This window comes from Streptomyces sp. NPDC002730 (assembly GCF_042888805.1).
GTDB lineage: Bacteria > Actinomycetota > Actinomycetes > Streptomycetales > Streptomycetaceae > Streptomyces.
In genome coordinates this window covers 124652-181481 of record NZ_JBIAQG010000005.1, presented here as the reverse complement: position 1 = coordinate 181481, position 56830 = coordinate 124652, and the positions used below count along the sequence as shown (strand labels likewise).

50 protein-coding genes (1 of these 50 only partly in view) are annotated in these 56830 nt (G+C 69.0%); 27 read left to right on the top strand and 23 right to left on the bottom strand.

The features are described 5' to 3' along the window. The 5 genes from ACFYXH_RS14460 to ACFYXH_RS14440 all read right to left on the bottom strand — a co-directional run. Positions 1 to 2053 carry the 5' portion of an FtsX-like permease family protein gene (locus ACFYXH_RS14460; RefSeq protein WP_389562542.1) on the bottom strand. The gene continues 815 nt to the left of window position 1, outside the view, so the window shows 2053 of its 2868 coding nt (coding positions 1–2053); its start codon is at positions 2051 to 2053; its stop codon lies beyond the left edge, outside the window. Beyond that, entirely contained in the window at positions 2050 to 2802 is a 753-nt protein-coding gene (locus ACFYXH_RS14455; protein ID WP_389562540.1) for an ABC transporter ATP-binding protein, read from the bottom strand. The genes ACFYXH_RS14460 and ACFYXH_RS14455 overlap by 4 nt, the downstream gene beginning before the upstream one ends. 104 nt (positions 2803 to 2906) lie before the next feature. After that, positions 2907 to 3587, bottom strand: coding sequence for a PadR family transcriptional regulator (locus tag ACFYXH_RS14450; RefSeq protein ID WP_389562538.1), 681 nt, complete (start codon positions 3585 to 3587; stop codon positions 2907 to 2909). A gap of 84 nt (positions 3588 to 3671) precedes the next feature. Further along, positions 3672 to 4265, bottom strand: coding sequence for a hypothetical protein (locus tag ACFYXH_RS14445; RefSeq protein WP_389562536.1), 594 nt, complete (start codon positions 4263 to 4265; stop codon positions 3672 to 3674). Positions 4266 to 4435: 170 nt separating this feature from the next. Further along, entirely contained in the window at positions 4436 to 6085 is a 1650-nt protein-coding gene (locus ACFYXH_RS14440; RefSeq protein WP_389562534.1) for a protein kinase, read from the bottom strand. 394 nt (positions 6086 to 6479) lie between these two features. Between ACFYXH_RS14440 and ACFYXH_RS14435 the strand changes: the two genes are divergently transcribed. Continuing rightward, positions 6480 to 8036, top strand: coding sequence for a protein kinase (locus ACFYXH_RS14435; protein ID WP_389562531.1), 1557 nt, complete (start codon positions 6480 to 6482; stop codon positions 8034 to 8036). A gap of 86 nt (positions 8037 to 8122) precedes the next feature. Here ACFYXH_RS14435 and ACFYXH_RS14430 read toward each other — a convergent pair whose 3' ends face one another. Beyond that, the gene (locus tag ACFYXH_RS14430; RefSeq protein ID WP_389562529.1) at positions 8123 to 9130 is read right to left on the bottom strand and encodes a phosphotransferase; all 1008 of its coding nucleotides are present in this window, start codon (positions 9128 to 9130) and stop codon (positions 8123 to 8125) included. A gap of 480 nt (positions 9131 to 9610) precedes the next feature. Between ACFYXH_RS14430 and pdhA the strand changes: the two genes are divergently transcribed. The 5 genes from pdhA to ACFYXH_RS14405 all read left to right on the top strand — a co-directional run bounded on the left by pdhA (position 9611) and on the right by ACFYXH_RS14405 (position 15090). Beyond that, a complete protein-coding gene (gene pdhA / locus ACFYXH_RS14425; RefSeq protein ID WP_385304546.1) occupies positions 9611 to 10759 on the top strand; it encodes a pyruvate dehydrogenase (acetyl-transferring) E1 component subunit alpha in 1149 nt (382 codons plus the stop codon). A 2-nt stretch (positions 10760 to 10761) separates the two neighbouring features. Then, positions 10762 to 11742, top strand: coding sequence for an alpha-ketoacid dehydrogenase subunit beta (locus ACFYXH_RS14420; RefSeq protein WP_389562527.1), 981 nt, complete (start codon positions 10762 to 10764; stop codon positions 11740 to 11742). A gap of 10 nt (positions 11743 to 11752) precedes the next feature. Further along, positions 11753 to 13192, top strand: coding sequence for a dihydrolipoamide acetyltransferase family protein (locus ACFYXH_RS14415; protein ID WP_389562525.1), 1440 nt, complete (start codon positions 11753 to 11755; stop codon positions 13190 to 13192). A 224-nt stretch (positions 13193 to 13416) separates the two neighbouring features. Further along, entirely contained in the window at positions 13417 to 14109 is a 693-nt protein-coding gene (locus ACFYXH_RS14410; RefSeq protein ID WP_389562523.1) for an HAD family hydrolase, read from the top strand. Between the two features lie 204 nt (positions 14110 to 14313). Continuing rightward, on the top strand, positions 14314 to 15090 hold the full coding sequence (locus ACFYXH_RS14405) for a LuxR C-terminal-related transcriptional regulator (protein WP_389562521.1): 777 nt from the start codon (positions 14314 to 14316) through the stop codon (positions 15088 to 15090). A 9-nt stretch (positions 15091 to 15099) separates the two neighbouring features. Here ACFYXH_RS14405 and ACFYXH_RS14400 read toward each other — a convergent pair whose 3' ends face one another. From ACFYXH_RS14400 to ACFYXH_RS14390, 3 genes are all read right to left on the bottom strand, one after another. Beyond that, a complete protein-coding gene (locus tag ACFYXH_RS14400) occupies positions 15100 to 15915 on the bottom strand; it encodes a serine/threonine protein kinase (RefSeq protein ID WP_389562520.1) in 816 nt (271 codons plus the stop codon). Positions 15916 to 16127: 212 nt separating this feature from the next. Continuing rightward, the gene (gene rfbH, locus ACFYXH_RS14395; protein ID WP_389562518.1) at positions 16128 to 17480 is read right to left on the bottom strand and encodes a lipopolysaccharide biosynthesis protein RfbH; all 1353 of its coding nucleotides are present in this window, start codon (positions 17478 to 17480) and stop codon (positions 16128 to 16130) included. Between the two features lie 53 nt (positions 17481 to 17533). After that, the gene (locus ACFYXH_RS14390) at positions 17534 to 18676 is read right to left on the bottom strand and encodes a nucleotide disphospho-sugar-binding domain-containing protein (protein ID WP_389562516.1); all 1143 of its coding nucleotides are present in this window, start codon (positions 18674 to 18676) and stop codon (positions 17534 to 17536) included. A gap of 174 nt (positions 18677 to 18850) precedes the next feature. Between ACFYXH_RS14390 and rfbB the strand changes: the two genes are divergently transcribed. Both rfbB and rfbA read left to right on the top strand, forming a co-directional pair. Continuing rightward, positions 18851 to 19825: a dTDP-glucose 4,6-dehydratase gene (rfbB, locus tag ACFYXH_RS14385; protein WP_389562514.1), complete on the top strand. Its 975-nt coding sequence runs from the start codon at positions 18851 to 18853 to the stop codon at positions 19823 to 19825. Positions 19826 to 19832: 7 nt separating this feature from the next. Next, on the top strand, positions 19833 to 20699 hold the full coding sequence (rfbA, locus tag ACFYXH_RS14380) for a glucose-1-phosphate thymidylyltransferase RfbA (RefSeq protein WP_389562512.1): 867 nt from the start codon (positions 19833 to 19835) through the stop codon (positions 20697 to 20699). A 144-nt stretch (positions 20700 to 20843) separates the two neighbouring features. Here rfbA and ACFYXH_RS14375 read toward each other — a convergent pair whose 3' ends face one another. After that, positions 20844 to 21098 (bottom strand): acyl carrier protein, encoded by a 255-nt coding sequence (locus ACFYXH_RS14375; RefSeq protein ID WP_389562511.1) that lies wholly within the window; start codon positions 21096 to 21098, stop codon positions 20844 to 20846. Positions 21099 to 21127: 29 nt separating this feature from the next. Continuing rightward, positions 21128 to 22159 carry a beta-ketoacyl-ACP synthase III gene (locus tag ACFYXH_RS14370; protein WP_389562509.1) on the bottom strand — a complete coding sequence of 344 codons (1032 nt, stop codon included), beginning with the start codon at positions 22157 to 22159 and terminating at the stop codon, positions 21128 to 21130. A 266-nt stretch (positions 22160 to 22425) separates the two neighbouring features. Here ACFYXH_RS14370 and ACFYXH_RS14365 point away from each other — a divergent pair, with 266 nt between their 5' ends. From ACFYXH_RS14365 to ACFYXH_RS14335, 7 genes are read left to right on the top strand one after another with little or no spacing between them, the layout of a single operon-like run. Beyond that, positions 22426 to 23172, top strand: a complete 747-nt coding sequence (locus ACFYXH_RS14365) for an AfsA-related hotdog domain-containing protein (protein WP_389562507.1) — start codon at positions 22426 to 22428, stop codon at positions 23170 to 23172. Between the two features lie 40 nt (positions 23173 to 23212). Further along, positions 23213 to 23830 (top strand): hypothetical protein, encoded by a 618-nt coding sequence (locus ACFYXH_RS14360; RefSeq protein WP_389562505.1) that lies wholly within the window; start codon positions 23213 to 23215, stop codon positions 23828 to 23830. A 12-nt stretch (positions 23831 to 23842) separates the two neighbouring features. Further along, the gene (locus ACFYXH_RS14355; RefSeq protein WP_389562504.1) at positions 23843 to 24655 is read left to right on the top strand and encodes an SDR family NAD(P)-dependent oxidoreductase; all 813 of its coding nucleotides are present in this window, start codon (positions 23843 to 23845) and stop codon (positions 24653 to 24655) included. A 15-nt stretch (positions 24656 to 24670) separates the two neighbouring features. Next, the gene (locus ACFYXH_RS14350) at positions 24671 to 25903 is read left to right on the top strand and encodes an MFS transporter (RefSeq protein WP_389562502.1); all 1233 of its coding nucleotides are present in this window, start codon (positions 24671 to 24673) and stop codon (positions 25901 to 25903) included. After that, on the top strand, positions 25900 to 26745 hold the full coding sequence (locus ACFYXH_RS14345) for a hypothetical protein (protein WP_389562500.1): 846 nt from the start codon (positions 25900 to 25902) through the stop codon (positions 26743 to 26745). The genes ACFYXH_RS14350 and ACFYXH_RS14345 overlap by 4 nt, the downstream gene beginning before the upstream one ends. 10 nt (positions 26746 to 26755) lie before the next feature. Beyond that, positions 26756 to 26977: a 4-oxalocrotonate tautomerase family protein gene (locus ACFYXH_RS14340; RefSeq protein WP_389562498.1), complete on the top strand. Its 222-nt coding sequence runs from the start codon at positions 26756 to 26758 to the stop codon at positions 26975 to 26977. 43 nt (positions 26978 to 27020) lie between these two features. Beyond that, positions 27021 to 27851: a carboxymuconolactone decarboxylase family protein gene (locus tag ACFYXH_RS14335; RefSeq protein ID WP_389562496.1), complete on the top strand. Its 831-nt coding sequence runs from the start codon at positions 27021 to 27023 to the stop codon at positions 27849 to 27851. Positions 27852 to 27885: 34 nt separating this feature from the next. On the opposite strand, the gene ACFYXH_RS14330 is transcribed toward ACFYXH_RS14335, so the two are convergent. Together ACFYXH_RS14330 and ACFYXH_RS14325 are read right to left on the bottom strand one after the other, a co-directional pair. Next, positions 27886 to 28947: a hypothetical protein gene (locus tag ACFYXH_RS14330; RefSeq protein WP_389562494.1), complete on the bottom strand. Its 1062-nt coding sequence runs from the start codon at positions 28945 to 28947 to the stop codon at positions 27886 to 27888. Continuing rightward, positions 28944 to 29585 (bottom strand): NAD(P)-binding oxidoreductase, encoded by a 642-nt coding sequence (locus ACFYXH_RS14325; protein WP_389562492.1) that lies wholly within the window; start codon positions 29583 to 29585, stop codon positions 28944 to 28946. Before ACFYXH_RS14325 ends, ACFYXH_RS14330 begins: the two co-directional genes overlap by 4 nt. A 101-nt stretch (positions 29586 to 29686) precedes the next feature. On the opposite strand from ACFYXH_RS14325, the gene ACFYXH_RS14320 reads away from it, so the two are divergent. After that, positions 29687 to 30595 (top strand): LysR family transcriptional regulator, encoded by a 909-nt coding sequence (locus ACFYXH_RS14320; RefSeq protein ID WP_362677533.1) that lies wholly within the window; start codon positions 29687 to 29689, stop codon positions 30593 to 30595. A gap of 100 nt (positions 30596 to 30695) precedes the next feature. Here the strand turns inward: ACFYXH_RS14320 and ACFYXH_RS14315 are convergent, their stop codons facing one another. Beyond that, positions 30696 to 31631: a D-alanyl-D-alanine carboxypeptidase family protein gene (locus tag ACFYXH_RS14315; protein WP_389562490.1), complete on the bottom strand. Its 936-nt coding sequence runs from the start codon at positions 31629 to 31631 to the stop codon at positions 30696 to 30698. A gap of 206 nt (positions 31632 to 31837) precedes the next feature. Here ACFYXH_RS14315 and ACFYXH_RS14310 point away from each other — a divergent pair, with 206 nt between their 5' ends. Together ACFYXH_RS14310 and ACFYXH_RS14305 are read left to right on the top strand one after the other, a co-directional pair. Beyond that, positions 31838 to 32479 (top strand): GntR family transcriptional regulator, encoded by a 642-nt coding sequence (locus ACFYXH_RS14310; protein ID WP_327324897.1) that lies wholly within the window; start codon positions 31838 to 31840, stop codon positions 32477 to 32479. After that, positions 32476 to 33777 carry a nitrate/nitrite transporter gene (locus tag ACFYXH_RS14305; RefSeq protein ID WP_389562488.1) on the top strand — a complete coding sequence of 434 codons (1302 nt, stop codon included), beginning with the start codon at positions 32476 to 32478 and terminating at the stop codon, positions 33775 to 33777. Before ACFYXH_RS14310 ends, ACFYXH_RS14305 begins: the two co-directional genes overlap by 4 nt. A 131-nt stretch (positions 33778 to 33908) precedes the next feature. Here the strand turns inward: ACFYXH_RS14305 and ACFYXH_RS14300 are convergent, their stop codons facing one another. Further along, complete coding sequence (locus tag ACFYXH_RS14300) at positions 33909 to 34733, bottom strand: maleylpyruvate isomerase family mycothiol-dependent enzyme (protein ID WP_389562486.1); 825 nt, start codon at positions 34731 to 34733, stop codon at positions 33909 to 33911. Positions 34734 to 34896: 163 nt separating this feature from the next. Between ACFYXH_RS14300 and ACFYXH_RS14295 the strand changes: the two genes are divergently transcribed. Next, positions 34897 to 35712, top strand: a complete 816-nt coding sequence (locus ACFYXH_RS14295; protein ID WP_389562484.1) for a carbon-nitrogen family hydrolase — start codon at positions 34897 to 34899, stop codon at positions 35710 to 35712. 68 nt (positions 35713 to 35780) lie between these two features. Here ACFYXH_RS14295 and ACFYXH_RS14290 read toward each other — a convergent pair whose 3' ends face one another. Beyond that, positions 35781 to 36281, bottom strand: a complete 501-nt coding sequence (locus tag ACFYXH_RS14290; protein WP_389562483.1) for an LURP-one-related/scramblase family protein — start codon at positions 36279 to 36281, stop codon at positions 35781 to 35783. 41 nt (positions 36282 to 36322) lie between these two features. On the opposite strand from ACFYXH_RS14290, the gene ACFYXH_RS14285 reads away from it, so the two are divergent. Beyond that, positions 36323 to 38113: an NHL domain-containing thioredoxin family protein gene (locus tag ACFYXH_RS14285; protein ID WP_389562481.1), complete on the top strand. Its 1791-nt coding sequence runs from the start codon at positions 36323 to 36325 to the stop codon at positions 38111 to 38113. Between the two features lie 23 nt (positions 38114 to 38136). Here the strand turns inward: ACFYXH_RS14285 and ACFYXH_RS14280 are convergent, their stop codons facing one another. The 4 genes from ACFYXH_RS14280 to ACFYXH_RS14265 all read right to left on the bottom strand — a co-directional run bounded on the left by ACFYXH_RS14280 (position 38137) and on the right by ACFYXH_RS14265 (position 43527). Further along, positions 38137 to 38511 (bottom strand): hypothetical protein, encoded by a 375-nt coding sequence (locus tag ACFYXH_RS14280; protein WP_389562480.1) that lies wholly within the window; start codon positions 38509 to 38511, stop codon positions 38137 to 38139. Positions 38512 to 38593: 82 nt separating this feature from the next. Further along, the gene (locus ACFYXH_RS14275) at positions 38594 to 40168 is read right to left on the bottom strand and encodes a hypothetical protein (protein WP_389562478.1); all 1575 of its coding nucleotides are present in this window, start codon (positions 40166 to 40168) and stop codon (positions 38594 to 38596) included. 123 nt (positions 40169 to 40291) lie between these two features. Continuing rightward, on the bottom strand, positions 40292 to 41593 hold the full coding sequence (locus ACFYXH_RS14270; RefSeq protein ID WP_389562476.1) for a M18 family aminopeptidase: 1302 nt from the start codon (positions 41591 to 41593) through the stop codon (positions 40292 to 40294). Positions 41594 to 41700: 107 nt separating this feature from the next. Further along, positions 41701 to 43527, bottom strand: coding sequence for an acyl-CoA dehydrogenase (locus ACFYXH_RS14265; protein ID WP_389562991.1), 1827 nt, complete (start codon positions 43525 to 43527; stop codon positions 41701 to 41703). A 369-nt stretch (positions 43528 to 43896) separates the two neighbouring features. Here ACFYXH_RS14265 and ACFYXH_RS14260 point away from each other — a divergent pair, with 369 nt between their 5' ends. From ACFYXH_RS14260 to ACFYXH_RS14250, 3 genes are all read left to right on the top strand, one after another. Further along, on the top strand, positions 43897 to 44346 hold the full coding sequence (locus ACFYXH_RS14260) for an SseB family protein (RefSeq protein ID WP_326651263.1): 450 nt from the start codon (positions 43897 to 43899) through the stop codon (positions 44344 to 44346). 138 nt (positions 44347 to 44484) lie between these two features. Next, positions 44485 to 45438, top strand: a complete 954-nt coding sequence (locus ACFYXH_RS14255) for a pirin family protein (RefSeq protein WP_389562473.1) — start codon at positions 44485 to 44487, stop codon at positions 45436 to 45438. A gap of 293 nt (positions 45439 to 45731) precedes the next feature. Next, a complete protein-coding gene (locus ACFYXH_RS14250; RefSeq protein WP_389562471.1) occupies positions 45732 to 46805 on the top strand; it encodes an AI-2E family transporter in 1074 nt (357 codons plus the stop codon). Here ACFYXH_RS14250 and ACFYXH_RS14245 read toward each other — a convergent pair. Next, complete coding sequence (locus ACFYXH_RS14245; protein ID WP_389562469.1) at positions 46760 to 48901, bottom strand: SpoIIE family protein phosphatase; 2142 nt, start codon at positions 48899 to 48901, stop codon at positions 46760 to 46762. The genes ACFYXH_RS14250 and ACFYXH_RS14245 overlap by 46 nt on opposite strands. A 138-nt stretch (positions 48902 to 49039) precedes the next feature. Between ACFYXH_RS14245 and aspS the strand changes: the two genes are divergently transcribed. Together aspS and ACFYXH_RS14235 are read left to right on the top strand one after the other, a co-directional pair. Next, positions 49040 to 50812: an aspartate--tRNA ligase gene (aspS, locus tag ACFYXH_RS14240; protein WP_389562466.1), complete on the top strand. Its 1773-nt coding sequence runs from the start codon at positions 49040 to 49042 to the stop codon at positions 50810 to 50812. Between the two features lie 422 nt (positions 50813 to 51234). Next, on the top strand, positions 51235 to 52005 hold the full coding sequence (locus tag ACFYXH_RS14235; RefSeq protein ID WP_389562465.1) for a L,D-transpeptidase family protein: 771 nt from the start codon (positions 51235 to 51237) through the stop codon (positions 52003 to 52005). Positions 52006 to 52137: 132 nt separating this feature from the next. Here the strand turns inward: ACFYXH_RS14235 and metG are convergent, their stop codons facing one another. Then, on the bottom strand, positions 52138 to 53754 hold the full coding sequence (gene metG, locus ACFYXH_RS14230) for a methionine--tRNA ligase (protein ID WP_389562463.1): 1617 nt from the start codon (positions 53752 to 53754) through the stop codon (positions 52138 to 52140). Between the two features lie 183 nt (positions 53755 to 53937). On the opposite strand from metG, the gene ACFYXH_RS14225 reads away from it, so the two are divergent. Together ACFYXH_RS14225 and ACFYXH_RS14220 are read left to right on the top strand one after the other, a co-directional pair. Next, the gene (locus ACFYXH_RS14225; protein ID WP_389562461.1) at positions 53938 to 54591 is read left to right on the top strand and encodes a response regulator transcription factor; all 654 of its coding nucleotides are present in this window, start codon (positions 53938 to 53940) and stop codon (positions 54589 to 54591) included. Continuing rightward, on the top strand, positions 54588 to 55784 hold the full coding sequence (locus ACFYXH_RS14220) for a sensor histidine kinase (protein WP_389562459.1): 1197 nt from the start codon (positions 54588 to 54590) through the stop codon (positions 55782 to 55784). The genes ACFYXH_RS14225 and ACFYXH_RS14220 overlap by 4 nt, the downstream gene beginning before the upstream one ends. Here ACFYXH_RS14220 and ACFYXH_RS14215 read toward each other — a convergent pair. Further along, positions 55781 to 56830: VWA domain-containing protein (locus ACFYXH_RS14215; protein ID WP_389562457.1), on the bottom strand; the 1050-nt coding region annotated here is incomplete at its 5' end. The genes ACFYXH_RS14220 and ACFYXH_RS14215 overlap by 4 nt on opposite strands.

Sequence of the window (56830 nt, the reverse complement as noted above, 5' to 3'; positions counted from 1 at the left end):
CGGCCGCCGCGTCCTCGATTCCGAGCACCTTCAGCAGCTTTGCGTCGCCGACCAGCACACCGCTGTCGGCGTAGATGGAGCCCCCGCCCGAGTTCTCCTTGCAGCGCCAGTCCTGGCTGAGCTTGCGGCGTTCGGCCTTGCTGAACTTCGTCGAAGGGTCCTCGTTCGGCTTGGCCGGGTCGGTCATCCACAGCGGGCACTGGTTGGCCTTGGGCACGACGACCTCGTAGCGGCCGCAGCCCTCTGCACCGCCGTACATCGAGCAGTTGGACTTCCCGACGGAGATACGGTCCACATCGGCCCGTACGTCGATCGGAAGCATCTTCTGCACGGTGGCGCGCACCGCAGGCACGTCCCGCCCGCCGGCCTCGTCGAGCATCACGGAGACCACGCCGTGGGGCAGGCGCGCCTCGTACTGGGCCCTGCCCTCGGCGTCGCTGCTCGCAGCGTAGGTCGCCACGGCCACCGTGCCCGCGACGGCGGCCAGCACCGCGGCCACGGCGGGAGCCGTACGGCCCCGGTTGCGTACCGCGTCACGCAGCGCCAGGCGCGGCGAGAGCGGAAGGATGCGTCCGGTCCGGCCGAACAGGCCCACCAAGGCGGGGGTCAGCGCGACCACGCCCAGTTCGGCGATGGCGCTGCCGCCCGCGACGACGATGGACTCGTCGGTCATCGTCGACCCGTAGAGCGCGATCGCAGCGCCCAGACCGACCGCGATCAGCCCGATCACCGGGAGCACCCGGCTGCTCTTGCGTACACCGCGACGACCGGTGAGCGAGGCGAGCACGCTCTGCCGGGAGGAGGTGACGGCCGGGACGATCGCGGCCATCAGGCCCGTGAACACGGCGAGCAGCCCGATGCCGAGCAGCTCCAGCGGCCGTACGTCGAAGCTGCCGAAGCGCTTTCCCAGGTAGTCCTCGAGCAGCGGCTGCAGCGCGAAGGTGAGGAGCAGACCGAGGATGGTGCCGACGACGGCCGCGGCGAAACCGATCACCAGACCGCCGGCGAGGACGATGGCACGGATATGGCGCCGGTCACCGCCATTGGCGCCGACCAGACCGAGCTGGCGGCGCGAGCGCCGGGCGCCGACCGCGAAGGCGGGCCCTGCCAGCAGACAGATCTCCAGCATCGCGAGGCCGACGACGGTGCCGACGGCCGCGAGGGCCGCGGCCTTGGCGGCCGTGCTCTCCTCGTAGTTGCCCCATCCCTCTTGCTGGTAGATCGGGATCTCGGACCTGGCCGGCGGGTCGAGGGCGACGGCGCGTGAATTGACCGTCACGCCCTTGGCGTTGGCCTGCTTGACCATGTTCCACGTGAAACCACCGGAGATGCGCACCAGCTGCGTAGTGCTCGCTTCGGTACCGGGCAGCCCGGCCTTTTCGAGAGCCTTGTCGAGCGGGGTGAGCAGCGCGCCGGGCAGCGCGTTGACCTGGTCGGTCTCCAGCGCGTCGGGGAGTTCGTATGCACCGACGATCTTGTACTCGCGGTCGAGCCCGCGCGCTGTGAGCGCGGAGCCCACCTTCAGACCGCTGGACTCCAGGAAGTGCGTGGTCGCGGCGACCTCGTCGGCCTTCTGCGGGAGCCGGCCGTGGTCGACGACCATGATGCCCTTGGCCATCGGGTCGGAGGACTTCAACTCGCGGATCTCGGTGTTCAGCAGACCGTGCGTGGTGCGCAGCTTGCCCGAACCCTGCGAGTCCGTCAGGGACTTGGCGCCGGCAGGCAGTGCCTTGTTGATATCGGTCTTGCCGTCGGGCCACGGCTTGTTGTCGAAGTTCCCCACCGGCGTGGAGCTGTTGGCGTCCGGTGTCTGCATGATGGCCAGACCGCCCATGCCTGGATCTGTCAGCCGTGCGTCGGCCGCCCCCAGCGAACGCTCAAGGCTCTGCTCGGTGGAGAGCTCGGCGCTGCGCAGGGTCAGATCCGCGGCGCTCACGCCGAGGATGGGAAGGGCGATCATCGCCAGGACGAGGAAGCTGCGGCCCTTGGAGCGCCAGGCGTCGCGGCGGGCGATACGGATCGCGGCCCGCCAGGAGTGATACCAGGTCATCACAGCTCTGCCGCCTGGCCGGAGAGCAGCGAGTCGGCCTGGCTGCGGATGGTCTGGTCGACTACGGCGCCGTCGCGCAGGAAGACCACGCGGTCCGCCCAGGCCGCGAAGCGCGGTTCGTGGGTCACGAGAATGCCGGCCGCGCCACCGTCGCAGCGCGAGCGCAGCAGGGCGAGAACGGACTCGCCGGTCTCGGAGTCCAGTGCGCCGGTCGGCTCGTCGGCGAGGACAAGACGCCGCTCGCCGACCAGGGCGCGAGCGATGGCCACCCGCTGCTGCTGACCGCCCGACATCTCGTCCGGGAAGCGGTCGGCGAGATGGCCGAGGTCCATCTCCTCCAGGGCGGCGACGGCCTCGGTACGGGCCTTGCGTGCGGAGATCCCGTCGAGTTCGCGCGGCAGGGCGACATTCTCGGCGGCGGTGAGGGCAGGGATGAGGTTGTAGTCCTGGAAGACGTAGCCGATGCTGCGGCGGCGCAGGGCGGCGAGCGTCTTGCGGTCGGCGGTGGTGATGTCGGTGTTCTCGACGATCACCCGTCCCGAGGTGGGCGCGTCGAGGCCGCCCGCGATGGTGAGCAGCGTGGACTTGCCGGAGCCCGACGGGCCCATGACGGCGACGAGTTCGCCGGGAAAGACATCGAGGTTGATGCCGCGCAGGGCATGTACCTCGGTGGCGCCGCTGCCGTGGACGCGGGTCAGTTGCTGGAGTTGCAGCACTGGCTGCTGTGACGGCTGTGACTGGCGGTCGGACATGAAGGGTCCCCCTTGGACGGATGGCGTTCGTGCGAGCGGATGTACGGAGACTCGGTGGCCGGTGGCCCGGAGATGATCGGGAAGCCGCGGGAAGCTCGGGTGGGCTACGTCGGCGGTGCGGGCCGCGCGTGCGCCGCAGACGTGGGTTGCGTCGAGGACGCGGGGTGCGGCGGAGGTTCGGCGTGCGGCGGGGGCGAGATCAGGGAAGCGGTCGTCGGATGCCCGGCTGCCCGCTCGGCCGCCGCCGAGAGGCGGATCAACCGCACCTCGCAATGGTCGAGCCAGCGCGCCTCGGCTTCGGTCTGGAAGATCAGCTGCTCCAGGACGAGCAGCCAGGCCACGTCGTCACGCTCCTGCGAGCCCCCGCTCTCGATGGCGGCGAGGGCCTGCGCCTTGAGCCGGGTGTAGTCCTGCATCGCCTTCACGGTGTGGTGGCGCTGGGACTGGATGACGGCACGGATGTCCACGCCGGGCGCACCGACCGCCATCGCGAGCTTGATGGCCAGCTCGTCACGGGGCGGACTGCTGCGGTCCACGGGCGTCTCGAACCAGCTCTTCAGCTCGGCGCGCCCGGCATCGGTGATGACGTACAGCGCATGGCCGGCGTCGTCCTCGCCGTCCTGGGCGACCATGCCGTCGCGCTCCAGGCGGTTGAGGGTCGTATAGACCTGCCCGACGTTGAGCGGCCAGGTGGCACCGGTGCGCGACTCGAACTCCGTACGGAGCTGGGAGCCGTAGCGAGGACCGGGCTCCAGGAGGGCGAGAAGCCCGTGGCGGATCGACATACTCAGTATGTATACCGAGTATGGCGGACTCGGCAACCATCGAGAGACGGAGTCTGTGCGTCCGTCTTGAGGGGGACATGATGATCAACGGCGCCTCAGTCGCACGCCCAGGAAGCCGATTCCGAGCCCCATGAGCGTCATCCCGGCCCCCAGTGACAGCGGCGAGATCTGGTGCCCGACGACCTCGGGGACGGCTTGTGGGGCCTGCTGATGTGCGGCGGCGGGGACGGAAGGGGTCGGAGTGGGGATCGGGGAGTCCTGGGGATCCTCCTGCTCCTCCGTCCGGAGTTCCTCATCCTCCGTGGGAGGGGGCTCGGACGCGGACAGTCGCGTGTCGGACGGAGCGGAATGGGACGCGGACGCTGCGTCGGACGGCGTACGGTGCGGCCGGTCCGGGTGGTCCTGGCGGTCGGGATGGTCGGGATGGTCGAGACGGTCGGGGCGGTCCGGCCGGTCCGGGCTCTCTGACTCACTCGGGCTCGTGCTCCTGGGAGACCGCCCGGGCCGCGGACGCCCTTCCCCGGCATGCCGCCCCGCAAGGGACGCCGAGACGTTGGGCCTGGCCGTCGGAGTGCGGTCGGGGGTCTCGGACTCCTCGTCGGCGTACGCGTGGGGCATGGCCAGCAGCAGGAGCGACGCGACCGTGATCGCGCACTGTGTGCGGAGCCTTGGAGTCACCGGGTGACCCCCCTCCCGTGCCGAGTCGCCGAGATATCGGACTCAGCGTCACATGGCATGACACTTCCGGCATCTCGGGGCGGGAGAACGGGGAACGGCCCGGCACGCGGAGCGCGTGCCGGGCCGTTCCCCGGAAACGGGCCGTTCCCCGGAAAGTGGTGCGGGTCGGGCTAGCCGGCCTTGCCCGTGGAGATCGTGATCTCGAACTCCTGGCTCTTCGGTACGACAGCCTCGCCGGAGCTCGGGTACTGCAGGATGACGGCGTCCTTGGGGTACTGAGGGTTGTTCTCCTCGGTCACCTTCCAGGTCCAGCCGGCGGCGCGCAGGCAGTCCTTGACCGAGAGGAGGTCCTTGTAGAGGAGATTGGGGGCCTGGACCTTCGCCGGGTCATTGCCGTCTTCCGTCGCGTCCGAGCACTCCGTCGCCTCGATGGTCCGCGTACGGTCCGGGGCCAGGGCCCCGGACTCCGCCGACTGGCTCGCGCTCGGGTCGTCGCCCGTGTTGTCGCCACCCGGGTCGTCCTTGTTCAGTGCGAGCGCCGCGATCAGACCGCCGATCGCCAGCAGCGCCACCACGATGGCGCCCACGATGACCGGCATGTTCCGCTTGCCGCCACCACCGCCGCCCGAAGCCGTCGTCGGCTGCGGCGAGATGGTGTACGGAGGCGGCGTCGAGGACACCGGGGCAGGCGCCTGATACGCCGATACCGGAGGGGGCGTCTGGTACGCCGGCGCCGGGGCGGGCGTCTGCGGGTACCCGTACTGCGGCGTGGGAGCCGGCGTCGGCGTAGGAGTCGGCGGCCCGTACGGACCCGGCTGGTACGGCGTCTGCACGCTCTGCGGCGCCGGAGTCGACTGGTCCAGCGGCGGGAAGACCGCGGAGCCGACGCCCGCGCCACTGCTCGCCGGCGCGCCACCGATGATCACCGGTGCGCCCGTCTGCCCGGCACTCACCACCCGCGCGCACTCGTCGCGCATCGCCGCGGCGCTCGGGAAACGCTCGTTCGGGTTCTTCTTCAGCGCCCGTGCGACCAGCGCGTCCATCGCCGGAGTGACGGAGCGGTTGATCGTCGACGGGGCGACCGGCTCTTCCTGCACATGCGCGTACGCGATCGCCAGCGGTGAGTCCGCGTCGAACGGGATTCGCCCGGTCAGCAGCTGGAACAGCATGATGCCGACCGAGTACAGGTCGGACCGCGCGTCGACGCCACGTCCCAGCGCCTGCTCCGGCGACAGATACTGCGGCGTTCCGACCACCATGCCGGTCTGCGTCATCGAGGTGACGCCCGACTGCATGGCGCGCGCGATGCCGAAGTCCATCACCTTGACGATGCCGCGCTTGGTCATCATCACGTTGCCGGGCTTGATGTCGCGGTGGACCAGGCCCATTTCATGGCTGGTCTCCAGCGCGGCCAGCACATCGGCCGTGACCTTCAGCGCCTTGTCCGCCGGCATCGCGCCGTACTGCTGGATGTCCGCCTGCAGTACGGATCCCAGCGGTTGGCCCTCGACGTACTCCATGACGATGTACGGCATCAGCGCGCCGTCGAGCTCGTCCTCGCCGGTGTCGAAGACCGACACGATATTGGTGTGCGACAGCTTGGCGACGGCCTGCGCCTCGCGCCGGAAGCGCTCGCGGAAGGACTGCTCGCGACCCAGCTCCGTGTGCAGCGTTTTGATGGCGACCTGGCGGTCCAGCGCGGAGTCGTACGCCAGATAAACGGAGGCCATGCCGCCTTCGCCGAGCAGGTCGCGTAGCTGATACCGGCCGCCCGCTACGGAACCACCCGCGTAGCGGCCCTGTGCGCCGTCCTGGCTCATGACTGTGCATCCCCCTCGGCGCGAAGGCGCGGTGGCACGCGATGGTTCGCGTCGCTCGCTGATCTCTGCGCTGTGCTGTGTGATTTATGCCGCGTGATCCGTGTCCCGGATCGGTATTCCGTGATCCGTATTACGGGGCAAGTCTGCCCGAGGGGCCCGGCACGTCAAGCCAGGTGCCCGTTCCGTGACCGTACGCACAAGAAGCGTCTCGGAAGCGTTACAGGAAGACCATGGAATTTGCCTGCCCGCAGGGGCAGCAGGTTTGATGGCCGGTCCATCTCGAATCAGGCCCGTCGCGCAAAGGCTGTAGCGTGACGTGGCACAGCACCCCGAGGACCACAGCGAACCCCCGCACGCAGAGTACGCACGCGGACAGAAACGACGGCGAGGACTGATGGCACCCGAACCCGAAGCAGGCGGCGGCGGAGTGCCGGATGCGGCGGACTCCTGGGGCATCGGCGGAGTGGTCGGCGACGGCCGCTACCGCCTGACGCACCGTCTCGGACGCGGCGGTATGGCCGAGGTGTTCGCGGCGGAGGACGTAAGGCTCGGTCGCACTGTCGCGGTCAAGCTGCTCCGCTCCGACCTCGCCGAGGACCCGGTCTCCAAGGCCCGCTTCACGCGTGAGGCGCAGTCGGTCGCCGGCCTCAACCACCATGCGGTGGTTGCCGTGTACGACTCCGGCGAGGATGCGGTGGGCGGTCAGACCGTCCCGTACATCGTGATGGAGCTGGTCGAGGGGCGCACCATCCGCGATCTGCTCCTCAACGCCGAGGCTCCGCCGCCCGAGCAGGCGCTGATCATAGTCTCCGGAGTACTCGAGGCGCTCGCGTACTCGCACCAGCACGGCATCGTGCACCGCGACATCAAGCCGGCCAACGTCATCATCACCAACTCCGGTGCGGTGAAGGTGATGGACTTCGGTATCGCGCGAGCCCTGCACGGCGCTCAGTCGACGATGACCCAGACCGGCATGGTCATGGGTACGCCGCAGTACCTCTCCCCCGAGCAGGCGCTGGGCAAGGCCGTCGACCACCGCTCCGATCTGTACGCCACGGGCTGTCTGCTCTACGAACTGCTCGCGCTGCGACCCCCGTTCACCGGCGAGACCCCGCTCTCGGTGGTCTACCAGCACGTCCAGGACATCCCGTTGCCGCCGTCCGAGGTCTCGGACGTGGTGCCGCCGGAGCTCGACGGGCTGGTCATGCGCTCGCTCGCGAAGGACCCGGACGACCGGTTCCAGAGCGCGGAAGAGATGCGCGGCATGGTCCAGTACGGACTGCAGATGCTGGAGCAGCAGGGCAGCCACACGGGCAGCTGGAACACCGGTCCGGTCGATATGCACGACGGCGCCATCACCCCGGCGATGGGGATGACGGGGCCGACGGTGATCGGCCATCCCGTGCACGGCGAGACGTCGCAGAGCCCGATCCTGCCGCCGATGAACCCGAACGACGGCGGATACGACGGCGGTCACCGGGACGGTCGCGGCGGCAAGCGCGGCGGCCGCGCAAAGGCGTGGCTGTTCGCCGTGCTCGCGGTGCTGGCGATCGCGGGGGGCATCGCCTTCGCGGTGGACAAGGCGAACCACAGCACCGACAACCAGAAGCACGGCACGACGGTCACCCCGACCCCGTCCAAGTCGCAGGACTCGCCGACCCCGTCCGATGAGGAGACCGAGCAGAGCGAGGAGCCGGACACCTCCACGGGCGGCAATCAGGAGCCGAGCTGGCAGCCCTCCTACAGCGATTCGTTCACGCCGACCGATCCGGGGACGCCGACCGACGATCCGACGACGGCCGATCCGACCGAGCCGACCGGCGAGCCGACCGACGAGCCGACCGAGCCGACGGACGAGCCGAGCTCGCCCGGCAGCACAACGGGCAGCGGCGGCGATCCGGGTGGGACGCCGGGCGGCCAGGCAGGCGCCCCGGGCGGCATCGGCGGCTGACGCGGCCCAAGGCGCCATGGCGTACGCCCCGTTGACCCCGCTCGCCCCGTCGACGTCGTTCACGTCCGCGACCTCGGTCACGCCGCTCATCCCGCGAAGGCTTCGCACACCGCCTCGTACTCTCTCGTCCACCAGACCGCCAGGGCCGACGCCGCAGGAAACTGCGGGTCGGCCCTTCGGTCGTGCAGCTGGTAGCGCCAGCGCAGTATCCAGAAGTCGTTGAGCCGTTCCCACCACACCCGGTGCACCGCGGCCGCGAGCTCCGCCGCGTCCGCCCCGGCCGCTCGCCGGTAGGCCTGTGCATACGCCCGTACCTTCGTCAGTTCCAGCTCCCCCGCCGGTTGGACGAAGAAGATGGCTGCGGCCCGTACCGCCTCCTCTGCGCGCGGTTGCACCCCCAGCCGGTCCCAGTCGACGATCGCGGCCGGCTCGCCGCCCCGGTAGAGCAGATTCAGCGGGTGGAAGTCGCCGTGCACCCAGCCCCCGGCGGACGCCGGCGGCGGCCTGCGGTCGGCATGGAACTCCAGCAGCGCCCGTCGCTCGAGGAGCCGCCGCTCGGCGAGCGCGTCGAACGCGTCCCGGGGCCGGGCCGCGCGCGCCAGCGCCAACAGCTCGTCGATCAGCGTGAAGGTCTCCTCGGGATCGGCGCTCTCGTACTCCCGCCGCTCTGTGACGTCCACCGCCATGACCTGTTCCAGACAGGTGTGGACGAGTCCGAGGAGCGAGCCGAGCCGCGTCGACTGGACGGCCGTCAGCTGCGTCCCGTCGCGGTGTCGTCCGTCGATCCAGGGGTGCAGGGCGTAACACCGTCCGCCGATCACCGCGACCGTGTCGCCGTGCGCGTCCTCGACGGGCGGTGCGACCGGTACGCCGAGGGCCTCGAGCCGCTGGGTGGCGCGGTGCTGGCGGGCGATGGACTCGCGGTCGCCGTCGAGGTGGTGCTTGAGGAAGTAGGAGCCACGGGTGGTGGCGAGCCGGTAGCCGCGGTTGAGCAGGCCCTGGGTGACGGGCTCGCAGGAGAGTGGTTCGCCCGTGTCCTGGTAGCGGCGCAGAAGTGCACCGACGGGTGGGGCAGTTGCAGATGAGCGCGGCACCCGCCAGATGGTAGATCACGCAGCGTGGCCGAGTGACGGCTCTTCGGGATAATCCCGCCTACGCACGATCACGAACTGCAGTTCGAGCCGCGGCGCCCCCGACGACTTCGTGGTTATCGAGCGCAAATAGGGTGATTTTTCCAGCTTCGCGCGCGAAAGAGGATTCATCCATCTACTCTTCCCGTGCCCGGGGTCTGCGGGATAACGTGCCGGTGTTCCGGCGGCCTGCAAGGCTGTGACCAGTGGTTGTTCCCGCATTTCTCGATTTACTTGGAAATCCAAGCAAAATCGCAGGTCAAATGGGGTTTCGCAGTAATGCGACACACTGGGTAACGTGCCTTTGGCAGGGCGCTCGCCGGGGCACCTGTCACGCCTGATCCCGGCCGAGCGGCACCCACCCCGTGCACGGGTACGGATACCAGGCGAGCCGCACTGGCTCCCGGCGGACCCCGGGGGCCGGACCGACGGAGGAGCACGCACGTGACCGTGGAGAGCACTGCCGCGCGCAAACCGCGACGCAGCACCAAGCGCGTCAGCGCCGCGCAAAAGCCGCAGAGTTCCGAGCCCCAGCTCGTACAGCTGCTGACGCCCGAGGGTGAGCGCGTCGAGCACCCCGAGTACGAGATCGACCTGACCCCGGACGAGCTGCGCGGGCTGTACCGGGACATGGTCCTGACCCGTCGCTTCGACGCCGAGGCCACCGCTCTTCAGCGCCAGGGCGAGCTCGGACTGTGGGCGTCGCTGCTGGGCCAGGAGGCCGCACAGATCGGCTCCGGCCGGGCGCTGCGCGACGACGACTATGTCTTCCCGACCTACCGCGAGCACGGCGTCGCCTGGTGCCGCGGGGTCGACCCGACCAATCTGCTCGGCATGTTCCGCGGGGTGAACCACGGCGGCTGGGACCCGAACACCAACAACTTCCACCTGTATACGATCGTGATCGGCTCGCAGACGCTGCACGCCACCGGCTACGCAATGGGCGTGGCCAAGGACGGCGCGGACTCCGCCGTCATCGCCTACTTCGGCGACGGCGCGTCCAGCCAGGGCGATGTCGCCGAATCGTTCACCTTCTCGGCGGTCTACAACGCCCCGGTCGTGTTCTTCTGCCAGAACAACCAGTGGGCGATCTCGGAGCCGACGGAGAAGCAGACCCGCGTGCCGCTCTACCAGCGCGCGCAGGGCTACGGCTTCCCCGGCGTCCGTGTCGACGGCAATGACGTACTCGCCTGCCTGGCCGTGACCCGCTCCGCGCTGGAGCGGGCCCGCCGGGGCGAGGGCCCGACCCTGGTCGAGGCGTTCACCTACCGGATGGGCGCGCACACCACCTCGGACGACCCGACGAAGTACCGGGCGGACGAGGAGCGTCAGGCCTGGGAGGCCAAGGACCCGATCCTGCGGCTGCGTACGTATCTGGAGAACGCCGGCCATGCCGACGAGGCGTTCTTCACGTCCCTGGACGAGGAGAGCGAGACCCTCGGCAAGCGGGTGCGTGAGGCGGTTCGGGCCATGCCCGACCCCGACCACTTGGCGATCTTCGAGAATGTCTACGCCGACGGGCACGCGCTCGTCGACGAGGAGCGCGCCCAGTTCATCGCGTACCAGGCGTCCTTCGCCGAGGAGGGCAACTAATCATGGCCGTACAGAAGCTCCCGCTCGCGAAGGCGCTCAACGAGTCGCTGCGCAAGGCCCTGGAGACCGACCCCAAGGTCCTGATCATGGGTGAGGACGTCGGCAAGCTCGGCGGCGTCTTCCGGGTCACCGACGGACTGCAGAAGGACTTCGGCGAGGACCGGGTCGTCGACACCCCGCTCGCGGAGTCGGGCATCGTCGGCACGGCGATCGGTCTGGCCCTGCGCGGCTACCGACCCGTCGTGGAGATCCAGTTCGACGGCTTTGTCTTCCCCGCGTACGACCAGATCGTCACGCAGCTGGCGAAGATGCACGCGCGCTCGCTCGGCAAGATCAAGCTGCCGGTCGTCATCCGTATTCCGTACGGCGGCGGCATCGGCGCGGTCGAGCACCACAGCGAGTCCCCCGAGGCGCTCTTCGCGCATGTCGCGGGCCTCAAGGTGATCTCGCCGTCCAACTCCTCCGACGCGTACTGGATGCTCCAGCAGGCGATCCAGAGCGACGACCCGGTCATCTTCTTCGAGCCGAAGCGGCGCTACTGGGACAAGGGCGAGGTCGATGTCGACGCGATCCCCGGTCCGCTGCACAAGGCCCGCGTGATGCGGACCGGATCGGACATCACGCTTGCCGCGTACGGGCCGATGGTGAAGGTCTGTGTCGAGGCGGCCGCCGCGGCTGCCGAGGAGGGCAAGTCGGTGGAGGTCCTCGACCTGCGCTCGATGTCCCCGATCGACTTCGACACCGTCCAGACGTCGGTGGAGAAGACGGGCCGGCTCGTCGTGGTGCACGAGGCCCCGGTCTTCTACGGCTCCGGTGCGGAGATCGCCGCTCGTATCACCGAGCGGTGCTTCTACCACCTGGAGGCCCCGGTGCTGAGGGTCGGCGGCTACCACGCCCCGTATCCACCGGCGCGCCTCGAGGAGGAGTACCTCCCGGGACTTGACCGGGTGCTGGACGCCGTCGACCGCTCGCTCGCGTACTGAGGCCGTGACCATGACTCAAGACACTTCACTTCGCTTCCGCGAGTTCAAGATGCCCGACGTGGGCGAGGGACTCACCGAGGCCGAGATCCTCAAGTGGTACGTCCAGCCCGGTGACACGGTGACGGACGGCCAGGTCGTGTGCGAGGTCGAGACGGCGAAGGCGGCCGTCGAGCTGCCGATCCCGTACGACGGCGTGGTGCACGAGCTGCGCTTCGAGGAGGGCACGACCGTCGACGTCGGCACCTCGATCATCACGATCGATGTGGCGCCGGGCAGCGGTGACGCGCCTGCCGAGGCCGTGGTGGAGACGCCTGTCGCGCCCGCCGCCGAGGAGGCCGAGCCCAAGGGTCGCCAGCCGGTCCTCGTCGGCTACGGCGTCGCCGAGACGTCCACCAAGCGCCGGCCGCGCAAGCCGGCCGCCGGGCAGGCCGTTCCGGCACAGCCGGCCGCCGAGGCCGCGAGCACGTACTACCCGCAGGCGGCCGCGGCCGCTGCGGTGCAGGGCGAGCTGAACGGCCACGGCGGCACGGCCACCGCGACCCGCCCGCTCGCCAAGCCGCCGGTCCGCAAGCTCGCGAAGGACCTGGGCATCGACCTGGCGACGGTCACTCCGACCGGTCCCGACGGCATCATCACCCGGGAGGACGTCCACGCGGCGGCCGCTCCTGCCGCCGCTCCGGCGCCCGCGCCCGTACAGGCACAGCCCGAGCCGGCCCAGCCGGTGGCGGTCGCGCCTGTCGAGGCCGGTGCGCGGGAGACCCGTATCCCGATCAAGGGCGTACGGAAGGCCATCGCTCAGGCGATGGTCGGCAGCGCCTTCACCGCGCCGCATGTCACGGAGTTCATCACGCTCGACGTGACGCGGACGATGAAGCTCGTCGAGGAGCTCAAGGCCGACAAGGACATGGCGGGGCTGCGGGTCAATCCGCTGCTGCTGATCGCCAAGGCGCTGCTGGTCGCCATCAAGCGCAACCCGCAGGTCAACGCCGCCTGGGACGAGGCCAACCAGGAGATCGTGCTCAAGGAGTACGTCAACCTGGGCATCGCGGCCGCCACACCGCGCGGTCTGATCGTCCCGAACATCAAGGACGCGCACGCCAAGACGCTGCCCGAACTTGCTGCCGCGCTGGGTGAGTTGGTCTCCACGGCCCGCGAGGGCAAGACGACGCCGGGGGCGATGCAGGGCGGCACGGTGACCATCACCAACGTCGGCGTCTTCGGCGTCGACACCGGTACGCCGATCCTGAACCCCGGCGAGTCCGCGATCCTCGCGGTAGGTGCGATCAAGCTCCAGCCGTGGGTCCACAAGGGCAAGGTCAAGCCGCGCCAGGTCACCACGCTCGCGCTCTCCTTCGACCACCGCCTGGTCGACGGCGAGCTGGGCTCCAGGGTGCTGGCGGACGTCGCCGCGATCCTGGAGAACCCGAAGCGACTGATCACCTGGGCCTGATCCGGCAGGTCTGATCCGTCAGGTCTGATCCACAGGCACGATGCACAGGTCTGATTCGTCAGGTCTGCTCCGCAGGTCACAAGGCCCGGGCGCACGACGCCCGGGCCTTTGCCGTGATCGTTCGGGGTGCTCGAAAGAGCAGCCCGAACAGTCCTTGTCGGCGCCCACGCGACTGGGCAGGCTCGAGCGGGGCCGCACACGTTGACTGGGGATGGGGGAGCGCCATGACTTCTGCGCGCCGTTCGGCGTTCTTCGATGCCGACGAGACCGTGATCACGGCCAAGAGCATGTTCGCCTTTCTGCGCCACTGGATGGCTCAGAACGGAGATTCCGGTTCCGGATATGACAGGGTCATGGCGGACATCAGATCGCTGGCCGCGGACAACGTCGACCGCAGCGAGATCAATCGCGCCTACTACCGGCTCTTCAAGGGCGTATCGCAGCAGGAACTGGTGGCGGCGGGCCGCGATTGGTACGACGGGTACCGGAACGGGCCCAGCGCATTCGTCGGAGCCACGCTCGACGCCCTGGACAGGCATCGCGCGGCCGGGGATCTGATCTGCCTTGTCTCCGGTTCGTTCCGTGCCGTTCTCGAGCCGCTCGCCGAGGAGATCGCGGCGGAAATCATTCTGTGCACCGAGCCCGTGGTCGGCGAGGACGGGCTGCTCACCGGTGAGGTGCACCAGCCGATGATCGGCGCGGCGAAGACCGCCGCGGTGGCGGGCACGATCGCCGCCCACCGCCTCTCACCTGCGGATTGCTATGGATACGGCGATCATCTGTCCGACCTGGGCCTGCTGGAACAGGTCGGTAACCCGCATGTCGTGGATGTCGACCCGGCGCTGGTGGCCCTCGCGAAGGAGCGGGGCTGGCCGGTGCTGCCGTCCGCTCCCACGGCTCTGCGGCAACGCGACTGACCGCTGACCGTACCGCGGCAATTCATTTTGAATTAACCCCCGGAATTTTCGCGCCGGGGGTTCTTTCGCTTTCTTTCCGGTTGTGTTGCTGATTTATTACCGGAATCACCGGACGAGTCATTCGGGTATGCGCATTCGGTCCGATGGTTATGTGGTAAACCTTTTTGGTATCCCTTTCAAATTGTCCATGGTGAGCTATATCACATGGGATGGCTGAATCTCGTCGGTATCCTTGACTTGTGCGCGGAGTCGGATGACCGCCGGCGCGCATCAAAGCAACAGGGGGTAGTCTTGTTGGGCGTCTCGGAAATCAAGGAAAGAGAGATCTGTGTACGACGCGTCGTCGTGGCAATCGGGAATGGTCTGCTGCGTTACGGCGTCGAGAGGATGCTTCAACTGCCATCGGAAGTAGAGATCCGCTCCTTGCCCGGGATCGTCGAAGCGCTTTCTGACGGTCTCGACGAGGGCGACGTACTCATCGCCCTGCTGGGTGAGGTGGACGACGCGATGGCCGCGGAGTTACGCAGGAACGAGGAGCGCGGTGTACGCATCATGCTGCTCATAGAGGACGACGATCTCGTCGACCTGCCCAAGGTGACCGGCATCAGGGCCGGTTTCGTGAAGATCAACGGGATCAATGAGGACACCCTGAACAAGGCTCTGGCTGCTGTTGCCAGGGGTAACGTCCCCATCCCACCCGAGCTCGCTCAGGATCTGCTGCTGCTCGCGACCCGGCGCAACGACGCTCCGCGGGGTCAGCTGAGGCTGACCCCGCGGGAGCAGGAGGCGCTTGTTCTCATGGTCGAGGGGCTGAGCAACAGGCAAATCGCCCGCAGGCTTCAGATATCCGAGCACGGTGCCAAGCGCCTGGTTGCCAATATTTTGGCAAAGATGGACTGCAACAATCGCACACTCGCTGTTTCAAGGGCGCTCCGCGAAGGCCTCTACGAGCGCTATGTGAAATCCAGGGGAATGAACTGACAAGGCCCTCTACGAGGGAATAGCATAGAAGGCTGAATCGCCCCAGGTCGCTGTCGCCAGGTGGCCCTCGGTGTCAATGCCGAGGGCCACTGGCGAGCTCAGACCGGTCATGACGGATGTGGCAGAGCCATCCGCCTCCACCCGCTTGATCTCGCCGGCTGCGCGATCGGTGACATAAACGGAACCTGCCTTGTCGGCTACGATTCCCACGCCCAGCCCGTCGAAGTCGCTGGAGTGGGTTTCCACCGTCCCGTCACGCTTGACGCGGGACAGCACACCACCCTCGTAATTCGACACATAGATCGTGCCGTCGGCAGTCTCGACCACACCCACCGGAGTGCGCAGCCCATCGGCCACCTTGCTGCTCTTCCCGTCCGGGGAGACGCTCATGAGCTCATTGGTCGCCCGGTTGGTGACCAGCAGGTTCTGCCGGGAGTCGAAGCTGATGCCAGTCGGCGTGTGGAAGCCGGAGGCGAACCTCTCCTTCCTTCCCGCGGCCGCGGCGCGGTAGACGACATCGGCGTTGTAGTCGGCGATGTAGAGCGCGCCCTGCCGGTCGACGGCGAGACCGGCGGGGGCTTCCAGCCCGTCGGCGTAGACAGAGCGCTTTCCGTCGCGGGTGATCCGCTCGACCGTGCCGGCGGACCAGTTGGACACAAACACCGAGCCGTCGCGGCCGTAGGCCAGACCGGTCGGCGACGAGAAGCCGGTGTACTTCGCCTTCCCGGCCTTCGCCGCCTTCCCGGCAGGCTTGCCCTTGCCACCGGTGGCGCTGCCACCGGTGTTGCCCGTGCCGCCGGACCCGGTCGGAGGGCCGGAGGACACTGAGGACCCCGGTGTCCGCGACGCGCCGCCGGGACCCGCGTCGTCTTCGCTTCCACAGGCTGCCACGGAGGACATCAGCAGGCCGCCCACGAGAAGCTTCGGTAGGAGTGAGGAACGCATGACCACCTCTTGGGGGAGTGGATGAGTGCGCCGACAGACAACCTACGAGTTGGAGCGCACTTCATCGCAAGTGCCGGCCGGAGTACGGACGGTCAACGCCCCTTGCTGCGCACGAAATCGGTCACGGACTGGGCCATGTAGTCGATCTTCTCGTCGGTGAGGCCGGGGTGCACGCCGATCCAGAAGCTGTGCTCCGTGATGATGTCGCTGTTGGTCAGATCGCCTGCCACGCGGTAGTTGGTGCCCTGGTACGCCGGGTGCCGGGTCAGATTGCCCGCGAAGACCTGACGCGTGCCGATGCTCCTCGCCTCGAGGAAGGCCACCAGCTCACGGCGGGTGAAGGGCGCGTCCGGCAGCACGGTGAGCACAAAGCCGAACCAGCTCGGCTCGCTGTTCGGCGTGGCGCTCGGCAGCAGCAGACCGGGGACATCCGCCAGCGCGTCGTGCAGCCGCTGCCAGTTGCGTCGGCGGGCCTCGATGAAGACGGGCAGTTTGGCCAGCTGGGTGAGGCCCAGCGCGGCCTGGCTGTCGGTCGCCTTGAGGTTGTAACCCACGTGGGAGTAGATGTACTTGTGGTCATAGCCCTCGGGCAGGGTGCCGAGCTGCCAGCGGAACCGCTTGGCGCATTTGTTGTCCTCGCCGGGCGCGCACCAGCAGTCCCGGCCCCAGTCGCGCAGTGACTCGACGATGCGCGCCAGATGCAGGTCGCTCGTGGAGACCACCCCGCCCTCGCCCATGGTGATGTGGTGCGCGGGATAGCAGCTGAGGGTCGACAGATCGCCGAACGTGCCGGTCAGCCGGCCGTCGTAACGAGCGCCCAGCGCATCGCAGTTGTCCTCGACGAGCCACAGCTCGTGCTCCTGGGCCAGCTCGGCGATCTCGCGGGCCGCGTAAGGATTTCCCAGCGTGTGGGCGAGGGAGATCGCCTTGGTCTTCGGGCCGATCGCCGCGGCGATCGTGTCCACGCTCGCGTTGTAGGTACCGAGTTCGGTGTCCACGAACACCGGCACCAGACCGTTCTGCAGCACCGGGTTGACGGTGGTCGGGAAGCCCGCGGCGACCGTGATCACCTCGTCGCCCGGAACCAGCCGCCGGTCGGCGAGCTGCGGTGACGTCAGTGCGCTGATCGCCAGCAGATTGGCCGACGAGCCGGAGTTCACCAGGTGCGACTTGCGTACGCCGATGGTCTTGGAGAAGCGGCTCTCGAATTCCTGCGCGGACCCGGCCGCGACGATCCGCATCTCGAGCGCGGCCTCGACGAGCGCGACACGGTCCTCGTCGTCGAAGACCGGCCCGGAGGAGTACAGCGGAGTGACACCGGGCACGAACGGCCGGTCCGACTCTTCGGACTGGTGGAACTTGCGTACGGCGTCGAGGAGTTGGGCCTTGGCTTCTTCGCGGCTGTCCGAGCCAGGCGCCGGGCTCTGTACGGGTGCGCTGGTCACACTGGACCCCTTGTCTTCGTCGGGAGAGGGAGAGAAAGCAGGGCTGATCGCGGTCAGCGGCCCTCGGTGTCGAAGGCCGTCTCGAGCAGGCGGACCGTCTCGTCGAGACCGGCGCGCGCGGCGTTCTCGTGCCGCAGCCGCCACGCGACCTCCCGCAGGCCGGGGTCCTCGAGCACGCTGTGCACGGACTCCCTGATGGCCTCGACCGAGGCCTCCTCCGGGTGCAGTACGTGCGCGGCGCCGACCGCCGCGATCCGGTCCGCGTGCTGGTACTGGACGCACATCTGCGGCAGTCCGAGCTGAGGAATGCCGGCGACGGTCGCGGCCATCGCGCTGCCCGCGCCGCCGTGGTGGATGACGGCGGTGCAGGACGGCAGCACCTGCGAGAGCGGCAGAGTGTGGATCAGGCGGGTGCGTGCCGGGCGGTCGCCCAGCTGGTCCAGCTTGATGTGGTCGCCGACCGCGATGATCACATCGATGTCGAAGGCGGTCAGCGCCTGGACCGTGCGCTGGAGCACATTGGCGTGGTCACCGCCGATCGGCGCGTTGCCGAGGGTGACCAGCACTCGCGGCGCCTCGGGTTCCTCGAACAGCCAGTCCGGCATCAGGCCGGCCCCGTTGAAGGGGACGTACCGGCTGGGGACGGCGTTGGCCGGCGGGGTCCGCCACTGCAGTTCCGGCGGGCAGTTGTCGATGATCTTCCAGTGGGTGTGCGCGTCCTCGCCGAGGCCCCACTTGCGCCGGACCGGCCGCAGCGCCTCGGCGATCGGCTCGTCGACCGCGGTGTCCGCCAGCAGTCCCCAGCCGTGCAGGACCGTCGGCACGCCGATCAGGTCGGCCGCCAGGGGGGCCGCGTACTCCCAGTCGGTGCACACGATCAGATCGGGCCGCCAGGACTTCGCCAGCGCCACGGTCCGGTCCACGGTGCGCTCGGTGGCCGGCACGTAGTAGTCGATGATGTGGTCGGTCAGCTCCTCGATCGACGAGCCCTGCTGGGCCCTTCGGGTACCGAGGTCGCCGAGCCGGAAGTCCTCGGCGACCGCCACGGACGAGATTCCCGCCTCGGCGGTGAGCCGCGCGAACCTGTCGGGCAGCGCGGCCAGTACCTCGTGGCCGGCGTTCCGCAATGCCCACAGCGTCGAAATCATTGGATAGAGATGCCCCTGGTTGGGAGCACTGGTCGCCAGAATTCGCATTGCTCGAACATAAGGAATCAATTTTCCTTCGGTCAACGCCCGCCAATTATCAGTCCCTTGGGTGTAGCCATCTGGTGCATGCCTCACGGGCAGCCCAGAAGTGCCTTGTCGGGCGGACGGTGGCGCTGGCAGGGTCGTCGGCAATCGTCCTCGAATGCTGGACAGGTGAATTCCATGCGCATTCTGGTTACCGGTGGGGCAGGTTTCATTGGTTCGCACTATGTGCGCAGCCTCCTCGGCAACGATCTGCTCGGCCGCGCGGTGGAACGGCTCACCGTGCTCGACAACCTGACGTACGCCGGAGATAAGAGCAATATCGCGCCACATCTGGCCGATCCGCGACTGACGTTCGTGCACGGCGACATCAGCGATCCGGAAGTGGTCGGCGCCGTTATGGCCGGCCAGGACGTCGTGGTGCACTTCGCCGCCGAATCGCACGTCGACCGGTCCATCGCCGAAGCGTCGGTCTTCGTCCGTACGAACGTGCTCGGCACAGAGGTGCTGCTCAGCGCGGCCCGACGGCATGCGGTCGGCACCTTTGTGCATGTCTCGACCGACGAGGTCTACGGCTCGCTGGAGCGGGGCTCATGGCCCGAGACCGACCCGGTGAACCCCAACTCGCCCTACGCGGCCAGCAAGGCGTCCTCGGACCTCCTGGCTCTCGCGTACCACCGTACGTACGGAATGGACGTACGGATCACGCGCTGCTCCAACAACTACGGCCCGTACCAATTCCCCGAGAAGGTCATCCCGTTGTTCGTGACCAATCTCCTCGAAGGGAAGAAGGTACCGCTCTACGGCGACGGAACGAACGTGCGCGACTGGCTGCATGTCGACGACCACTGCCGCGGTATCCAGCTGGTGGTGGAGAAGGGGCAGCCGGGTGAAATCTACAACATCGGCGGCGGACAGGAGTTGGCCAACATTGAACTGGCCGATCTACTCCTCGATGCCCTGGGCCACAGCCGGGAAATGATCGAGTACGTCGAGGACCGCAAAGGACACGACCGCCGCTACTCCGTGGACTGGTCGAAAGCGCGCGCGGAAATCGGCTATGAGCCCCGACACGACTTCTCATCCGGACTCGCCGACACCATCGACTGGTACCGGGAAAACCGCGACTGGTGGACAGCACTGAAGAAAAGGTGAATCGCTGATGCGTGGAATCATCCTGGCGGGCGGCGCCGGCACCCGGCTTCGGCCGCTGACCTCGGTGACATCGAAACAGCTGCTCCCGGTCTACGACAAGCCCATGATCTACTACCCGCTCTCCGTCCTGCTGCTGGCGGGGATCCGCGAGATCCTGATCATCACCACCCCCGAGAGCCGTGAGGACTTCCACCGGCTGCTCGGGGACGGCGAGCGGCTCGGTATCCGGCTCGAGTACGCCCAGCAGGACGAGCCGCGTGGCCTGGCCGACGCATTTCTGCTCGGCCGCCGCTTCATCGGTGATGACCAGGTCTGCCTGGTGCTGGGCGACAACATCTTCCACGGCCAGGATCTGCCGACCACCGTCCGCAAGGAGGTCGCGCAGCTCGAGGGGGCGACTCTCTTCGGCTACCAGGTCGACGATCCGCAGCGGTACGGCATCGCGGTACTGGACGAGGAGGGGCAGCTGCTCGACATCGAGGAGAAGCCCGCCGAGCCCAAGTCGGACCTGGCGGTCACCGGCCTCTACCTCTACGACAACGACGTGGTGTCGTACGCGGCGGAGCTGTCGCCCTCCGCGCGCGGCGAACTGGAGATCACCGACATCAACCGGCGCTATGTGGAGCAGGGCAGGGCGCGACTGGTGAATCTGGGATCCGGTACGGCATGGCTGGACACCGGCACCCACGACAGCCTCTTCGAGGCGGCCGGCTATGTGCATGCCGTGCAGACGCGGCAGGGTGTTCAGATCGCCTGTATCGAGGAGGTCGCCTTCCAGATGGGATTCATCGGCGCCGCCGATGTGGCCGACAGCATCGACACCTATGGGCGTTCGTCGGACTACGGACGTCATCTGGCGCGGCTGCTGGCCTGAACGGGACCGCAGGACACAGATGGATGGCCGTCCCCGGGTGCGGGGACGGCCATCTGTCGTCGGGTGGTTCAGGAACTGGTGGTTCAGGAACTGGTGGTTCAGGAACTGGTGGTTCAGAAACTGGTGGTTCAGGAGCCGGTGGCGTCAGGAGGTGCCGGCGCCTGCCGTGGTGAGCTTCTGCGCCAGCAGGTTCAGCACATCGTCGAGGGTGTGCTCGACGGTGATCTCCTCCTCGTCGACCGGGATGGAGAACTCGTTCTCCAGGGCGGTGGCGAACTCCACCAGGGCCAGCGAGTCGAATTCCAGGGACTCCAGCGTCGCGCTGTCCGCCAGTGCGGCGGGCTCGAGGCCGAACGTGGAGACCAGGATTCCGGTCACCCGGCTCTTCAGGTCGCTCATGGGTCACTTCTCCTCATCGGTGGTTGACGTCAAGCGGTGACTGCGGTGACATCCGGCCAGCGCAGCACGGTCGAGGCCCAGGTCAGCCCGCCGCCGAAGGCCGTGAGCAGGACGCCCTGACCCTGCCGGAGAGTGCCGGAGGCGGCGGCGTCGGCGAGCGCGAGCGGGATCGAGGCGGCGGAGGTGTTGCCCACCCGCTCGATCTGGGAGACGAGCCGCTCGTTCGGGATCTCCAGTTCCGCGGCGACGGCGTCGAGGATGCGCTGGTTCGCCTGGTGGGCGACGACATGATCGAGGGTGTCGGTGGTCCAGCCCGCGCTCGCCAGCACCCGCCGTGCGGACTGCGACATATGGGCCACGGCATTGCGGTAGACCCGCTTGCCCTGCATCTGGAAGTAGTGGTCGGCCCGTTCGACGCTCTGCCGCGGGGCCGAACGCTGCCGGGAGCCGCCCGCGGGCACCGTGATCAGATCGGCGAGTGCGCCGTCGCTGCCCAGGTCGTACGGTCCGAGCGCGCCCTCCTCGTCCGCTCTGCCCGCACGGAGCACCACGGCGCCCGCCCCGTCCCCGAACACCGCACGGGTGGTGCGGTCCTGCGGGTCCAGGATGGTCGAGTACGCGTCCGCGCCGATCACCAGCACCCGCTCGGCGATGCCGGCGGCGATGAATCCCGAGGCGACGGCGAGGCTGTAGACGAATCCGCTGCACACGGCCGACACATCGAAGGCGGGTACGGGGCCGAGGCCGAGTCGTCCGGCCACATCGGGTGCGGTGGCCGGGCAGGGCCTGTCCGGCGTGGTGGTGGCCACCACCAGCGCGTCCACGTCCGAGGCGCCGGCCGACTTCAGGGCGCGCAGGCCCGCTTCGACGGCGAGGTCCGAGGTGGCCATCCCCTCGTCGATCACATGCCGCTGGGCGATGCCCGTACGGCTGCGGATCCATTCGTCGCTGGTGTCCAGTTCGGCGGAGAGCTCATGGTTGGTGACCACTCGGGCCGGCAGCCAGGAACCGATACCGGTGATGACCGCGGCCCTGTGGTGACTTTCCGGTTCTGAAACCATGTCATTCATCCCCTTGTCGAAGCCTCGTCGAAGTCTTCCAAGTGGTTCTGGATTTAGGGAATTCCATGGAAGCTTGCTTCGAAAGTATTCATTGAATTGGGCGATCGTCAACGAGTATCTAGGCGATGCTTGCAGGTCACATCGGGCGGCGTAGCCGATCGGCCACCCCGGTCTGGTAGTTGTGCCGCAGGAATTCAGGAAACTAATGTCCATGACGTACTTCCTGTGCGGTTGTTACGCCGCAATTACCGGGAGAGGAACAGTAGATGAGCACCCACGTCATGGTGGTCGCGGACCGCTTCACAGGCTTTGTGCACTCGGACGACGTCCGCACCATCTCCGGGCTGACCGCGGAGATCAACAAGGGCGTGTTCGACGACGGACAGGGCGAGGTCCTGCTGCACGGCGGCCAGGGCGTCGGCAGCTTCGAGCGCAGTTACCTCCAGCAGGCCATCGACCGGCGCAAACTGACCGACCGGATCCGCTTCACCGGCGAGCAGGTGGAGCCGGAGGGCCGCGATGTAGTGCACAAACACAGTGAGAACAACGTTCTGCTGGCCAACCTCCGCCAGGTGGACGGCGCGCGTTACACCGCCGACATCCGGGTGCACGGCGACAACGAACTGCTGCTGGACCACCAGACCGGAGAGCATGTCCAGGGCATGGTCATCGTCGAGGCGGTGCGCCAGCTGTTCGTCGGAGTCTTCGAGTGCGGGTACCGCAACCGCTGGCCGCTCAGCGATTTCTACATCGTCTGGAACTCCATGAACCTGACGTTCGAGAACTTCCTCTTCCCGCTTCCCGCGGAAATACGATGCACAGTGAACGAACTTTCGGTCGACAAGCCGGAAAGGCAGCTGGACTTCGCCCTCGATGTGGAGCTGTATCAGAGCGGAAAACTGACGGCTTCCGGCCGGGTCGGCTTCTCCGGATTTCCCAGCCAGAAGATCGCCGTACTCGAGCGCCGCAAGGCCCAGAAGGCGCTGAAAAGTCTCCTTGAGACCAGCGCCTGACCTCTTCACTTCTCACTCCCTTTTCCAGGAGGAAATCCTCGTGTCCGCACGCCTGTTGCTCGTGACCGAAGTGCCGGTGCAGAGCGAAGAGATCGACAAGACCATCGCGGCCTGGACCGCGCACAACGCCGCCTCCGAGCACGCCGGCTCGGTGCTCTACCGCTCGCTCGACGACGCGGGCCTGCTGGTGGAGCTGACGCCGATCAGTGGCCTCGCGGAGATCGCCGAGCGCGATGCGGCCCAGCGGGAGCTGGCGGCCACCCTTGCGCCCGCTCTGGCCGGCGACTTCCGCCGCCAGGTCGTCGAGTTCGTCGAGGCGCCGAAGGACACCGACGAGCCGCTGCCGGCGACTCCGTACATCCAGCTGAGGCATGTCGAGGTCAAGCCGCCGGTGCACGACGCCTACCGGGAGTGGCGGGACCGCACGATCTTCGACGTCGTACGCACACACGACGAGGTGGAGGTCTTCCTCGCCTACCACTCCCTGCTGAGCACCGAGCCCGGAGTGCTGTTCGTCTCCGGATTCTCCGTCGAACCCGACGTCTACCAGGCGGTGTTCACCTCTCCCCGGTACCAGGACATCGTCAAGCAGGCCGGGGACACGTACATCACCGACCGGGGTCTCTACACCCGGATCTACGCCCGCGTCGAGAACTGAGGGGCCGCAACGATGACTGAGCTGAAGGAGACGGACCGCGATGTGGCCGTCGTCAGCGGCGCCACCGGCGGAATCGGCGGCGCGGTCGTGGAGCGGCTGGCCGCGGACGGGGCGCGCGTGGTGCTGCTCGGCCGGGACGCGGCCCGGCTGGAAGCGGCCCGCAAGCGCATCGCCGAGCGGCTCGGCGAGAGTGGCGACGGAACGCACGAGCTCACTGCCGTGGTCCTCGACATCAACGAGACGGCGTCGGTCGAAGAGGGCATCGCCTGGGTGGTGGGGCGCTTCGGCCGGATCGACGTGCTGGTGAACGCCGCGGGCGACGGACCGGTGGCTCCCCTGCTCGAGTCCACCGACGAGCAGTGGAACACCACGGTCAACAGCAAGCTGTTCGGCGCGATACGGCTCACCAGGGCCGTCGCCCGGGCCATGGTGGAGCGCGGAGCGGGCCGGATCGTCTTCATCAATGGCTCGTTCCGCCGCGAGCCCGATCCGCTCTTTGTGATCAACGGAGTCACCAACGCCGGGCTCGGCGGCTTCGCCAAGGCGATCTCCCGCGACCTGGGCAGGAGCGGACTGCGGGTCAACACCGTGGACCCGGGAGCGACCGACACCGATCTGTGGACGCAGACCCTCGCGGACCTCGGCCGGCGCTTCGGCATCAGCCCCGAGCAGGTGGGCGAGGACTTCCTCGGCAAGACGCCGTACGGATCGCTGCCGACGCCCGCTGATGTCGCCGAGGCGGTGGCCTATCTCGTGTCGCCCGGCGCCGCGCAGGTCAACGGTGCCTCGATCACCGTCGACGGCGGCGCCTCGGTGGCGCTGTAGGTGGAGGAAGCCGAGATGGTCACCACGGCCCAGACATCCCCTTCCGCTGCCGAGCGTTCCAGGGCGGCGGCCTGGCGCGCGGCCGTCGTCGCCGCGGCCGCGACCTGCTGCGCGGTCTCCACCATCTATATGACGCAGCCGGTCTTCCCTGAGATCGCCGCATCACTGAAGGTCGGCCCGGAGGACGCCCGGTTCGTCTTCACCGTGGCGAGCTTCGCGTACGCCCTGTCGTTCTTTCTCTTCGGGCCGCTCTCCGACCGGTTCAGCAGCAAGGTGCTGGGCGGCAGCGGAGCGCTGACAGTCGCCGCGCTGATCTCCCTTGCGGCGGTGGTGCCCGACTTCAGCGTGTTCGCGCTGCTGCTGGCCGTGGCCGGGATCGCGGCCGCCGCGGTACCGGCCGCGATGATCGCGCTGATGCCAAGGATCGCTCCCGACGGTCTGGTCGGTGTCTTCTTCGGACTGATCATCGGGGCCACGGTCGCCGGCATCACCCTCGGGCGCTCCTTCACCGGCGTCGTCGCAGGGTGGGCCGACTGGCACAAGGCGGTGCTGCTGCTCGCGGCGCTCAATGTGCTGGCCGCGGTGCTGCTGCGCCTGCTGCCGACACCGCGCGCGGGTGACCGCCGGACCCGCAAGCCGGTGGGGCAGGCGTATCTGGCGGCGCTGCGGATGTTCGGACAGGGGCCTGTGGTGCGGCTGTTCGGCGTCGGTGCGCTGCTGTTCTTCGGCTATCTCGGACTCGTCACATTTCTGACGTACCGGCTGCAGGGCGCCCCCTTCCACTACAGCGCCGGTGCGATCGGCACGGTGAGTCTGATCGGTCTGACCGGTGTGCTGGGCGCACCGCTGGCCGGACGGCTGAGCAGCCGGATCGCGCCGCGCCAGGTGGTGCTGCTGGGCCTCGGCCTGGTGCTGGCCGGTGTCGCCGCGCTCGGGGCGGCGTCGGGCACCGCGCTGCTGGTCGTCGGGATGCTGCTGCTCTTCCTGGGCGTCTTCTCGTGCCAGCCGGCCGTGCTGGTGCTGCTGGCTCAGTCCGTGCCCCAGGAACAGCGCGGCGCCGCCTCGTCCATGTACATGCTCGTCTGTCTGCTCGCGGGCAGCGCCGCCAGCGCCGCGCTCGGCCCGGTGTGGAGCGGCGGCGGCTGGGGTGCCGTGGTGGCCACCGGTGCGGGCTCCGTGGGACTCGCGGCCGCGCTCGCGGCGCTCGGTTTCCGGGACAACACAGCAGAAGGGAGTGGTTCGCGATGAGCCGTTCGCAGAGCTACCGGCTCAGCCCCACCACCCAGGGGCCGTCGTATCCGCCCAGTGAAATCGTCGACGCCGACGGCGACTTCGTGGTGATCGGAATGATCAACCGGGAGGGGCCCTCGGGCAGTGTCGAACGGTCCTGGGGGTCCGCGATCGTCAGCCCCAAGAGCGATCTGCCGGCGTTCGGCGAACAGCTCCCGTACACCGTCGTACGCGAGCTGGGCAGCGAACTCGACCCGGCGGACCGGGACATGGTGCTGTATACGCTTCCGCTTCCGCTGCCGTGCAACAACTACCCGATGGTCTTCGCACCCGAGCAGCGGCCCGACGCGAACGAGATCGTACGGCCGAGCTATCCGCTCCATCAGGCGCCGATCCCCGATCTGCGGCCGGAGGACGGGCCCAAGGTGACCGAGCCGATCACGCTCGGCCGGTGGGTCCAGGCGGAGGGGGTGCTGGAGGTGGAACTCACTCCGGACGGCCGCGGCGCCGTATTCCGGATGGAGTTCGGCGGGCTGGTCCCGAGCAGCCTCTACACCGTGATGTCCCTGCGTCAGCACGACCTGGACCCGGCAGGGCCCACCAGGCCCGGTCCGCTGGGTGTGCCCAATGTCTTCGTCACCGACGAGGACGGCAGCGCGAGTTACCGCGCGACCATGCCGCATCCCTTCCCGGCGCCCGGCACACCGGGAGCGAACCGGATCATCAATGTCGTGGTGCTGTGGATGAGTTATCAGCAGAACTACGGCGGTGCCATCGGCTGGTTCGGTCTGGGCGGCGATATTCATGCCCAGTTGAAACTTCAGAAGCCGGAATTTCACGAATTCGTAACGACGGAATGAATTGAGGTTGGTGGCTGTGCCGTTCATCACTGTGACCACGTGGCCGAATCAGACGGATGAGAAGAGTCAGGAGCTGATCGAGGAGATCACCAAGGCCACACACAAGGTCACCGGAGCGCCGCTCGACAAGATAGCGGTGGTCATTCAGGAGATTCCCCAGAATCGCTGGGGCGAGGGTGGGATCATGGCTACGAACCCGGAATTTCCGGAGTTGAGCCGGCGCCGGAACTGAGCCGGTGCAGGTCCTGAACCATGGAACAAGGAGTCATCCAGGCATGGCAGTTGAGTCTCACGACGATGGGAAGGACCGCTACAGCAGGGGGTTGGCAATCCTGCAGCAGCTCGCCGCCGAGGAACGCCCTTCGGTGCTCGACAGTTTCTCCGACATCGCCCCCGACCTCGGTCGGTTCACGGTCGAGTTTCCTTACGGCGATATCTACGCACGGTCCTCACTCACCCTGCGCCAGAGGCAGCTCGCGACGGTGGGCGCCCTGACGGCTCTCGGGCATGCCGCACCGCAGCTGAAGTTCCATATTCATGGATCGCTCAATATCGGTGTGACCCGGCGCGAGATTGTCGAGGCGATCCTTCATGTCGTGGTGTATGCGGGATTCCCGGCGGCCATCAACGGTCTGAATGTTGCCAAGGCGGTGTTCGCGGAGCGTACGGACGGCAGCGACGAGGCCCCGCACGCTGTCAGCGAGAACGACGAGGCGCCGCGCTATGACCGGGGCTGGGACGCGCTCGCCGAGATCGACGGCCACGCGGGCGAAGCGGTGATCGAGAGCCTCAAGGACATCGCTCCCGATCTCGCCCGCTACATCGTGGAGTTCTCCTTCGGGGACATCTACACGCGCGGCGGTCTCGACCTGCATGCCCGTGAGGTGGTGACGATCGCCGCGTGCACCGCGCTGGGTACGGCCCGTCCCCAGCTCAAGGTGCATGTGAACGGGCTGCTCAATGTCGGCGGCACCCAGGACGAGGTCGTGGAGACCATCCTGCAGATGGCTGTCTACGCGGGCTTCCCCGCCGCGATCAACGGCATCACGGCCGCCCGCGAGGTCTTCGCGGAGCGGGCGGCGCATTCGGGCCCGTCCGGCGATTGAGGACACACCGGTTGCCGGACGGGCCCGTCACCGACTAGCTCCTCAGGTTCGGGAACGCGCGGGCGGCCCGCGGCGGTACGGCAAAGGTCGCCCGGCTCCGTACCTCCATCACGGAGTTGATGCCGTTGTTGCGGCGGACCCCGATGTCGCCGTGATGCCCGCGCGCGTCTGCCGCGTTCATCACCGCGCGGGTGGCGTTGAAGTCCTCCATGGTGCGCTGCAGGGACACGAAATGTGTCCCGGGCGCACCATGGTCGAGCGTCGCGAAGTCGCGCCGGTTGATGCGGGGGCGACCGTACAGCCTGGCGCGGCCGGTGGCCTGCGCATGGCCCACCTGTCCGTGCGCGACGGCCAGCGCAGGCAGCCGGTCCGCGTCGCTCTCCGCGTCGTCCACCAGCTTCTCGGCCTCGTCGGCGCCGATGCCGGGTGCGTACATCCGGGCACTGCGGGTGTCGCGGTCCTGCTCGTACCAGCTGTCGAGGTCGAGCTCGATATGGCTCACATGCATGGTGGTGCCGCCGGCCAGCGGGCCTTCGGGGACGGTGATGCTCTCCTCGGTCGCCTGGTTGCCGCGCAGCCCCGAGTGGAAGCCGAGCAGCAGCGGCGCCTTCGGGGAGAGCCCGCGCTCGGGCAGCCGCTCGGCGGGCAGCCCGCTCCCGACAAAACCGGTGCGTACCTCGCGTATCCGCAGCCGGGCGCGCTGGTCGAGCGGGCCGGGCCCGAAGAGCGCGTCGGTGACCTCCGCGAGGCGGTCCTCGTCGTCGGACGCAAGATGCAGACAGGCGGCGATGTCCTCCAGCTTCGGATTCTCCCAGCGGGCCATGGGGATGGCGCGGGGCACAGGGGAGCGGATGGCGGTGTGCTGCGCGTACCAGCCGAATCCCCAGCCCAGGCAGGTGAGCAGTCCGTCGGGTCCGTGCGGGAAACGCTCCTCCAGGGCGGCGAGCGCACCCTCGAGGCGCTCGGCGTCCGCGGCGGTGGGATGGTCCACGACGTCGAGCATGAGCAGCCGGTGGAAGCGCGGGGCGAGCGGACGGCCCTCCTCGTCGGTGAGAAAGGTCGATTCCCATGCGTGCTGGGCCTCGGGCAGCTTCATACGAGTTCCTTGTCGGGGTCGGGTCCGGTGTACGCATCGGGCTGGAGGCGGGCGTATGCGGCTGTCCAGTCGGCAGGCGGCGTGCCCGGCTCGCTGAACAGCCCGAAGGTCGTACGGACGGCGCTCCCGCTCTCGATGGCCGCGATCAGTGCCACCGCAATGTCCGCTCGGGAGACCATGCCGTCGGCGTGCGGATCCTGGGTGAGGGTGATGGCGTGCGCACCGGGTGGATCGTCGGTGAGCCAGGTGGGGCGGACGATCGTGTACGGCAGCCCGCTGGCGCGCAGATCCTCTTCGGAAGCGATCCTGGCGGGCAGCTGCGTGGCATCGACCCGGCTCAGCGGGTGAGCCCTGCCATGGCCGACGACGAACGAGCTGACCAGCATGATGCGCGGGGGCGTGGGCAGTTCGGCGGCAGCGGCGAGCAGGGTACGCATGGCCTGCTGGGCGTGCAGCCGGGCATCGCCGCGCTTGGGGACGAGGACGACGGCGTCGGCGCCGGTGAGCGCCCGGCGAACGGGCCCGACCTCGTCATAGGTACCGAGTCGGCCTACGTCGTGACCCCTGGCGCCTGCGAGTTCCGCGAAGTGCACCGCGGTGGTACCGGGCGACATGGTCCCGGCGATGACGAGTCTCATGTCAGCACGGTAGGAGCGGGAAACGGCGGAGGGGAAAGACCGCGCTGGTCTCAACTCATAGGCAGCGGTTATGAATTCACCGCGATCCGTATGCTGGCTCCATGATTCCGGAAGCCAGGCTGCTGCGCTATTTCCTGGCCGTCGCCGAGGAACGGAACTTCACCCGCGCCGCCGAGCAACTGCACATCGCGCAACCGGCGTTGAGCGCCCAGATCCGCCGCCTGGAGTCCCAGCTGGGTGTACGGCTGCTGGAGCGGACCACCCGCGTGGTGCGGCTGACCGAAGCGGGCCGCGCGGTCCAGGAACGTGGCCCGGCCGCGCTGGCGGCGCTCGCCGAGGTCTGGGACGCCGCGCGCCGCGCGGGCCGCGGTGAGCTGGGCCGGATCCGTATCGTCTACAGCGCGAGTACCGGGTACGGCACCGTCCCCTACCTGGTGGAGTCCCTGCACCGGCGCCACCCCGACATCGAGGTGAGCGCCGAGATGCTCCGCACGCCCGATATCGGTCGGGCCGTGCTGGAGGGCCGTGCCGATGTCGGTATCGCGCGTACTCCGGAGCCGGCCGAGGGTGTGCGCGTGCGGCCGCTGCGCTGGGAGCGCAGAGGGATCCTGGTCGCCTCGGGCCATCCGCTCGCGGCCGCCGCACCGGTCGTCGACCCGGCGGCGATCGCCGCGTTCCCGGTGCTGGCGCATCCGCGCGAGGCCAACCCGGCCCACTACGACGAGCTGGTCGAGCTGTTCCGCCGGGCCGGCGTACGGCCCCGACTGGTCGAACGGCCGGTGGCCTTCGATCCCACCCAGCGTGTACTGCGCGACGCGGAGACCGTCGCCCTGGTCGGCGAGGCCTCCGCGGACGGACTCGCCCCGTGGCTGCGGTGGCTGCCGCTGGCCGAGCCCCACGACCGGCTGCTGGTCGCGCTCGTGCTGCCGGACCTCGCGCCCCCGTCGGCCGAGCGTTTCGAGCGGGTGGCGCTCGAGGCGGCGGCGGAGGCGGGCTGGCTGCCCGGCTGACCCGGTCCACCGGCCACCCGGCTGACACGGTCCACCGGCTGCCGTCACAACGAGACGCCGACGCGGATCGCGTCGGCGTCTCGGGTGCTGCGGGTCCGGATCAGTCGCGCTGGGCGCCCTTCGGCAGGGTCCGCAGCTCCATGGTCCGCGCGGTGCTGGAACCGAAACCGAAGTCCAGCAGCTTGGCCGCGTCGTTGTAACGGTCGGTGCCGTTGAGGACGACTCCGACGTAGGTCTTCGTGCCGCGGGTGGCCGCGAAGACCAGGCAGGGGCCCGCCGTCGTGCCGGTGCCGGTCTTTATGCCGACGGCGCCGCTGTAGGAGCCGAGCAGCTTGTTGGTGTTGTACCAGGTGTACGTGCGGGTGCCGCCGGTGCTCGTCGTGGCGGTCGTCTTGTACTGCGTCGCCTTGACGACATCGCGGAAGGCGGCGCTGCTGAAGGCGTGCCGGGCCATCTTCGCGAGGTCGGCCGGGGTCGTGTAGTTGCTGCCGGCCGACGAGATGCCGTCGAACGAGTCGTACTTGGTGTTCTTCAGACCGAGCTGGGTGGCCTTCGCGTTCATCTTCCCGATAAACGACTTGGTGCGCGCGGCGGTCGTCGTGCCGGTGCCGAAGGTGTCGGCCAGCGCGTACGCGGCGTCGCAGCCGGAGGGCAGCATCAGCGCGGACAGCAGCTGACGGACGGTTACCTTGTCGCCCGTCTTCAGGTCCGCGGTGCTCGCGCCCTCCCGGACGACGTAGTCGCGGTACGCCTGCTTGATGGTCACCTTGCGGTTGAGGTCGACACCGGGGGTGGTGAGAACCACGATCGCCGTCGTGACCTTCGTCGTGCTGGCCATCTGGCGGCGGAGGTCGTTGGCCTTGCCGTAGACGGCCTTGCCCGTCGTCTGGTCGAGCAGGAAGCCGCCCTTGCCGCTGATGGTCGGTATCGGCTGCGCCGCCTGGGCGGGCGCGGCGAGGGGCGAGGCCGTCACCAGCAGGCCACCTGCAAGGACGACCGTGGCGGCTCTGCGCAGGCCGGTGTGGCTGAGTGTCAAGGGGAACGCTCCGAGTTCGCAAATACGTTGAAAAAGGACCGATAGGACCCGAGGCGTAGGAGGGTCCCGTTACGAGACCCATCAGCGCGCCAAAAGGATGTACGTGACGGCGCGACAATTGTGCCCGGCCTCCGTCCCCCCGGGTCTCCGTCCTGCATCGTGGACCCGGCTTTCTGATGCACCTGTGTTGTATCTAAGCTGTGCGCATGCCCGCCGCCGCTCCCGCCGCAGAACGCGTCTACACCCACATCAAGCAAGCAGTCCTCGACCGCCGTTACGAGGGCGGCACCCTCCTCACCGAGGGCGAGCTGGCCGACGCGGTCGGCGTTTCGCGCACCCCCGTCCGTGAGGCGCTGCTCAAGCTCGAGGTCGAGGGCCTGATCAAGCTCTATCCGAAGAAGGGCGCACTCGTGCTCGCCGTCTCCGCGCAGGAGATCGCGGATGTGGTGGAGACCCGCCTGCTGGTCGAGGAGCACGCGGCCCGCAAGGCCGTACCGGCGTCGCCGCGGCTGCTCGCCCGGCTCGAAGAGCTCCTTGAGCAGCAGAAGCGGCAGGGCGAGGCGGGCGACCTGGCGGCTGTCGCCGTCACCGACCGCTGCTTCCACGCCGAGATCGTACGCAGCGGAGGCAACGAGATCCTCTCCCGCCTCTACGACCAACTGCGCGACCGCCAGCTGCGGATGGGCGTCGCCGTGATGCACTCCCACCCCGACCGGATCGCCAAGAACGTCGCCGAACACAGCGAGATCCTCGAGGCCCTGCGCGCCGGCGACCCGGACGCGGCAGCCGCGCTCGTGCACCGGCACGTCGGCTGGTTCAGCAATCTGGCACGGGGCGAGGTCCGATGAGCGCCTCCGCCGTCGCGCTGCCCGGCGATCCACCCGGCGGCCGCCGCGCCGCCGCGGTGTGGGGCATCGGCGTCGCCGTCTACTTCGTCGCCGTCATCTTCCGTACGTCGCTGGGCGTCGCCGGCCTCGACGCCGCCGACCGCTTCGACGTCAACGCCTCCGCACTCTCCACCTTCTCCATCCTTCAGCTGCTGGTCTACGCCGGGATGCAGATACCCGTCGGTCTGATGGTCGACCGCCTGGGCACAAAGAAGGTCCTCACCCTCGGCGTGGTGCTGTTCACCGTCGGGCAGCTGGGCTTCGCGCTCTCACCGTCGTACGGGACGGCACTCGCCTCGCGCGCGCTGCTCGGCTGCGGCGACGCCATGACCTTCATCAGCGTGCTGCGGCTCGGCTCGCGCTGGTTCCCGGCCCGGCGCGGACCGCTGATCGGGCAGGTCGCCGCGCTCTTCGGGATGGCGGGCAACCTCGTCTCGACCGTCGTCATCGCGCGCATGCTGCACGGCCTCGGCTGGACCGCCACCTTCGCGGGCAGCGCGGCAGCCGGACTGGTCGTGCTGGTGCTGCTGTCGCTCTTCCTCAAGGACCACCCGGAGGGCCACGAGCCACCGCCCGCCCAGCACGCGGGATCCGCGTTCGTACGGAAGCAGATCGCCGAGTCCTGGCGTGAACCCGGCACCCGTCTCGGCATGTGGGTGCACTTCACCACCCAGTTCCCCGCCATGGTGTTCCTGCTGCTGTGGGGGATGCCGTTCCTGGTCGAGGCACAGGGTCTCTCCCGGGAGACCGCCGGTGAGCTGCTGACGCTGGTGGTGCTCTCCAACATGGTGGTCGGGCTGGTGTACGGGCAGGTGATCGCCCGGCACCACGCGGCACGGGCCCCGCTGGCCCTCGGCACGGTCGGCGCGACCGCGCTGCTGTGGGCGGCCACCATCGCGTACCCCGGTGACCGGGCCCCGATGTGGCTGCTGATCACTTTGTGCACGGTGCTCGGGGCGTGCGGGCCCGCGTCGATGATCGGGTTCGACTTCGCCCGGCCGGCCAATCCGCCTCAGCGGCAGGGGACGGCGTCGGGAATCGTCAACATGGGTGGCTTCGTGGCCTCGATGACGACGCTGCTGGCGGTCGGGGTGCTGCTGGACGCGACCGGCGACAACTACCGGATCGCGTTCTCGTCGGTGTTCGTGCTGGAGACGCTGGGCATCGCGCAGATTCTGCGGCTGCGGGCGCGCACGGTACGGCGGGAGCGGGAGCGGCTGGTGGCGAGCCGGGTGGAGGCCGTGCACGTACCGGTGTGAGCGTGTGAGGGGTCCCCGGCGGACGACGGCGCCCCGCCGGCCGCCGACCGCTGAAACCCGAAAAACTCGACCGCTGAAACTCGAGCGCTGAAACCGGTGAAGGCCGCCCCAGGGCGCGACGCCCGGCGCGCCTACGGCGTAACCGCGAACTCCCGCAGGATCGCCGCCGCCAGTTCGGCGTCACCGTCCACCTTGACCCGGTCCGACACCGCGCTCGCCCGCACCCGGCCGCAGGCCAGCCGGTAGAAGGTCTCCCAGTCCAGCGCGAGGGTCACCACGGGGCCGAGCGAGGGCGCGCCGTCGACCGTGCCGCGGCCGTCCGCGTCCACCCGCACCGTGCGGAGGAATTCGAGCGGGCCGTGCACATCGAAGACGACGGCCGAGTTGGCCGGGGCGCCCGCGTCCTTGGCCACCACCTTGGGCAGGGCTTCCAGAAGGCAGTCACGGGCGATGAAGGCGCCCGGGGAGTCGAGGTTGCCCGGCTTGCCCAGCGCCGACCGCAGATCCTGCTCATGCACCCAGGCGTCGAATGCGCGCATCCGGATGGCCAGTTCGAGAGTCTGCTCGGCGCCCAGCGGGGCGCGGACCATGGTGTCGGGGGTGCGGCTCTCGTTGCGCAGCTGACGGGCCCGGCGGATGATCGTGTACTCCAGCTCGGAGGTCATCTCGGGCGCCGTGTGGTGCCGGCGCACATCGACCTGCATCTCCATGTAGCGGGCGAACTCGCTCTGCACATGGTACAGATCACGCGGCAGTGTGTGGATGGGCCGCGGATCGCCGAGCATCTCGCACTCCATGCCGATGACATGCGAGACCAGGTCGCGCACGGACCAGCCGGGGCACGGCGTGGGCCGGTTCCACTCGCCCTCGACGAGCGGCTGCACCAGCTCGGCTATCGATTCAATGGAGTGGGTCCAGGCATCGGCGTAGGTCTGGAGGCTGGGATGGACGGTCACGGGACCCCTCGGCGGTTCTGCGGTACGCGGGCTGGGCTGCTGACTGCTGGGCTGCGTGGGAGGCTCGGCAGTTAAGTTACGCTGCCGGACGGCAGCCCGGCAGTGCTTTCGTGTGACGATCGTAGGCCCGTGATGACGGCTCGAATGCCAGGACGGTGGTAGTGTGCGCGCCTCCCTCATCCAGATCGCAGTAGACCCGGACGAGTCGGTCAATTCCCGCAGACGGCGCGTCGCCTCGCTCGTACGCGACCAGCGGGGTGCCGACCTGGTGGTGCTTCCCGAGTTGTGGCCCGTCGGAGCGTTCGCCTATAAGTCGTTCGCCGACGAGGCCGAATCGTCGGCCGGTGCGACGTACGAGGTGATGGCGAAGGCCGCGAGCGACGCCGGAGCGTGGCTGCACGCGGGCTCCGTCGTCGAGCACGCCCCGGACGGCACCCTCTACAACACCTCCCTCATCATCTCCCCCGCGGGCGAGCTGGTCCGCACATACCGCAAGATCCACCGCTTCGGCTTCGACAAGGGCGAGGCGGTGATGATGGGCGCGGGCGACGAGCTCGTGACCGTCGCGCTGCCCGGGACCGAGTCGTCGCCGGGGCTCACATTGGGCCTCGCGACCTGCTACGACCTGCGTTTCCCGGAGCTGTTCCGGGGTCTGGTGGACGCCGGGGCGCAGGCGTTCGTCGTCCCGGCGGGCTGGCCGGCCCGCCGCCGCGAGCACTGGCGGCTGCTGGCCCGCGCCCGCGCCGTGGAGAACCAGGCGTACGTCCTGGCCTGCGGCACCGCAGGCACCCACGCCGGCGTCGAGCAGGCCGGACACAGCATCGTGGTCGACCCCTGGGGCGAGATTCTCGCCGAGGCGGGCCCGGACGAAGAGGTCCTGAGCGTCGAGCTGGACCCGGCCAAGGTCGGGACGACACGGGAGCAGTTCCCCGTACTCAAGGACCGCCGGCTGGGGCTCGCGGAACCCCGCCGCCCCTAGACGCCTGTGGCGAGGCTGAAAGGTTCAGCCTCGCCGCCGATTGAGGCGCGGCCCGCACCCCTAGTCGTCTAGTCGTCGTCGCCCCCTCGCTCCTTCTCCGCCATATGGATCACGCAGATCGCCACCGCGATCATGAGCGCCGCGTCCGCGTCCTCCCGTACGACGTTCACGGCGTGCGTCTCCCGCACCCGGAACCACTGCCGGGAGATGTGCGCCAGCAGCTCGCCGTCGTACTCGACCGTGAACTCCCGGTCCAGGATCCGTCCGCTGACATCGAGCTCGGTGCCCTCGACGAGCGTCACGCGGTAGTGATTGCGCAGCAGCGACAGCCGCTTCTTACGGATGGTGGCGAGCGGCTTGTCGTCACGCTCGATGGTCATCGTGTCCCGCAGGCTGAGCAGCTTCTTGCGCAGCGTGATCAGGACCAGCCCGGTCGGATCCTTGAGCTCCAGGGTGTCCCGCAGGCTCAGCGCCTTGCCGTCGACGAGGAAGGCTTGGCGGCCGGCGTCGTCCTCGATCCAGTAGTCCTCGCCGATGGCGAAGATCTTGTCGCGCACGAGGTATTTCATGGCTGGAATGACTACCCCGCTCCGTGCTGTTGGATGGAGGTATGGCTACACGTGCACGCGTTCGGGCCCCCGAGCTGATCGGCAAGGGCGGCTGGCTCAACACAGGCGGAAAGAAGTACACCCTCGCTGACCTGCGAGGACGTATTGTCATTGTTGATTTTTGGACATTTTGCTGTATTAACTGCCTGCATGTCCTGGACGAGCTGCGGGAGCTCGAGGAGAAGCATCGCGACACCGTCGTGATCATCGGGGTCCACTCGCCGAAGTTCGTGCACGAGGCCGAGCACCAGGCCGTCGTCGACGCCGTCGAGCGCTACCAGGTGCACCACCCGGTACTCGACGACCCCGAGCTCGCCACCTGGAAGCAGTACGCCGTCCGGGCCTGGCCCACCCTCGTCGTCATCGACCCCGAGGGCTATATCGTCGCCCAGCACGCCGGCGAGGGGCATGCCCACGCCATCGAGAAGCTTGTCGAGGAGCTCGAGGCCGAGCACGCCGCGAAGGGAACGCTGCGGCGCGGGGACGGGCCGTATGTCGCGCCCGAGCCGGTCGCCAGCGATCTGCGCTTCCCCGGCAAGGCCCTGCTGCTGCCCTCCGGGAACTTCCTCGTCTCCGACTCGACCCGGAATCAGCTGGTCGAGCTGGAGCCGGACGGTGAGACCGTCGTACGGCGCATCAGCGGCACCGGCACCGGCGACGGCGGCGAGTTCAATGAGCCGCAGGGCCTCGCGCTGCTGCCCGACGGCCGGGTCGCGGTCGCGGACACCGTGAACCACACCATCCGTGCGTACAACCCCGAAACCGGCGCGGTCGAGACTCTCGCAGGCACCGGCAAGCAGTGGTGGCAGGGCTCACCGACGAGCGGCCCGGCACTCGATGTGTCGCTCTCCTCGCCGTGGGACGTGGCCTGGTGGGGCGGGCAGCTGTGGATCGCGATGGCGGGCGTCCACCAGCTGTGGACGTACGACCCCGCGGCCGGGACCGTGCAGGTCGCGGCCGGTACCACCAACGAAGGCCTCGTCGACGGGCCGGCGGCCGAGGCGTGGTTCGCGCAGCCCTCCGGGCTCGCGGCGACCGAGGACCGGCTGTGGATCGCCGACTCGGAGACCTCATCGGTGCGCTGGATCGACCGCGATCTGGTGGTGCACACGGCGGTCGGCACCGGCCTCTTCGACTTCGGGCACCGGGACGGTGCCGCCGGTCAGGCGCTGCTGCAGCACCCGCTGGGTGTCACCGCGCTGCCCGACGGGTCGGTCGCCATCAGCGACACGTACAACCACGCGCTGCGCCGCTTCGACCCCGCGAGCGGCGAAGTGACCACGCTCGCCACCGATCTGCGGGAGCCGAGCGGCGCGGTGCTGGCCGGCGACGACATCGTGGTGGTGGAGTCCGCCAGGCATCGGCTGACCCGGCTGCGGCTGCCGGAGGAGGCGGTACGCGTCGAGGCCGTCGCCCACCGCACCCAGCGCGCCGCCACCGACGTCGCCCCGGGCAGGCTCCGGCTGGACGTGGTCTTCCAGGCCCCGGCCGGCCAGAAGCTCGACACCCGGTACGGCCCTTCGACCCGGCTGCTCGTCTCCTCGACCCCACCCGAGCTGCTGAGGGGCGGGGAGGGCACGGGCACCGATCTCTCGCGCGAGCTGGAGATCGACCCGGCGGTGAGCGAGGGCGTACTGCATGTCTCGGCGATGGCGGCGTCCTGTGACGACGACCCCGAGAACGAGTACCCGGCCTGCCATATGCACCAGCAGGACTGGGGTGTCCCGGTGCGGGTGAGCGCCGAGGGGACGACGCGGCTGCCGCTCGTACTGGCCGGGATGGACCAGGGGTAGGAGCGTGGGCCGGGTCAATACACCTAGTGGAACAGGCCCTGCTTCTCGAGCTGCCGCCCTGCCGCGCCGTCCAGACAGCCGACCACCCACAGCCCGGGGTCGTACGTCGCCTTCAGTCCGCCCCGGCCCTCCGCCCGGAACCGCTCGCACCCGCCGGCCAGCAGGTCCTTCGCCTGCCGGCCGGTCGGGTCGTAGTGCCTGATGCGGTTGCCCTGGATGAAGCCCGCCTCGTACGAGATGTCCTGTGCCCAGGGCGGCCGTTCGTTGTACTGCTGGATCACCAGCCAGCAGGCCGCAAGCAGGACCGCGGCCGCCGAGGCGAACGCGAGGGACAGGGTGCGGCGCGACGGGCCCGGGTGGTGCGTCGCGCCGGCTCTCTGATGACCGAGCAGAACCATGGGCACCACCGTGCCCGGCCGGCCCTTTCCCGGATGTTTCGCGAATAGGCGCGCCAACGCGCCAACACCCGTCCCGGCAGGGTTACGTGACGTCGACGGTGCCCGTGACCTTCGGGTTCATCAGGTGCGTGTTGTCCGCGTCCATGTGCAGGGCGAAGACGGTGCCGTCGCCCCGCTCCTTGAAGCTCTTCTTGAACGTGCCGTTGGCCGCGGTCTTCACCTCGCCCAGCAGGTACGACTCCTTCGGCTTGCCCTTGGGCGAGAAGAAGATCATCACCTTCCTGCCGCCGTACGCCTTCCAGGCCGGCGCGGCGTGCTGCAGCGTGCCCGAGACGGTGATCGCGCCGCGCTTCTTCACCTTCGGCGTGACCTTGTAGTCCTTGATGCGGGTCTGGATGCGGCTCGCCTTGAGGACCGGGCTCACCGACCCCTGCACATTCGCGGAGCCGGAGTAGACCGCGCGGTAGTGGCCGGACGCCGGTGCGGGGATGTCCGCCAGGAAGTACCTGTCCTTGGTGAGCGTCAGCGTCTTGAGCTTCGCCCAGCCGTCCTTGCCGTTCTTGGACACCTGGATGTCGAGCTTGTTGTGCGGCCGCGGGGCGCCCTGGACGTCCAGCAGACCCGACACGGTCAGCTTTGAGTCGAAGCCGAGCTTGATCTCGAACTGGTCGATGGAGCTGTAGCCGGTGGTGCGGAAGGTGAGCGGGGCGGTCGGCTTGTTGGAGAACCAGTCGCCGTAGCTGACCTTCAGCTGCCGCTTGTCGCCCGCGAAGGGGATCTTCGTCTGGAGGCTGAAACGCCCGTCCTTGTCGGTGACGGCGCTCCCCTCCCACGTCCCCGCCGCGTTCACGACCTCCACGTCGGCGTAATTCGTCGTCTTCCAGACGCCGTTGAGCTCGTACTCGACCTTGCCGGTGACCTTGACCGGCGCGCCGAACCTGCCGTTGAAGTCGGACTTGTCGAGCGTGACGCGGGCGGGCAGGCCCTTGGGCGCGACCTGCAGCAGTTCGCTGGAGAGGTTCCCGTAGTACGCACGGACCGGGCTGGGCTTGGAGTCCGCGATGAACCAGTCGGAGAACCTGCCGTCCGCGTCCGTCCGCACGACCTCGTCGTAGGACCCGTTGTGGATGCGCACGCTCGAATCGGCGACCGGCTTGCTCTCGTGCGTGATGGGCTGCCACTCGGCGAGCCGGCCGCTCGCGGTGACCTTCATGTCGTCGACGGTCGGGTTGGGCCGGTCGACCCCGAATTCCTGGAAATACTTCCTGGCCGTGTAGTCGTACGTGCCGACGTCCTTGAGGGTCGTCTCGTCGCCGTCGGACTCCCTGACGATCAGGTCGACGGCGAATACGCCGGTGATCTCGAGCTTGACGTCCTTCTTGGTGATCCAGTCGCCCGTCTTCTTGTCGCCCGATGCGAGCTCGAAGTCATGGACCCACTCGACGGCCACGTTCTCGCCCGGCTTGTGGACGACGGCGCTGATGCCGGTCACGTCGCTGTCGGTCTTCAGGTCGTCGACGAAGAGGCGGCCGAACTGCTTGTCGTGGCCGGAGACTTTGTGGGCGGTCGGCCCCGCAGCGGCGATGGCGGCGGCGGGCACCGCGAGTACACCCAGTACCACAGAGGTGGACAGGGCAAAGGAAATGCTGCGCTTCACGTGTGCGTCCCCCCGGACGATTCGAGGGGCGCGTGGGAGAGAAAGAAACCAAAGTGGTCAATGAGACGCGCCCCGAGCCTCCCATGGTAATCGGGCCCGGGGCGTGTCGGACAATTGGATTTGTCAGTCCGTCAGGAATGACACCAGCGCGTTGGCCAGCAGATACGGGTCCTCCGCACCGCACAGCTCACGCGCACTGTGCATCGACAGGATCGCGACGCCGATGTCGACGGTCCGGATGCCGTGGCGGGCAGCGGTGATCGGGCCGATGGTCGTGCCGCACGGCATCGCGTTGTTCGACACGAACGTCTGCCACGGCACGCCCGCCTTCTCGCAGGCCGCGGCGAACACGGCCCGGCCGCTGCCGTCGGTGGCGTACCGCTGGTTCACATTGACCTTGAGGATCGGGCCGCCGTTGACGCGCGGGTGGTGCGTCGGGTCGTGGCGCTCCGCGTAGTTGGGGTGGACGGCGTGGCCGGTGTCGGAGGACAGACACACCGTGCCCGCGAAGGCGCGCGCCTTGTCCTCGTACGTACCGCCGCGCGCGAACACCGAACGCTCCAGCACATTGCCGAGGAGCGGGCCGTCGGCGCCGCTGTCCGCCTGGGAGCCGTTCTCCTCGTGGTCGAAGGCGGCGAGCACCGGGATGTACGGAAGCTCCGGCGACGCGGAGACCGCGGCGAGCGCTGCCGTACAGGCGTGCACGGACAGCAGGTTGTCCATCCGCGGTCCGGCGACCAGCTCGCGGTCGCGGCCCAGATAGGCGGGCGCCTCCAGGGCGTGCGTCATCAGGTCCCAGCCGGTGACCTCCCCGGCCGCGAGCCCGAGCTCCTCCTCCAGGAAGGAGATCAGATCGCCCTCGTCGGTGACGTCGCCCAGACCCCAGATGGGCTGCATGTGCCGCTGCTTGTCGAGTTGCAGACCCTTCTCGTGGATCGAGCGGTCCATGTGGATGGCCAGCTGCGGCACGCGCAGCAGGGGCCGGTCGATGTTGACCAGCCGCGTCGTGCCGTCGCGCAGGGAGAGCCGTCCGGCCAGGCCCAGATCACGGTCGAGCCAGGAGTTCAGCAGCGGGCCGCCGTAGATCTCGACGGCGACCTGACGCCAGCCGTGCGCGCCCATGTCGGGCTGCGGCTTGACGCGCAGATTCGGGGAGTCGGTGTGGGCGCCGACGATCCGGAACGGGGTGTGCGGCGCGGTGCCCTCCGGCACGTACCAGGCGACGATCGCGCCGCCGCGCAGTACGTACTTGCCGCCACTTGTGCCGTCCCAGGCGTCCGTCTCCAGCACCTGCCGGAAGCCGGCCTTCTCCAAGCGCTCGGCGGCGGCGGCCACGGCGTGGTACGGGGTCGGGCCGGCCGCGAGGAAGGACATCAGGTCGTCGGTGTGTCCGCGATCGAAGCGGGAGGGTGTGCTGCTGCTCATGGGCTCACCTTAACGAGGGGCGCGCGCCGGGTGCGTGGAGATGGGAAGCGGCCCGCCCCGGCAGGGGGCGGGCCGCTTCACACAAGGCGCGGGACGGGCTGGGACGGCTAGAACGCCGCCTCGTCCAGCTCCATCAGGGAGTTGTCGACGGTCTCGGCGAGCGCGCGCTCGACCGAGACGCCCGGCAGGATGTTGGCGGCGAAGAACTTCGCGGCCGCGATCTTGCCCTGGTAGAACGGCACATCCTTGGCGGACGCGGTCTCGAGCTTCTCCGCCGCGACGGCCGCGCCGCGCAGCAGCAGGTAGCCGACGACCACATCGCCGGAGGCGAGCAGCAGGCGGGTGGTGTTGAGGCCCACCTTGTAGATGTTCTTGACGTCCTCGCCGGTGGCGATGAGGTCGTTCGTCATCGTGCCGACGATCGCCTCCAGGTCCACCGCGGCCTTGGCGAGCGCGTCGCGGGCCGGGGCCAGCTCCTCGCCGCCGGTGCCGACCGCCAGGAACTTCTTGATCTCCTCGGAGAGGGTGTTCAGCGCCTGACCCTGGTCGCGGACGATCTTCCGGAAGAAGTAGTCCTGGCCCTGGATGGCCGTGGTGCCCTCGTAGAGGGTGTCGATCTTGGCGTCCCGGATGTACTGCTCGACCGGGTACTCCTGGAGGTAACCGGAGCCGCCGAAGGTCTGCAGCGACTGGGCCAGCTGCTCGTACGACTTCTCGGAGCCGTAGCCCTTCACGATCGGCAGCAGCAGGTCGTTCAGGGCGACGAGGGCCTTGGCGTCCTCGCCCGCGGCCTCCTTGACGGCGATCTCGTCCTGGACCGAGGCGGTGTACAGCACCAGGGCGCGCATGCCCTCGGCGTACGCCTTCTGCGTCATCAGCGAACGGCGCACGTCGGGGTGGTGGGTGATGGTGACCTTGGGTGCGGTCTTGTCCGCGAAGTTCACCAGGTCCTGGCCCTGGACGCGCTCCTTGGCGTACTCCAGCGCGTTGAGGTAGCCGGTCGACAGGGTCGCGATGGCCTTCGTGCCGACCATCATCCGGGCGAACTCGATGATCATGAACATCTGGCGGATGCCGTCGTGCTTGTCGCCGATCAGCCAGCCCTTGGCGGGGTGCTGGTCACCGAAGGTGATCTCGCAGGTGTTGGAGGCCTTGAGGCCCATCTTGTGCTCGACGTTCGTGGCGTAGACGCCGTTGCGCTCGCCCAGCTCGCCGGTCTCCCAGTCGAAGTGGAACTTCGGCACGAGGAAGAGCGACAGGCCCTTGGTGCCGGGGCCGTGGCCCTCGGGGCGGGCCAGCACGTAGTGAAGGATGTTCTCCTCCATGTCGTGCTCACCGGAGGTGATGAAGCGCTTCACGCCCTCGATGTGCCAGGAGCCGTCCGCCTGCTCGACGGCCTTGGTGCGGCCGGCGCCGACGTCCGAGCCGGCGTCCGGCTCGGTGAGCACCATGGTGGAGCCCCAGCGCTTCTCGACGGCTATCTCGGCGACCTTCTTCTGCGCCTCGTTGCCCTCCTCGAAGAGGATGCCGGCGAAGGCCGGGCCCGAGGAGTACATCCAGATGGCCGGGTTCGAGCCGAGCAGCAGCTCCGCGTACGACCAGATCAGGGAGCGCGGCGAGGTGGTGCCACCGATCTCCTCGGGCAGGCCGAGGCGCCAGTACTCGGAGTCCATGAAGGCCTCGTAGCTCTTCTTGAAGGACGCCGGGACGGGCGCGGTGTTGGTGGCGGGGTCGAAGACCGGCGGGTTGCGGTCGGCGTCCGCGAAGGATTCGGCCAGCTCGTTCTCGGCGAGGCGGGCGATCTCTTCGAGGATCGACTTGGCGGTGTCGACATCCATCTCCGCGAACGGGCCGGTGCCGTACAGCTTGTCGCGCCCGAGGACCTCGAAGAGGTTGAACTCGATGTCGCGGAGATTCGACTTGTAGTGCCCCATGGCGACGGCTCCGTAAAGATCGGGAGGCGGATTGATCATCCACGTACCAGTAAGTAGCTACGATGATGCTACCCGTCGGTAATAAGAAGCAACCCCTAGTGGGTCATCTGTGACACGGCTCGCTACCGGGCCCTGCTCGAGGATGCCGTGAGATGGCGGCCCGTGTCCCTGGTTCGCGGGCGATCGGCGGGCGATTCGGGGGTGCCGTGGCGGGGGTGCGGAGGGTGTCGAGCCGGGGGCAGGACCGGGCACGGGGAGCCGAGTGCCACGATCGCCGGGCCCTTCATCGGTGCGCTCGAGGCGGGCCGGGTCGCACCGTGTGCCCCGGCCCGGCCCATGGGGCCCGGCCGCCTCGGTACTCTTGCGGACATGTACGGCTACGACCAGAACCCGGGTGCCCAGCAGCAGTACGTGCCCCAGCAGCCCTCCTACGGGGAGCAGCCGCTGTACCCCGAGCCGTCGCCGCCCTCGCTCGCCGACGCGGTGCGGGCCTTCACCACCGCGTCGCTGTCCGCGGAGGACTTCCAGCAGATCTTCGCGACCTCGAAGGTCTACTGCCCGCGCGGTGACAATCCCGGCTTCCTGGCGCTGCACAACACCCAGCAGCCCGTCATCCCGATGTTCACCTCGCTCAAGGAACTGCGCAGATACGCGGGCAAGGAGTCCAAGTACTTCGTGATCACGGGCGCCGAGGTGATCGACCTGCTGCCGACCGGGTACGGCTTCGTGCTCGACATGGAAGGTGATCACCGGATGGTCTTCGACGCGAAGGCCGTGGAGCAGATGGTGGACTTCGCGATGCGGCGGATGTACGGCTGACGGCCGGTGTGTGGCGGATGTGCCGCTGACGGGTCTGGGTCTCTGGACGCCCGGGAGGAATTCCTCCCGGGCGTCGCGCGTTCCGGATGACAAGAAGTTCAGTCTTCAACTAAACTGGACGCACAAGGAGGTCCCGTCATGCCTGCAGTGACTGTCGAGAACCCGCTCACCCTGCCGCGCGTCTCCGCGCCGGCCGAGGCCGTGCCGCGCCCCGTGCTCGCCGTGACCACGGCGCCGGGGGGCTTCGAGGGGGAGGGTTTCCCGGTGCGACGCGCGTTCGCCGGGATCAACTACCAGTACCTCGACCCGTTCATCATGATGGACCAGATGGGCGAGGTGGAGTACGCGCCGGGCGAGCCGAAGGGGACGCCGTGGCATCCGCACCGGGGCTTCGAGACGGTCACGTACCTGATCGACGGAACCTTCGTCCACCAGGACAGCAATGGCGGCGGCGGAACCATCCAGAACGGCGACACCCAGTGGATGACGGCGGGCTCGGGCCTGCTGCACATCGAGGCGCCGCCGGAGTCGCTGGTCATGTCGGGCGGGCTGTTCCACGGGCTCCAGCTCTGGGTGAACCTGCCGGCGAGCGACAAGATGATGGACCCCAGGTACCAGGACATCCGCGGCGGCCAGGTCCAGCTGCTGACCTCGCCGGACGGGGGCGCGCTGCTGCGGGTCATCGCGGGTGAGCTCGACGGGCACGAGGGTCCGGGCATCACGCACACGCCGATCACGATGATCCACGCGACGCTGCGGCCGGGCGCCGAGGTCACGCTGCCGTGGCGCGAGGACTTCAACGGCCTGGCGTATGTGCTTGCGGGGCGCGGTGCGGTGGGTACGGACCGGCGCCCGGTGCACAAGGGCCAGACGGCGGTGTTCGGGGCGGGCGGGTCGCTGACGGTCCGCGCGGACGAGTCCCAGGACTCGAACAGCCCGGACCTGGAGGTCGTACTGCTGGGCGGGCGCCCGATCCGGGAGCCGATGGCGCACTACGGTCCGTTCGTGATGAACAACCGCGCGGAGCTGCAGCAGGCCATGGATGACTTCCAGGCGGGCCGCCTGGGCACGGTCCCGGTGAACCGCCACTGAGCCCGCGTGGGGCCCGCGCCCGCTGCGCGGGCCCGGCGCCATGGGTCCGTGCTACTTCCGGCAGGGCGCGGGCGCCTGTGCCCCCGGGCCCGACTCCTCGGGCCCGGCGCCGTGGGTCCGTGTTACTTCCGGCAGGGCGCGGGCTCCTGCGCCCCTCACGGTTCGCCGGTGGAAACCACCCACCGGAGAGCAACCGACAACGCCCCCGGCCCACGCTGACCAGATGACCGGGTACCCCACCCAGGTGGGTCCCCCGGCAGGCCCGTCCCCATGCCCCGTGGTCACGTGGGAGCGTGCAGACTCCGAAGCCGCTTCTGCCCGACGTCGCCCGGCGGGTCGCCGCCTGGTGTGTCGTCGTGCTGCTCGTCAGCGCCGTGGCCGGCGTCGGGATCTGGCTCTGCGCCACCCTCAAGGCCGCCGTCACGCCCGTGCTCCTCGCGCTGCTCGGGACCGCCCTTCTCGGGCCCCTGCAACGGCGGCTCATCAAGATGAGGGTGAACCGCTCGCTCGCTGCCGCGCTGACCTGTGCCGCCGTCGTCGCCGTCGTCGGCGGGGCCATGTACATCATCGTCACCGCGCTGATCGGGACCGGCGACCAGATCATCTCCGCGTTGCGGCGGGCTGCCAGGGATCTCGCCAAGTACTTCGGGGCCGCCGGGACCTCGCTCGACGACATCGCCGCCAACTCGAAGGAACTGCTGGGGAAGTTCGGCGGGACCGCCGCGTCCGAGGTGATCAGTGGGCTGAGTGTGGTGGGCGAGCTGATCGCCACCGCCGTGCTGGCGCTGCTGTTCAGCTTTTTCTTTCTGCGGGACTCGGACAGGGCCGCGGGCGTTCTGCGGTCCCTCGTGCCCGGTACGAGCGGGGACGTCGTCGAAGCCATGGCGCGGCGGGCCTTCGAGGCTGTCGAGGGGTTCATGCGAGGGACGACGTTCATCGCGCTCATCGACGCGATCTGCATCACCGTCGGGCTGCTGATCCTGCGCGTCCCCGGCGCCGTCGGGCTCGGCGCGCTGGTCTTCGTCGGGGCGTACATCCCCTACCTCGGCGCCTTCATCTCCGGCGCCGTCGCTGTCCTTGTCGCACTCGCCGACCGCGGATTCGTGATCGCGCTCTGGGTGCTGGGGGTGGTCCTGGCGGTGCAGGTGCTGGAGGGGCATGTGCTTCAGCCGGTGATCCAGAGCCGTATGGTGCGGATGCACCCGGTTGTCGTGATGCTGGCGATCACCGCGGGGGCGACCGTCGCCGGGATTCTGGGGATGCTGCTCGCCGTACCGGTCACCGCCGCCGCGTTCGGCGTGATCGGCGAGCTGCGGACGCGTTACGCGGCCGGGTCGGAGACCGGCTCCGGCACCGCCGGCTCGTAGAGCTCGAACCAGATCGACTTGCCCTCGCCCCGCGGATCCACACCCCACGCGTCCGCGAGCATCTCCATCAGGAGCAGGCCCCGGCCCGACGACGCCATCTCGCCCGGCCGCCGCCTGTGCGGCAGCTCGTCACTCGTGTCCGCGACCTCCACGCGCAGCTGCCGTGCCGCATCGCCGCAGGTCACCTCCGCCTCCAGCAGCGCATTGCCGTCCGTGTGGACGAGCACATTGGTGACCATCTCGGAGACCATCAGCACGGCGGCGTCGATCTGCTCCTGGTCCGTCCAGTCGTGCAGCAGCTCCCGCACCTGCTGCCTCGCGGTCGCGATCCGCTCCGGCTCGGCCTGCGCCACACTCATCGCCGTGCGCCGCGGGGCCTTTCGCGGCGGCGTCCCGTCCCGGCCGATCAGCAGGACCGCGATGTCGTCCTCACGTCTGTCGGCGAGCGGACCGGTGGTGTGGTGCGAGCCGGGCCCGTGCACGGCCTGTACGAGCGTGTCGGCGAGCTCCTCCAGTGACTGGTCCGTGTGCTGCTCGAGTATCCGGCGCAGCCGCTCCAATCCCGTGTCGAGATCGTGCCCGCCGGTCTCCAGGAGCCCGTCGGTGCAGATCATCATCGTCTCGCCGGGCTCCAGCACCAGCCGCGTCGTCGGATAGTCCGGGTCCGGGTCGATGCCGAGCGGCAGCCCGCCGTCGATGGGACGCAGCAGCACCGTGCCGTCGGACGTCCGCACCACGGGCTCCGGATGGCCGGCCCTGGCGATCTCGATACGGCCGGTGGCCGGTTCGACCTCCAGATAGAGGCAGGTCGCGAAGCGGGGGCTGGAGTAGTCGCCGTCCTCGTAGGTATCCGCCCCGAAAAAATCATGCAGCCCGTGCAGGAAGCGGGAGGCGCGGGAGAGCACCGCATCCGGCCGGTGCCCCTCGGAGGCGTACGCACGCAGGGCGATCCGCAGCTGGCCCATGAGTCCGGCGGCGCGCACATCGTGGCCCTGGACATCGCCGATGACCAGCGCGATCCGGCCGCCGCCAGGTCCTGCGGCATGGGAGGTGCCCCCGGGCAGCGGGATCATGTCGTACCAGTCGCCGCCGACCTGGAGCCCGCCGCCGGTCGGTATGTACCGCGCGGCCACCGACATCCCGGGGACCTCGGGGCCGAGCACCGGCATCATCGAGCGCTGCAGGCCCAGCGCGAGCTCGCGCTCCGACTCGGCGACCCCGGCCCGTGCGAGCGCCTGCGCCAGCATCCGCGCGACCGTCGTCAGTACGGACCGTTCGTCGGGCGTGAAGGCGACCGGGTGCTTGAACGCCGCCATCCAGGCGCCCATGGTGCGTCCGGCGACGATCAGCGGCAGGAAGGCCCAGGACTGCCGGCCGAAGCGCTGCGCGAGCGGCCAGGTGGCGGGATAGCGGCGGCGGTACTCCGCCGGCGTCGGCAGGTAGCTGGCCCGGCCGGTACGCACCACCTCGGCGGCCGGATATTCGGTGTCCAGTGACATGTCCGTGAACGGATTGTCGTCGCCCGCGTTGTGCCCGTGGTGCCCGATGATCGTGAGCCGGTCGCCCGCCACCCCGAAGACGGCAAGCCCGTCCGGCGAGAAGCCGGGCATGGACAGGGACGCGGCGACCCGCAGCACCTCCGCGGTGGAGCGGGCCTCGGCCAGCGCCCGGCCCGCGTCCAGCAGGAACGCCTCGCGGGAGCGGCGCCAGTCACCGGTGACGGGGGTGTGCGCGGCGGTGCCCGGCTGCGGCTCGGCGACCTCCTGGAGCATGCCGGTCAGTTCGTAGTCGCCTTCGCGGAGGACCGGTTTGGAGCGGCTCCGGACGATACGGAGCACATGTCCGGCCTCGTCGACGACCCGCAGCCTGGCCTCGGCGATGGTTCCTTCGGCGGCCGCGAGACTGACGATTCCGTTGATCTCGTTCCAGTCGACGGGGTGGAAACGGGAGCGCACGATCGACTCGGGGTACTCTCCGGCCTCGGCGGGCAGCTCCAGCAGCCGGGCGGCCTCGGCGTCGAGGGTGACCGTCCCGGATGCGTTCTCCCACCGCCACAGGCCGGTCGCGATCGCGGCCAGGACGTCCTCGGTGCGCATCGCCTCACTTTATTCCGATCTTCACGACGACCAGCTGCCGGGGTCCTGGCATGCGTATGTCAATGAGGGGGACGGGGCCCGGGCGGTAACCTTGACGCGGCCCACCCCTCTCGAATCGCTAAGACTGGATGAACGACGATGCATCGGTACAGGTCCCACACCTGCGGCGAGCTCCGCGCCTCTGACGTCTCCGCCGACGTCCGGCTGAGCGGCTGGCTGCACAATCGCCGAGACCTGGGTGGCATCCTCTTCATCGATCTGCGCGACCACTACGGCATCACGCAGCTTGTCGCCCGGCCCGGCACCCCCGCCTACGAGGCCCTCGACAAGATCAACAAGGAGTCGGTCGTCCGCGTCGACGGCAAGGTCGTCTCGCGCGGCGCCGAGAACATCAACCCCGAGCTGCCCACCGGCGAGGTCGAGGTCGAGGTCTCCTCGGTCGAACTGCTCGGTGCGGCGCAGCAGCTGCCGTTCCAGATCAACAGCGATGACGGGGTGGGCGAGGAGCGGCGTCTGGAGTACCGCTTCCTCGACCTGCGCCGCGAGCGCATGCACCGCAACATCATGCTGCGTACGGCCGTCATCTCCGCGATCCGGCACAAGATGACCGCCCTCGGCTTCAACGAGATGGCGACCCCGATCCTGACCGCGACCTCCCCCGAGGGCGCGCGCGACTTCGTGGTGCCGTCCCGGCTGAACCCCGGCAAGTTCTACGCGCTGCCGCAGGCCCCGCAGCAGTTCAAGCAGCTGCTGATGATCTCCGGCTTCGACCGCTACTTCCAGATCGCGCCCTGCTTCCGCGACGAGGACGCCCGCGCCGACCGCTCGCCGGGCGAGTTCTACCAGCTCGACGTCGAGATGAGCTTCGTCGAGCAGGAGGACGTCTTCCAGCCGATCGAGAAGCTGATGACGGAGCTCTTCGAGGAGTTCGGCGGCGGCCGCCACGTCACCTCGCCGTTCCCGCGGATCCCGTTCCGCGAGGCGATGGTGAAGTACGGCAACGACAAGCCGGACCTGCGCGCCCAGCTGGAGCTCGTCGACATCTCGGACGTCTTCGAGGGCTCGGAGTTCAAGGCCTTCGCGGGCAAGCATGTGCGTGCGCTGCCGGTGCCGGACACGGCCGGCCAGTCGCGGAAGTTCTTCGACGGCCTCGGCGACTTCGCGGTCGAGCACGGCGCGAAGGGCCTGGCCTGGGTGCGCGTCGGCGAGGACGGTTCGCTGACCGGCCCGATCGCGAAGTTCCTCACCGAGGAGAACATCAAGGTCCTCACCGAGCGTCTCTCGCTCGCGCCGGGCCACGCGATCTTCTTCGGCGCGGGTGACTTCGACGAGGTCTCCAAGATCATGGGCGCGGTTCGCGTCGAGGCCGCCAAGCGCGCCGGTCACTTCGAGGAGGGCGTGTTCCGGTTCTGCTGGATCGTCGACTTCCCGATGTACGAGAAGGACGAGGAGACCGGCAAGATCGACTTCTCGCACAACCCGTTCTCGATGCCGCAGGGCGGCCTCGAGGCCCTGGAGACCCAGGACCCGTTGGACATTCTGGGCTGGCAGTACGACATCGTCTGCAACGGCGTCGAGCTGTCCTCGGGCGCGATCCGTAACCACGAGCCCGAGATCATGTTCAAGGCCTTCGAGATCGCCGGCTACTCCAAGGAGACCGTCGAGCACGAGTTCTCCGGCATGCTCCGCGCCTTCCAGTTCGGCGCCCCGCCGCACGGCGGCATCGCCCCGGGCGTCGACCGCATCGTGATGCTGCTGGCCGACGAGCCGAACATCCGCGAGACGATCGCCTTCCCGCTCAACGGCAACGCGCAGGACCTGATGATGGGCGCGCCGACCGAGCTGGACGAGTCGCGTCTGCGCGAGCTGAACATCGCGCTGCGCAAGCCGGTCGCCAAGTCCGGCGAGTAGTCGACGGAGCGCGTCGTACGCGTCGTACGCGAGTAGAGGGGTCCGGGACCGACAGGTTCCGGGCCCCTTTCCTGTCTCACAGCGGCTGGCAGTCGCCTCCCACGCCCATGCCAGGTCCGGTCGCCGGCGTCCTGGCCCATGACGGAAACCCAAGGACCCGCCGGGGAGACGGCGCGAGCCGACACGCCCGCGTGCAGGGCCATCCGCGGCACCAAGGAGTACTCCGCGCTGCTCGAACGGCGTCCCGCTCCTGGACTCCGCGGTCTTTGCCGGCCGCTGTGTCTCCGGCGACGCCTCCCGCGCTCTGGCCGAAACACGACAGATGATCCTATATGTCCGTTTCAATGTCGCCGGGGCGCCGAGGTCGCTCCCACCCCGCCTCCGAAGCAGCACATCCAGCTCTCGAACCGAAAGGCCCGCACATGTCCCTCCGCACAGGACCGTTCCCGGCGGTCGCGTTTGCCGTCGCCGGTCTGCTGCTCACCGGCTGCGCGGGCGATCCCGGCGACACAGCGCCCGCGGCCGCGAAGAGATCCACGGGCGACGCCGCCAAGTTGGGCCCCAACGCGCGCTCCGGCGCCCAGGCGCAGCTCTCCCGGGCGCAGGTCATCCCCGCCCTCGGACCGAAGACCCGCGCCAAGATCACCGCAGCGAACAAGCAGGCGGTCGTGGTGGTCGGCGACGACCCCGACTCCAACAAGTCCGTCGTCACGCTCTACGAGCGTGATCCTGTGCGGGGCTGGAAGCCCGTTTCAGAGCCGTGGCCGGCGCACAACGCGCTCCTCGGCTGGACCGACGACCACCACACGGCCGACCATCGCTCGCCGATCGGGGTCTTCGGCCTCACGGACGCGGGCGGCATGCTGCCCAACCCGGGCACGAAGCTCCCGTACGACGAGGGGCCCGCCTTCGACGCGCCCGGCACCGGCTTCGAGGGGGAGCCGCTCGAGGGGTCCTTCGACTATGTCGTGGCCATCAACTACAACCGCGAGCCGGGGAACACCCCGCTGGACTGGACCCGGCCGCTGGGCTCGGAGAAGGGCGGCGGCATCTGGATCCACGTCGACCACGGCGGGCCCACGCAGGGCTGTGTCGCGCTGCCGAGGGCTCGCATGAAGGAGCTGCTGAAGTGGCTGGACCCGGCGGAGCGGCCGGTGGTGGTGATGGGTGACCTGACGGGGCTGGGCCGCTGAGGTGTACGCGCACCGGGGGCCGCCCCGAACCCCGGTTGCAGGCGGGGCTGATGTGCGGCCGCCGGGCGACCGGGGGGCAGAAACGGGAAAGGGCGGGCCCGGGGATGATCTCCCGGGCCCGCCCTTCACGCACTACGCCTTCTTCGGCTCCTCCAGACGCGGGAACAGCACCGCGCCCTTCGTCACCGTCGCGCCCGCGGGCAACTTGCCCCACTCGCCCGCGTGCTGGACCTGCTGGTCCGCGAGGGCGCCCAGCGGGGCCTCCGCGCCGAGCGAGTCCCACAGGCGCTGCGAGGTCTCCGGCATGACCGGGTTGAGCAGCACCGCGACCCCGCGCAGCGACTCGGCGGCCGTGTACAGGATCGTCGCGAGGCGGGCCTGGCCCTCCTCGGAATCGTCCTTGGCGACCTTCCACGGCTCCTGCTCCGTGATGTAGCCGTTGACCTGCTTCACGAAGTCGAAGACAGCCAGGATGCCGCCCTGGAAGTCCAGCTCGTCGCCGATCTTCCGGTTGGCTTCGGCGACCGCCTTGGCCAGGCCCTCCTGGACCGCCTTCTCCGCCTCGCCGGCCGCCGTCGCCTCCGGCAGCACGCCGCCGAAGTACTTGCCGACCATGGCCGCGACGCGCGAGGCGAGGTTGCCGTAGTCGTTGGCGAGCTCCGAGGTGTACCGGGCGGTGAAGTCCTCCCAGGAGAACGAGCCGTCCTGGCCGAACGCGATCGCGCGCAGGAAGTACCAGCGGTACGCGTCCACGCCGAAGTGCGAGGTCAGATCCTGCGGCTTGATGCCCGTGAGGTTCGACTTCGACATCTTCTCGCCGCCGACCATCAGCCAGCCGTTCGCGGCGACGCGACCCGGCACCGGCAGGCCGTTCGCCATCAGCATCGCCGGCCAGATGATCGCGTGGAAGCGCAGGATGTCCTTGCCGACCAGGTGCACATCGGCGGGGAAGGTCTCTTCGAACTTCGCCGGGTTCTCGTTGTAGCCGACGGCCGTGGCGTAGTTCAGCAGCGCGTCGATCCACACATAGATCACGTGCTTCTCGTCCCACGGCACCGGGACGCCCCAGTCGAACGTCGAGCGCGAGATGGAGAGGTCCTGCAGGCCCTGCTTGACGAAGTTCACGACCTCGTTGCGCGCGGACTCGGGCTGGATGAAGCCGGGGTTGGCCTCGTAGAACTCCAGCAGCTTCGGTCCGTACTCGCTGAGCTTGAAGAAGTAGTTCTCCTCCTTGAGGATCTCCACCGGCTTCTTGTGGATCGGGCAGAGCTTCTGCCCGGCGAATTCGCCCTCGCCGTCGATCAGGTCACCGGGGAGCTTGTACTCCTCGCAGCCCACGCAGTACGGGCCTTCGTACCCGCCCTTGTAGATCTCGTCCTTGTCGTACAGATCCTGCACGAACTCCTGCACACGGTCCGTGTGCCGCTTCTCCGTCGTACGGATGAAGTCGTCGTTCGCGATGTTCAGGTGCTCCCAGAGGGGCTTCCAGGCCTCCTCCACGAGCTTGTCGCACCACTCCTGGGGCGTGACGTTGTTCGCCTCGGCAGTACGCATGATCTTCTGACCGTGCTCGTCCGTGCCGGTGAGGTACCACACCTTCTCGCCACGCTGACGGTGCCAGCGTGTGAGCACGTCGCCTGCGACGGTCGTGTAGGCGTGGCCCAGGTGAGGAGCGTCGTTGACGTAGTAAATGGGGGTCGAGACGTAGTACGCCTTCGCCCCCTGCTTCTCGGATCCAGTGGCCGCCATGGTCGAAATCCTATCGGCCCGCGGAAGGTCCACTCACCTCGATAAGCGGGCGGGCCCGTGGGCGGAGACGTCTGCGAAACATCTCGTCCCGTAAAAAGGCGATCCTGGGAGGAGAGGCGGGCGCAGCGGGTGCAGGGGGAAGAGCAAGGGGACGGGCAAGGGGACGGGCGGGGGGACGGCAATATGCGGGTACTGGTCGCCGAGGACGAGGAGGTCCTGGCCGAGCTGGTCGCCACCGGGCTGCGGCGGGCCGGATTCGCCGTCGACACCGTGTACAGCGGTGACGCCGCGCTCGCGTATCTCGGACTGCACGACTACGACGTCGTGGTCCTGGACCGCGATCTGCCGCGGGTACGCGGGGACGAGGTGGCGCGCGAACTCGTCGCCACCGCCTCCCGCACCCGGATCCTGATGCTGACCGCGTCCGCGTCCATGGAGGACCGGGTGGAGGGTCTGGACCTCGGCGCGGACGACTATCTGGGCAAGCCCTTCGAGTTTCCCGAACTGGTCTCGCGGGTGCGCGCGCTGCGGCGGCGCAGCGCGCGGCCGGTGCCGCCGCTGCTGGAGCGGCACGGGGTGCGGGTGGACACCGTGCGCAGGACGGCCGAGCGGGACGGGCGGGATCTCGATCTGTCGCCGAAGGAGTTCTCCGTACTGCAGATCCTGCTGGAGGCGGACGGGGCGACGGTCTCGGCGGAAGAGCTGCTCGAGCGCGCCTGGGACGCCCACACGGATCCGTTCACGGGCGCGGTCCGGGTCTGTATGAGCAAGCTGCGGGCCAAGCTCGGGGAGCCGGCCCTGATCCGTACGGTGCAGGGTGTGGGGTACGGGCTGTGAGCGGCGCACGCGAGGCGGCCGGGGGCGTCAGCGCCGGGGGAGAACGGAACAGCGCGGCGATCGGTCCCGGCTCGACGATCCGTACGCGGATCGCGCTCGTCTACGGCGCTGTCTTCCTGGTCCTCGGCGGCTGTCTGCTGGGGATCGTGAATCTGCTCTCCCGCGCCGGTACGGAGAACGAGGTCGCGGCGATCAGGCAGCGCGCCGTTCCCGCGCTGCCGGTGACGGACGTGCGCGGGGTCACGGTCTACCAGCTGACCGACAGCGTCCGGGACGCGGCGGGGCAGCAGATGCTGATCTGGTCGGTGTTCGCGCTGCTGGGGACGGCGCTGTGCGCGGTCGTGGTGGGGTGGTGGACGGCGGGCCGGGTGCTGCGGCCCGTGCACGCGATGACGGCGAAGGCGCGGCGGCTGTCGGAGCGGACGCTGCACGAGCGGATCGGGGCGAGCGGTCCCGACGACGAGCTGAAGGAGCTCGGCGACACGCTGGACGCGCTGCTGGCGCGGCTGGAGAAGGCGTTCGACAGCCAGCGGAGGTTCATCGCGAACGCCTCGCACGAGCTGCGGACGCCGCTGGCGACGCAGCGCACGGCGATCCAGGTGGGCCTCGACGAGTCCGCCTCGGCGGAGGAGCTGGCCCGTACGAAGACGGTGTTGCTCGACAACAACCGGCGCAGCGAGCGGCTCATCGAGGGGCTGCTCATGCTGGCGCGGAGCGAGCGGGGGCTGGCGGAGCGGGAGGACGTCGACCTGGGGGAGGTCGTGGCGGAGGAGGCGGCGCGGCACGAGGTGAAGGCGGCGGTGTCCTCGGGCGGAATGGGCGGGGCGGCCGGAGCGGGCGGGGAGGCTGGAGCGGGCGGGGTCGTACGGGGGAACCGGATGCTGCTGGCGCAGCTGGCGGGCAACCTGCTGGCCAACGCCGTCGCGTACAACGTGCCGGACGGGACGGTCGACGTGTCCGTCGAGGACGGGGTGCTGACGGTGCGGAACACCGGTCCCGTCATCGCGGAGGCGGACGTCCCGGCGCTCTTCGAGCCCTTCCGGCGGGGCGAGGGCCGCGACCGGATGGGGCCGGGGGCGGGGCTGGGGCTGTCGATCGTACGGTCGATAGCGGAGGCCCACGGCGGCACGGTGACGGCCGAGCCGGGCCCTGAGGGCGGCCTGGCCGTCACCGTGACGCTGCCGACGACTTAGTCGCGCCAGGTGGCGAGGAGCCCCTGGTAGAGGTCGGCGTCGGGGAGCTCGCGGGGCGCGGGCCCGGCGTGGAAGAACGAGGCGTTCTCGGACTGGAGCTTGCGGAGGTAGTCGAAGGCCTTCGCGTCGTGCTCGCCGAACGCGACGAACTGCCAGAAGACCGGCTTGTCGGCGGCCTCGGCGAGGGCGGCGGTGGCGGCCGTCTTGGACTCGGGCGCGCCGTCGGTCTGGAAGATCACGAACGCGGGTGCGTCGGTGTCCGCCTTGGCGTGCAGGGCGAGGACCTCTTCCACGGCGAGGTGGTAGTTCGTACGCCCCATCCGGCCGAGAGAGCTGTGGAGCTCGTCGACCCTTCCTTCGTACGCGTCGAGCGTGAGCTCACCAGTGCCGTCGATCTCGGTCGAGAAGAAGACGACATTGACGGTGGCGTCGCCGTTCAGGTGCGCGGCGAGCGCGAGAGCCTGCTCCCCGAGCCGCTGTGCGCTGCCGTCCTTGTAGTACGGCCGCATGGACCCGGACCGGTCCAGCACGAGATACACCCGCGCCCGTGCCCCGGCGAGTCCCTGCTTCTTGAGCACGGCACCGGCGGCCTTGTACGCCTCGACGAGTTCGGGGGCGCGGGTCTTGACCTGGGCGAGGGAGTGGGCGGGTGCGGATGCCTTCGGGGAGTTGCTGGTGTCGGGCGCGGTGTCCGCCTGCGGCGCGGCGTCGGCGGTCGCGGCGACGGGCTCCGGGGCGGCGGGGGCCTTGTCGTCCGCCGGCGCCTTGGCGGGCTCCGCCGCCTCGGGCTCGGTCGGAGTCTCTGCCGCTGCGACGGGCTCGGTCGCCGTTACCGGCTCTGCCGGAGTCTCGGTGTCGGCCTTGGGCTCGACGGCAGCCGCCGCCTTCGGCGCAGGCGCGGTGTCGGCTCCCAGCTCGGCCGCGGCGGGGGCCTTGTCGTCTGCCGGGGCCTTGGCGGGCTCCGCCGCCTCGGGCTCGGTCGGAGTCTCTGCCGCTGCGACGGGCTCGGTCGCCGTTACCGGCTCTGCCGGAGTCTCGGTGTCGGC

Bases quoted from the DNA above. Each gene is read 5' to 3' on its own strand.
- ACFYXH_RS14310 (WP_327324897.1), top strand. From the start codon at position 31,838: ATGCCCGCCGCCGCTCCCGCCGCAGAACGCGTCTACACCCACATCAAG.
- ACFYXH_RS14375 (WP_389562511.1), bottom strand. From the start codon at position 21,098: ATGAGCGACCTGAAGAGCCGGGTGACCGGAATCCTGGTCTCCACGTTC.
- ACFYXH_RS14225 (WP_389562461.1), top strand. From the start codon at position 53,938: ATGCGGGTACTGGTCGCCGAGGACGAGGAGGTCCTGGCCGAGCTGGTC.
- ACFYXH_RS14405 (WP_389562521.1), top strand. From the start codon at position 14,314: ATGGGATGGCTGAATCTCGTCGGTATCCTTGACTTGTGCGCGGAGTCG.
- ACFYXH_RS14435 (WP_389562531.1), top strand. From the start codon at position 6,480: ATGGCACCCGAACCCGAAGCAGGCGGCGGCGGAGTGCCGGATGCGGCG.
- ACFYXH_RS14390 (WP_389562516.1), bottom strand. From the start codon at position 18,676: ATGCGAATTCTGGCGACCAGTGCTCCCAACCAGGGGCATCTCTATCCA.
- ACFYXH_RS14255 (WP_389562473.1), top strand. From the start codon at position 44,485: ATGCCTGCAGTGACTGTCGAGAACCCGCTCACCCTGCCGCGCGTCTCC.
- ACFYXH_RS14330 (WP_389562494.1), bottom strand. From the start codon at position 28,947: ATGAAGCTGCCCGAGGCCCAGCACGCATGGGAATCGACCTTTCTCACC.
- aspS (WP_389562466.1), top strand. From the start codon at position 49,040: ATGCATCGGTACAGGTCCCACACCTGCGGCGAGCTCCGCGCCTCTGAC.
- ACFYXH_RS14325 (WP_389562492.1), bottom strand. From the start codon at position 29,585: ATGAGACTCGTCATCGCCGGGACCATGTCGCCCGGTACCACCGCGGTG.
- ACFYXH_RS14415 (WP_389562525.1), top strand. From the start codon at position 11,753: ATGACTCAAGACACTTCACTTCGCTTCCGCGAGTTCAAGATGCCCGAC.
- ACFYXH_RS14270 (WP_389562476.1), bottom strand. From the start codon at position 41,593: ATGAGCAGCAGCACACCCTCCCGCTTCGATCGCGGACACACCGACGAC.
- ACFYXH_RS14365 (WP_389562507.1), top strand. From the start codon at position 22,426: ATGAGCACCCACGTCATGGTGGTCGCGGACCGCTTCACAGGCTTTGTG.
- ACFYXH_RS14235 (WP_389562465.1), top strand. From the start codon at position 51,235: ATGTCCCTCCGCACAGGACCGTTCCCGGCGGTCGCGTTTGCCGTCGCC.
- ACFYXH_RS14355 (WP_389562504.1), top strand. From the start codon at position 23,843: ATGACTGAGCTGAAGGAGACGGACCGCGATGTGGCCGTCGTCAGCGGC.
- ACFYXH_RS14370 (WP_389562509.1), bottom strand. From the start codon at position 22,159: ATGGTTTCAGAACCGGAAAGTCACCACAGGGCCGCGGTCATCACCGGT.
- ACFYXH_RS14245 (WP_389562469.1), bottom strand. From the start codon at position 48,901: ATGCGCACCGAGGACGTCCTGGCCGCGATCGCGACCGGCCTGTGGCGG.
- ACFYXH_RS14280 (WP_389562480.1), bottom strand. From the start codon at position 38,511: ATGGTTCTGCTCGGTCATCAGAGAGCCGGCGCGACGCACCACCCGGGC.
- ACFYXH_RS14305 (WP_389562488.1), top strand. From the start codon at position 32,476: ATGAGCGCCTCCGCCGTCGCGCTGCCCGGCGATCCACCCGGCGGCCGC.
- ACFYXH_RS14420 (WP_389562527.1), top strand. From the start codon at position 10,762: ATGGCCGTACAGAAGCTCCCGCTCGCGAAGGCGCTCAACGAGTCGCTG.
- ACFYXH_RS14285 (WP_389562481.1), top strand. From the start codon at position 36,323: ATGGCTACACGTGCACGCGTTCGGGCCCCCGAGCTGATCGGCAAGGGC.
- ACFYXH_RS14410 (WP_389562523.1), top strand. From the start codon at position 13,417: ATGACTTCTGCGCGCCGTTCGGCGTTCTTCGATGCCGACGAGACCGTG.
- metG (WP_389562463.1), bottom strand. From the start codon at position 53,754: ATGGCGGCCACTGGATCCGAGAAGCAGGGGGCGAAGGCGTACTACGTC.
- ACFYXH_RS14350 (WP_389562502.1), top strand. From the start codon at position 24,671: ATGGTCACCACGGCCCAGACATCCCCTTCCGCTGCCGAGCGTTCCAGG.
- ACFYXH_RS14440 (WP_389562534.1), bottom strand. From the start codon at position 6,085: ATGAGCCAGGACGGCGCACAGGGCCGCTACGCGGGTGGTTCCGTAGCG.
- ACFYXH_RS14260 (WP_326651263.1), top strand. From the start codon at position 43,897: ATGTACGGCTACGACCAGAACCCGGGTGCCCAGCAGCAGTACGTGCCC.
- ACFYXH_RS14450 (WP_389562538.1), bottom strand. From the start codon at position 3,587: ATGTCGATCCGCCACGGGCTTCTCGCCCTCCTGGAGCCCGGTCCTCGC.
- rfbB (WP_389562514.1), top strand. From the start codon at position 18,851: ATGCGCATTCTGGTTACCGGTGGGGCAGGTTTCATTGGTTCGCACTAT.
- ACFYXH_RS14455 (WP_389562540.1), bottom strand. From the start codon at position 2,802: ATGTCCGACCGCCAGTCACAGCCGTCACAGCAGCCAGTGCTGCAACTC.
- ACFYXH_RS14265 (WP_389562991.1), bottom strand. From the start codon at position 43,527: ATGGGGCACTACAAGTCGAATCTCCGCGACATCGAGTTCAACCTCTTC.
- ACFYXH_RS14320 (WP_362677533.1), top strand. From the start codon at position 29,687: ATGATTCCGGAAGCCAGGCTGCTGCGCTATTTCCTGGCCGTCGCCGAG.
- ACFYXH_RS14335 (WP_389562496.1), top strand. From the start codon at position 27,021: ATGGCAGTTGAGTCTCACGACGATGGGAAGGACCGCTACAGCAGGGGG.
- ACFYXH_RS14290 (WP_389562483.1), bottom strand. From the start codon at position 36,281: ATGAAATACCTCGTGCGCGACAAGATCTTCGCCATCGGCGAGGACTAC.
- ACFYXH_RS14345 (WP_389562500.1), top strand. From the start codon at position 25,900: ATGAGCCGTTCGCAGAGCTACCGGCTCAGCCCCACCACCCAGGGGCCG.
- rfbA (WP_389562512.1), top strand. From the start codon at position 19,833: ATGCGTGGAATCATCCTGGCGGGCGGCGCCGGCACCCGGCTTCGGCCG.